The organism is Bradyrhizobium sp. in8p8 (genome assembly GCF_000426845.1).
In the GTDB taxonomy this organism is placed as follows: Bacteria; Pseudomonadota; Alphaproteobacteria; order Rhizobiales; family Xanthobacteraceae; genus Bradyrhizobium; species Bradyrhizobium japonicum_C.
This window is the reverse complement of sequence record NZ_AUGD01000006.1, coordinates 227,778-285,167: the sequence shown is the minus strand read 5'-3', so window position 1 is coordinate 285,167 and position 57,390 is coordinate 227,778. Positions and strand designations below refer to the sequence as shown.

The 57,390-nt window shown below is 64.7% G+C and carries 48 protein-coding genes (2 of these 48 running past the window's edge); 18 read left to right on the top strand and 30 right to left on the bottom strand.

All coding sequences use genetic code 11. From position 1 onward, the window contains the following. Both K408_RS0117950 and K408_RS0117945 read right to left on the bottom strand, forming a co-directional pair. Positions 1-598 carry the 5' portion of an alpha/beta fold hydrolase gene (locus K408_RS0117950; RefSeq protein ID WP_024339756.1) on the bottom strand. 290 nt of this gene lie to the left of the window's left edge, so 598 of the gene's 888 nt are visible here — the first part of the coding sequence; the start codon lies at positions 596-598; the stop codon falls past the left edge of the window. A 12-nt stretch (positions 599-610) separates the two neighbouring features. After that, positions 611-2,230, bottom strand: a complete 1,620-nt coding sequence (locus K408_RS0117945; RefSeq protein WP_024339757.1) for a GMC family oxidoreductase — start codon at positions 2,228-2,230, stop codon at positions 611-613. A 168-nt stretch (positions 2,231-2,398) separates the two neighbouring features. Here K408_RS0117945 and K408_RS0117940 point away from each other — a divergent pair, with 168 nt between their 5' ends. After that, positions 2,399-3,571: a M20 aminoacylase family protein gene (locus K408_RS0117940; protein WP_024339758.1), complete on the top strand. Its 1,173-nt coding sequence runs from the start codon at positions 2,399-2,401 to the stop codon at positions 3,569-3,571. Positions 3,572-3,675: 104 nt separating this feature from the next. Here K408_RS0117940 and K408_RS0117935 read toward each other — a convergent pair whose 3' ends face one another. Then, complete coding sequence (locus K408_RS0117935) at positions 3,676-5,118, bottom strand: UdgX family uracil-DNA binding protein (protein WP_024339759.1); 1,443 nt, start codon at positions 5,116-5,118, stop codon at positions 3,676-3,678. Then, positions 5,118-6,353 carry a putative DNA modification/repair radical SAM protein gene (locus tag K408_RS0117930; protein WP_024339760.1) on the bottom strand — a complete coding sequence of 412 codons (1,236 nt, stop codon included), beginning with the start codon at positions 6,351-6,353 and terminating at the stop codon, positions 5,118-5,120. The genes K408_RS0117935 and K408_RS0117930 overlap by 1 nt, the downstream gene beginning before the upstream one ends. A 233-nt stretch (positions 6,354-6,586) precedes the next feature. Between K408_RS0117930 and K408_RS0117925 the strand changes: the two genes are divergently transcribed. From K408_RS0117925 to K408_RS0117915, 3 genes are read left to right on the top strand one after another with little or no spacing between them, the layout of a single operon-like run. Then, entirely contained in the window at positions 6,587-7,411 is an 825-nt protein-coding gene (locus tag K408_RS0117925) for an ImuA family protein (protein WP_024339761.1), read from the top strand. Next, entirely contained in the window at positions 7,308-8,900 is a 1,593-nt protein-coding gene (locus K408_RS0117920; RefSeq protein WP_035698208.1) for a Y-family DNA polymerase, read from the top strand. The genes K408_RS0117925 and K408_RS0117920 overlap by 104 nt, the downstream gene beginning before the upstream one ends. Beyond that, positions 8,897-12,355 carry an error-prone DNA polymerase gene (locus tag K408_RS0117915; RefSeq protein ID WP_024339763.1) on the top strand — a complete coding sequence of 1,153 codons (3,459 nt, stop codon included), beginning with the start codon at positions 8,897-8,899 and terminating at the stop codon, positions 12,353-12,355. Before K408_RS0117920 ends, K408_RS0117915 begins: the two co-directional genes overlap by 4 nt. 254 nt (positions 12,356-12,609) lie before the next feature. Here K408_RS0117915 and K408_RS0117910 read toward each other — a convergent pair whose 3' ends face one another. Further along, positions 12,610-13,380, bottom strand: a complete 771-nt coding sequence (locus tag K408_RS0117910; RefSeq protein ID WP_024339764.1) for an SDR family NAD(P)-dependent oxidoreductase — start codon at positions 13,378-13,380, stop codon at positions 12,610-12,612. A 418-nt stretch (positions 13,381-13,798) separates the two neighbouring features. Here K408_RS0117910 and K408_RS0117905 point away from each other — a divergent pair, with 418 nt between their 5' ends. Further along, entirely contained in the window at positions 13,799-15,043 is a 1,245-nt protein-coding gene (locus K408_RS0117905; protein ID WP_024339765.1) for an efflux RND transporter periplasmic adaptor subunit, read from the top strand. Between the two features lie 29 nt (positions 15,044-15,072). Next, entirely contained in the window at positions 15,073-18,189 is a 3,117-nt protein-coding gene (locus K408_RS0117900) for an efflux RND transporter permease subunit (RefSeq protein WP_024339766.1), read from the top strand. Positions 18,190-18,192: 3 nt separating this feature from the next. On the opposite strand, the gene K408_RS0117895 is transcribed toward K408_RS0117900, so the two are convergent. The 4 genes from K408_RS0117895 to K408_RS0117880 all read right to left on the bottom strand — a co-directional run bounded on the left by K408_RS0117895 (position 18,193) and on the right by K408_RS0117880 (position 22,478). Beyond that, positions 18,193-19,104, bottom strand: coding sequence for an amidohydrolase family protein (locus tag K408_RS0117895; protein ID WP_051160673.1), 912 nt, complete (start codon positions 19,102-19,104; stop codon positions 18,193-18,195). Between the two features lie 176 nt (positions 19,105-19,280). Beyond that, positions 19,281-20,711, bottom strand: coding sequence for a TolC family outer membrane protein (locus tag K408_RS0117890; RefSeq protein WP_024339768.1), 1,431 nt, complete (start codon positions 20,709-20,711; stop codon positions 19,281-19,283). Between the two features lie 187 nt (positions 20,712-20,898). Next, positions 20,899-21,678, bottom strand: a complete 780-nt coding sequence (locus K408_RS0117885) for an enoyl-CoA hydratase (protein WP_024339769.1) — start codon at positions 21,676-21,678, stop codon at positions 20,899-20,901. 122 nt (positions 21,679-21,800) lie between these two features. Continuing rightward, entirely contained in the window at positions 21,801-22,478 is a 678-nt protein-coding gene (locus K408_RS0117880; protein ID WP_024339770.1) for a hypothetical protein, read from the bottom strand. Between the two features lie 290 nt (positions 22,479-22,768). Between K408_RS0117880 and K408_RS0117875 the strand changes: the two genes are divergently transcribed. Then, on the top strand, positions 22,769-23,314 hold the full coding sequence (locus K408_RS0117875) for a sigma-70 family RNA polymerase sigma factor (RefSeq protein WP_024339771.1): 546 nt from the start codon (positions 22,769-22,771) through the stop codon (positions 23,312-23,314). A 2-nt stretch (positions 23,315-23,316) separates the two neighbouring features. Then, positions 23,317-23,955 (top strand): NrsF family protein, encoded by a 639-nt coding sequence (locus K408_RS0117870; RefSeq protein ID WP_024339772.1) that lies wholly within the window; start codon positions 23,317-23,319, stop codon positions 23,953-23,955. Between the two features lie 11 nt (positions 23,956-23,966). Here the strand turns inward: K408_RS0117870 and K408_RS0117865 are convergent, their stop codons facing one another. Then, complete coding sequence (locus K408_RS0117865; RefSeq protein ID WP_024339773.1) at positions 23,967-25,070, bottom strand: DUF2336 domain-containing protein; 1,104 nt, start codon at positions 25,068-25,070, stop codon at positions 23,967-23,969. Positions 25,071-25,133: 63 nt separating this feature from the next. Further along, entirely contained in the window at positions 25,134-26,291 is a 1,158-nt protein-coding gene (locus K408_RS0117860) for a GGDEF domain-containing protein (protein ID WP_024339774.1), read from the bottom strand. A gap of 423 nt (positions 26,292-26,714) precedes the next feature. On the opposite strand from K408_RS0117860, the gene K408_RS0117855 reads away from it, so the two are divergent. The 4 genes from K408_RS0117855 to K408_RS0117840 all read left to right on the top strand — a co-directional run bounded on the left by K408_RS0117855 (position 26,715) and on the right by K408_RS0117840 (position 30,943). After that, entirely contained in the window at positions 26,715-27,284 is a 570-nt protein-coding gene (locus K408_RS0117855; protein ID WP_024339775.1) for a sigma-70 family RNA polymerase sigma factor, read from the top strand. After that, positions 27,281-27,976 (top strand): hypothetical protein, encoded by a 696-nt coding sequence (locus K408_RS0117850; protein WP_024339776.1) that lies wholly within the window; start codon positions 27,281-27,283, stop codon positions 27,974-27,976. The genes K408_RS0117855 and K408_RS0117850 overlap by 4 nt, the downstream gene beginning before the upstream one ends. Before the next feature lie 17 nt (positions 27,977-27,993). Further along, positions 27,994-29,709 carry a S8 family serine peptidase gene (locus K408_RS0117845; RefSeq protein WP_024339777.1) on the top strand — a complete coding sequence of 572 codons (1,716 nt, stop codon included), beginning with the start codon at positions 27,994-27,996 and terminating at the stop codon, positions 29,707-29,709. A 478-nt stretch (positions 29,710-30,187) separates the two neighbouring features. Beyond that, complete coding sequence (locus K408_RS0117840; protein ID WP_051160674.1) at positions 30,188-30,943, top strand: TIGR03809 family protein; 756 nt, start codon at positions 30,188-30,190, stop codon at positions 30,941-30,943. Between the two features lie 109 nt (positions 30,944-31,052). On the opposite strand, the gene K408_RS0117835 is transcribed toward K408_RS0117840, so the two are convergent. From K408_RS0117835 to K408_RS0117810, 6 genes are all read right to left on the bottom strand, one after another. Continuing rightward, positions 31,053-32,423, bottom strand: a complete 1,371-nt coding sequence (locus K408_RS0117835; protein ID WP_024339779.1) for a TIGR03808 family TAT-translocated repetitive protein — start codon at positions 32,421-32,423, stop codon at positions 31,053-31,055. A 96-nt stretch (positions 32,424-32,519) separates the two neighbouring features. After that, positions 32,520-33,170, bottom strand: coding sequence for a pyroglutamyl-peptidase I (locus K408_RS0117830; RefSeq protein ID WP_024339780.1), 651 nt, complete (start codon positions 33,168-33,170; stop codon positions 32,520-32,522). Next, positions 33,167-34,156, bottom strand: coding sequence for a methylmalonyl Co-A mutase-associated GTPase MeaB (gene meaB, locus K408_RS0117825; RefSeq protein ID WP_024339781.1), 990 nt, complete (start codon positions 34,154-34,156; stop codon positions 33,167-33,169). Before meaB ends, K408_RS0117830 begins: the two co-directional genes overlap by 4 nt. A 51-nt stretch (positions 34,157-34,207) precedes the next feature. Beyond that, positions 34,208-35,719 carry a tripartite tricarboxylate transporter permease gene (locus tag K408_RS0117820; protein WP_024339782.1) on the bottom strand — a complete coding sequence of 504 codons (1,512 nt, stop codon included), beginning with the start codon at positions 35,717-35,719 and terminating at the stop codon, positions 34,208-34,210. A 3-nt stretch (positions 35,720-35,722) separates the two neighbouring features. Beyond that, positions 35,723-36,214 carry a tripartite tricarboxylate transporter TctB family protein gene (locus K408_RS0117815; RefSeq protein WP_024339783.1) on the bottom strand — a complete coding sequence of 164 codons (492 nt, stop codon included), beginning with the start codon at positions 36,212-36,214 and terminating at the stop codon, positions 35,723-35,725. Positions 36,215-36,298: 84 nt separating this feature from the next. After that, positions 36,299-37,291, bottom strand: a complete 993-nt coding sequence (locus tag K408_RS0117810; protein WP_024339784.1) for a tripartite tricarboxylate transporter substrate binding protein — start codon at positions 37,289-37,291, stop codon at positions 36,299-36,301. A 216-nt stretch (positions 37,292-37,507) separates the two neighbouring features. On the opposite strand from K408_RS0117810, the gene K408_RS0117805 reads away from it, so the two are divergent. Beyond that, positions 37,508-37,987, top strand: coding sequence for an SRPBCC family protein (locus tag K408_RS0117805; RefSeq protein WP_024339785.1), 480 nt, complete (start codon positions 37,508-37,510; stop codon positions 37,985-37,987). A 7-nt stretch (positions 37,988-37,994) separates the two neighbouring features. Here the strand turns inward: K408_RS0117805 and K408_RS0117800 are convergent, their stop codons facing one another. The 9 genes from K408_RS0117800 to K408_RS0117760 form a co-directional block, all read right to left on the bottom strand. Then, positions 37,995-38,762 (bottom strand): RsiV family protein, encoded by a 768-nt coding sequence (locus K408_RS0117800; protein ID WP_024339786.1) that lies wholly within the window; start codon positions 38,760-38,762, stop codon positions 37,995-37,997. 59 nt (positions 38,763-38,821) lie between these two features. Further along, positions 38,822-40,978 (bottom strand): methylmalonyl-CoA mutase, encoded by a 2,157-nt coding sequence (gene scpA / locus K408_RS0117795; protein WP_024339787.1) that lies wholly within the window; start codon positions 40,976-40,978, stop codon positions 38,822-38,824. Between the two features lie 24 nt (positions 40,979-41,002). After that, positions 41,003-41,467, bottom strand: coding sequence for a GFA family protein (locus K408_RS0117790; protein WP_024339788.1), 465 nt, complete (start codon positions 41,465-41,467; stop codon positions 41,003-41,005). After that, positions 41,464-43,335, bottom strand: coding sequence for a methylmalonyl-CoA mutase family protein (locus K408_RS0117785; RefSeq protein ID WP_024339789.1), 1,872 nt, complete (start codon positions 43,333-43,335; stop codon positions 41,464-41,466). The genes K408_RS0117790 and K408_RS0117785 overlap by 4 nt, the downstream gene beginning before the upstream one ends. Before the next feature lie 81 nt (positions 43,336-43,416). After that, the gene (folK, locus tag K408_RS0117780; protein WP_024339790.1) at positions 43,417-43,908 is read right to left on the bottom strand and encodes a 2-amino-4-hydroxy-6-hydroxymethyldihydropteridine diphosphokinase; all 492 of its coding nucleotides are present in this window, start codon (positions 43,906-43,908) and stop codon (positions 43,417-43,419) included. A 2-nt stretch (positions 43,909-43,910) separates the two neighbouring features. Further along, positions 43,911-44,279 carry a dihydroneopterin aldolase gene (gene folB / locus K408_RS0117775; protein WP_024339791.1) on the bottom strand — a complete coding sequence of 123 codons (369 nt, stop codon included), beginning with the start codon at positions 44,277-44,279 and terminating at the stop codon, positions 43,911-43,913. Continuing rightward, positions 44,276-45,136: a dihydropteroate synthase gene (gene folP, locus K408_RS0117770; RefSeq protein WP_024339792.1), complete on the bottom strand. Its 861-nt coding sequence runs from the start codon at positions 45,134-45,136 to the stop codon at positions 44,276-44,278. Before folP ends, folB begins: the two co-directional genes overlap by 4 nt. Positions 45,137-45,406: 270 nt before the next feature. Beyond that, entirely contained in the window at positions 45,407-45,814 is a 408-nt protein-coding gene (locus tag K408_RS0117765; protein WP_024339793.1) for a DUF4332 domain-containing protein, read from the bottom strand. A gap of 24 nt (positions 45,815-45,838) precedes the next feature. Next, positions 45,839-46,204 carry a hypothetical protein gene (locus tag K408_RS0117760; protein WP_024339794.1) on the bottom strand — a complete coding sequence of 122 codons (366 nt, stop codon included), beginning with the start codon at positions 46,202-46,204 and terminating at the stop codon, positions 45,839-45,841. Positions 46,205-46,549: 345 nt separating this feature from the next. On the opposite strand from K408_RS0117760, the gene K408_RS0117755 reads away from it, so the two are divergent. Then, positions 46,550-48,172 (top strand): helicase HerA-like domain-containing protein, encoded by a 1,623-nt coding sequence (locus K408_RS0117755; RefSeq protein WP_024339795.1) that lies wholly within the window; start codon positions 46,550-46,552, stop codon positions 48,170-48,172. A gap of 178 nt (positions 48,173-48,350) precedes the next feature. Continuing rightward, positions 48,351-49,745, top strand: a complete 1,395-nt coding sequence (locus K408_RS0117750) for a M20/M25/M40 family metallo-hydrolase (RefSeq protein ID WP_024339796.1) — start codon at positions 48,351-48,353, stop codon at positions 49,743-49,745. Positions 49,746-49,948: 203 nt separating this feature from the next. Here K408_RS0117750 and K408_RS0117745 read toward each other — a convergent pair whose 3' ends face one another. Then, the gene (locus tag K408_RS0117745) at positions 49,949-50,728 is read right to left on the bottom strand and encodes a class II aldolase/adducin family protein (RefSeq protein ID WP_024339797.1); all 780 of its coding nucleotides are present in this window, start codon (positions 50,726-50,728) and stop codon (positions 49,949-49,951) included. Positions 50,729-50,886: 158 nt separating this feature from the next. Beyond that, the gene (locus K408_RS0117740; protein WP_024339798.1) at positions 50,887-52,536 is read right to left on the bottom strand and encodes an ArnT family glycosyltransferase; all 1,650 of its coding nucleotides are present in this window, start codon (positions 52,534-52,536) and stop codon (positions 50,887-50,889) included. Between the two features lie 316 nt (positions 52,537-52,852). Between K408_RS0117740 and K408_RS0117730 the strand changes: the two genes are divergently transcribed. Both K408_RS0117730 and K408_RS0117725 read left to right on the top strand, forming a co-directional pair. Continuing rightward, the gene (locus K408_RS0117730) at positions 52,853-53,698 is read left to right on the top strand and encodes a hypothetical protein (protein ID WP_024339799.1); all 846 of its coding nucleotides are present in this window, start codon (positions 52,853-52,855) and stop codon (positions 53,696-53,698) included. 146 nt (positions 53,699-53,844) lie between these two features. Next, a complete protein-coding gene (locus K408_RS0117725; RefSeq protein WP_007608200.1) occupies positions 53,845-54,261 on the top strand; it encodes a Ros/MucR family transcriptional regulator in 417 nt (138 codons plus the stop codon). A 4-nt stretch (positions 54,262-54,265) separates the two neighbouring features. Here the strand turns inward: K408_RS0117725 and K408_RS0117720 are convergent, their stop codons facing one another. Next, the gene (locus tag K408_RS0117720) at positions 54,266-54,694 is read right to left on the bottom strand and encodes a SufE family protein (RefSeq protein ID WP_024339800.1); all 429 of its coding nucleotides are present in this window, start codon (positions 54,692-54,694) and stop codon (positions 54,266-54,268) included. Between the two features lie 66 nt (positions 54,695-54,760). Further along, positions 54,761-55,195 carry a DUF5330 domain-containing protein gene (locus tag K408_RS0117715; RefSeq protein WP_024339801.1) on the bottom strand — a complete coding sequence of 145 codons (435 nt, stop codon included), beginning with the start codon at positions 55,193-55,195 and terminating at the stop codon, positions 54,761-54,763. A 413-nt stretch (positions 55,196-55,608) separates the two neighbouring features. Here K408_RS0117715 and K408_RS0117710 point away from each other — a divergent pair, with 413 nt between their 5' ends. Further along, positions 55,609-57,390, top strand: the 5' portion of a protein-coding gene (locus K408_RS0117710) for a PAS domain-containing sensor histidine kinase (RefSeq protein ID WP_024339802.1). Its footprint extends 90 nt past the window's final position; 1,782 of the gene's 1,872 nt are visible here — the first part of the coding sequence; the start codon lies at positions 55,609-55,611; its stop codon lies off the right edge, out of view.

The window sequence follows — 57,390 nt, the reverse complement described above, 5'->3', positions numbered from 1 at the left end:
GGGTGCAGCAGAGCCGGATGCGGCCATCGCCGAGCGGTACGAAGCCGTGGCGTACATACGCGCGTAGCGAGGTCTCGGTCCAATCAGCAAAGGCCGGCGCTGTGCGGTAGCGTTCGAGCACGGCGTCGGCACTGTCGAACTCGGCGCGTCGGCGCAACGTGCCCGCCACGAGGGATTGGGATTCCTCGCTCAATCCGCCGGCGCGCGCCGCGCGCGGATCCATGATGGTCGGCTCCATCGCGAACAGGCGTGTGAAGCGACCGGGCAAGAGTCTCGCCGCGAGAAGGAGATCCGTCGCACCCGCGCTGTGGCCGATTGCGTAGATGTCGTGGAGATCGAGCGCGTCGACCACCCGGCAGACATCCTCTGCATAGTCCAGAAATTGATAGGCGCCGGGCTTATGGCTGGCGCCATGGCCGCGGCGATCGAGCGCGTACACGGTGTGGGTTGAGGCAAGTGCGCGTGCGACCTCGTCCCAGACGTCGGCGACGAAGCCGGTGCCATGTAAGAGCAGCGCAGGGGGCTTTCCGCGCTCGCCCCATTGCAGCATGGCGAGCTCTGCGCCGGCAGTACCGATCGAAAAGCGCCGATGGATCATGGTGGCAAGATGCTACTTCGCATCCTCCAGGATCATCGTCGCCCCCTTCTCCGCGATCATCGCGGTCGGCGTATTGGTGTTGCCCGACGTGATGGTCGGCATGATCGAGGCATCGACGATGCGCAGACCGTCGAGGCCGTAGAAGCGCAGCCGTTCGTCCACCACCGCCATCGGATCGTTCGCCGCGCCCATTTTCGCCGTGCCCACGGGATGGAAGATCGTGGTGCCGATGTCGCCGGCGGCTTTTGCGAGCGAGGCGTCATCGTCGCCGACGGAGGGGCCGGGCAGGTATTCGCTGGGGCGGTACCTGGCCAGCGCCTTCTGCTGCATCAGGCGTCGCGTGGTGCGGATGGCGTCGGCGGCGACCTGGCGGTCATCGTCGGTCGACAGGTAGTTTGGCGCGATGATCGGCTTCTCCTCCGGCGTTGCCGCGCGCAGTCGCACGGTGCCGCGCGAGGTGGGCTGGAGATTGCAGGCGCTGACAGTGATCGCGGGGAAGCGGTGCAGCGGATCGCCGAATTTGTCGAGCGACAGCGGCTGCACATGGAACTGGATGTTGGCGCGGGCGCGCGTTGCATCGGAGCGCGTGAAGATGCCGAGCTGCGACGGCGCCATGGTCAGCGGGCCGCGGCGACGGAAGGCATAGTCGAGTCCCATCAGGCCGCGGCGGAGCAGATTGTAATAGGTCTCGTTCAGCGTGCGCACGCCTTCGACCTTGTAGATCGCGCGCTGCTGCAGATGATCTTGCAGGTTGCGCCCGACACCGGGCTTGTCCATGACGATGTCGATGCCGAGCGGCGACAGCCAGTCGGCGGGTCCGATGCCAGAACGATGCAGCACCTGCACCGAGCCGATCGACCCTGCCGAGAGGATCACCCCGTGCTTCGCACGCGCCTCGATGATCTGGCCGTTCTGGATGAAGCGGACACCGACGGCGCGGCCCTGCTCGATGATGAGACGATCGACCAGGACGTGCTTCTCGAGCCGCAGATTGGGGCGGTTCAACGCGGGCTTGAGGAAGCCGCGGGCCGACGACCAGCGGCGGCCGCGCTTCTGGTTGACGTGGAAATAGCTGGTGCCTTCGTTGTCGCCGGTGTTGAAGTCCGGGATGCGCTTGATGCCCATCTCCTCGGCGGCGTCGCCGACTGCGTCGAGAATGGCCCATGACAGCCGCGGTGCCTCGATACGCCAGCCGCCGCCGGCGCCGTGATGCTCGCTCGCGCCGAGGAAGTGGTCCTCCAGCCGCTTGAACAGCGGCAGCACGTCCTCATAGCCCCAGCCGGTCAGCCCAAGCTGGCGCCAGTGATCGTAGTCGGCAGCCTGTCCGCGCATCGAGATCATGGCGTTGATTGCCGAGCAGCCGCCAATCACTTTGCCGCGGGGGTAGGCGAGCGATCGGCCGTTCAGGCCTGGCTCGGCCTCGGTCTTGAACATCCAGTCCGAACGGGGATTGCCGATCGCGAAGAGATAACCGACCGGGATGTGGAACCAGATCCAATTGTCGTCGCCACCGGCTTCGAGGACGAGAACGCGATTGCTTGGCATGGCCGACAGCCGGTTCGCGACGATGCAGCCCGCCGTACCGGCTCCGACGACAATGTAGTCAAACTCACCTTCGAGCCGTCTTGGCATTCTGCTCCACCCGGATGGTCATTTTGCGTTCCGCTTAATACGCAGACGCAGCGGATCGGGACAAGTCCGGCCATGCGAAGCAGGCGGGGCTCCCCCGATCCCCGGCAGTTGGGTGGACCGGCGCTTGCATGATAGACAATCCTGCATTCCCATAATGTCGAGATCTCCATGCCCATCGTGAACCGCGTCGCCGACCTTCAGCCCGACATCCAGGCCTGGCGACGGGACATCCACCAGCACCCCGAACTGCTATATGACGTCGACCGCACCGCAGCATTCGTCGCGGACCGGCTTCGCGAGTTCGGCTGCGATGAGGTCGTGACCGGGCTCGGCCAGACCGGCGTGGTCGGTGTCATCAAGGGCAATAAGCCGCCCGGCGAGGGTCTCAAAGTAATCGGGATGCGTGCCGATATGGACGCGCTGCCGGTCGAAGAGCAGACCAACCTGCCTTACGCCTCCAAGATCCCTGGCAAGATGCACGCCTGCGGCCATGACGGCCACACTGCAATGCTGCTGGGAGCCGCCCGCTACCTCGCCGAAACCCGCAACTTTGCCGGCGATGCCGTCGTGATCTTCCAGCCGGCCGAAGAGGGCGGCGCCGGCGGCGCGGCAATGGTCAAGGACGGCCTGATGGAGCGCTTCGGCATCGAGCAGGTCTATGGCATGCACAATGGGCCCGGCATCCCGATCGGCTCATTCGCGATCCGGCCGGGTCCGATCATGGCGGCGACCGACGAGGTCGATATCATGATCGAGGGCCTCGGAGGCCACGCCGCGCGCCCGCACAAATGCGTCGATTCCGTGCTGGTCGGTGCGCAGGTGATCACGGCCCTGCAGACGATCGTCGCGCGAAGCGTCGATCCCCTCGAATCGGCGGTGATCTCGATCTGCGAATTTCACGCCGGAAACGCTCGGAACGTCATTCCGCAGACGGCGACGCTGAGAGGCACCATCCGCACGCTGTCGCCGGAGGTGCGCAAGCTGGTCGAGAAGCGCGTGCATGAAGTGGTCGCAGGCGTGGCGCAGATCACTGGCGCCAAGATCGACCTGCGCTACAAGCGCAACTATCCCATCGTGAACAATCACGCGGCGGAGACCGAGGTGGCGCGGCGCATTGCCGGGCAAGTCGCGGGCGAAGCCAATGTTCACGAGATGGCGCCGCTGATGGGCGGCGAGGATTTCGCCTACATGCTGGAAGCGCGGCCCGGCGCCTTCATCTTCTGCGGCAACGGCGACAGCGCCGGCCTGCATCACCCCGCCTACAATTTCAATGACGAGGCGATCGTCTACGGCACGTCCTACTGGGTCAAGCTGGTCGAGGAGCAGCTGGCGGCGTCCTAAGGTCGAGCTGGAAGCATCAATGAAAGGGCCCGTGCATTCCACGAGCCCTTTGTTGTTTGAGAGATCGCATCGCCGACGATGCGTGAAGCCGTTTCTGCGCGTATTTACGCAGCTCGTGCGGACTTCCTCTGTAAGCCGGCGGCGATCTTCAAATCCTCGACAAAGCGTCGATACTCCAGCACCTTGGCTTCCGGATCCGGCAGTCGCAGCAGATATGAGGGATGCACCGTCACGAGCGCTTTGCGACCGTCGGGAAGGTCGATGAGCCGGCCGCGGTTCTTGCCGATCGGAGTGATCTTGCCGAACACGCTTTGCGCGGCAGTGGCGCCCATTGCAACGATGAGATCGGGCTGGAGTGCCGCAACTTCCCGCTCATACCATTGTCGGCACGCCCGGATCTCAGGTGTGTTCGGTTTCTGATGCAGGCGGATTTTTCCGCGCGGCACGAATTTGAAGTGCTTGACCGCGTTGGTGACATAGACCTTCTTGCGGTCGACGCCGGCTTCCTCCAGCGCGCGATCGAGCATCTGGCCGGCCGGACCGACAAAGGGATGGCCGGCGAGGTCTTCCTTGTCACCGGGCTGCTCGCCTACCAGCATGATATTGGCGGATTTCGGACCCTCGCCAAACACGGTCTGGGTCGCATCCTTGTAGAGATGGCACGCGCGGCAATGCGCAGCCTCCTCGCGAAGCGCTTCGAGATCGTCGCCGACAGTCTTGCGTTTCATCGGAGCCTCCGGTCGCTTTTGAGGCTTGTGCGGATCGGTTGCGGCATTGGCGATCATAGCACCGGTCATGCGCTCGGCGTCCTCGATCAAAGGCTTAATGATCGAAGCCTCCGGCAGGTTCCTCCAATATTTCTTCGGCATCTCGGCCTGCATCGCCTTCGGCTTGAGGCGGGCCGGATTGAAGATGCTGGCATAATAGCGCCGCCAGGTTTCCTCGAGCCGGTCTTCGCTCGGAGCCTCACTCTTGCTGACACCGGATGTGAATGAAAGTGCATGGCCATCCCAATGCGCGCAGAGGTCCGGCGTCAGGATCGACCAGGGCATGTCGGCAAAGCGCTTGGCGAAGAAGGGAGCGGCGAGCTCGACGATGTGATGATCCGGTTCGAACCATGCGACGTAATGCGCCTGGCGTTCCCGGCCGATCTCGCGGAAGCGCACGAAGGCATGCATCTTGTGCTCGTCGCGATAGACCGCCTTCGCCATGGCAGTGACCTGTGCGACATCAGGGTCGGTCGCGACCTCGATGAGGTCGTGATTGTCCTTCAATCGCCAGAGCAGCCGATAGAGGACCGCAAAGCGCTCGGCATCGCGATGCAGGATTGCGGCCTTCGCAAGCTCGATGAACTTTGTCGAGACGGTGAAGGTGGCGTCGTTCACCTCGAGGATCGGAGATGGCGAGGGCGGTGCGAACAACTCCGCTTCACGGCCTTGCACGCTCCAGGTGACGTCGCTGGGCCGCACGTGGTGAAGCACGAGGCTACGCGCGGCTTTGCGCCAGCCGTCGAAATCGGTTTCGGTGTCGAGGATGATGTATTGCATCAGAAGCCAAATCCCAGCTGTGTCGCTTTTGGCTTGAACCGTTCGATCAGTCCGGCGGCATCGAGACGATGCGGAGAGGGGCGGTGGTCGCTGAGGATGATGAACGGCAGTGCCTTGTTGCGGGGCACGTGCAGCCGCGCGAGATCGGCCACGCGGATCGTGGTGGTGCGCCGCGTCGCAATGATGCGTTCGACCGCCTTGGTGCCGAAGCCGGGCACGCGCAGCAGCTCTTCGCGGTTGGCGCGGTTGACGTCGAGCGGGAAGCGGTCGCGATGGCGCAGCGCCCAGGCGAGCTTGGGGTCGATGTCGAGCGGCAGCATCGCGCTGCCATCGACGATCTCTCCGACGTCGAAGCCGTAGAACCGCATCAGCCAGTCGGCCTGGTAGAGCCGATGCTCGCGGAGCAAGGGCGGCTGTACCAGAGGCAAAGCGCGGCTGGCGTCGGGGATCGGACTGAAGGCGGAGTAATAAACGCGCCGCAGCCGGTAGGCGCCGTAGAGATTGGCGCTGGTGTGGAGAATGGTCTGATCGGAGGCCGCGTCTGCGCCGACGATCATCTGCGTGCTCTGGCCAGCGGGTGCGAAACGCTGCGGCTTGGCTCTCGTCTTTGCGCTATGGCTGTCCTCGGCCTCGTCTAGCTTCAGCCGCAACCGGCCCATGGTGCGGCGGATCGCGCGAACATTCTTCTGCGGCGCGAATTGCTGCAGGCTGGTTTCCTCAGGCATCTCGATGTTGATGGAGAGGCGGTCGGCATACTTGCCGGCCTCCGCGATCAACGCATCGTCGGCTTCGGGAATGGTTTTCAGGTGAATGTAACCGCGGAAATGATGCTCTTCGCGCAGCTTGCGCGCGACGCTGACGACCTGCTCCATCGTGTAATCAGGGCTACGGATGATGCCGGAGGAGAGGAACAGGCCTTCGATGTAATTGCGCCGGTAGAAGTCGAGCGTGAGCTTGACGATCTCGTCGATGGTGAAGCGGGCGCGCGGTACATTGGAGGAGGCGCGGTTGACGCAATAGAGGCAATCGTAATTGCAGGCGTTGGTCAGCAGCACCTTGAGCAGCGAGATGCAGCGGCCGTCCGGCGCGTAGGAATGGCAGATCCCCATGCCGGGCGCGGTCGAGCCCATGCCCTTGCGATCACTGGAATCCCGCTTTTCGGTGCCGCTGGAGGCGCAGGACGCGTCGTATTTGGCGGCATCCGCCAGAATCTCCAGCTTGCGTTGTACGTCCATGGAGGAATCCTCTTGATTCAGCTCGTGAATCTGAAAGTGCGCCAATTCGATTGACTCTGTGGCGACCGTTAGCTTTATATTAGAACATATCATGAACAAATGGGCCAGCTGCTGGTTCTTCTTTTGAAGACCACGGCATCAAATTTCTGAGGAGCGGCGGGCATGCAGAGCGCGATCAGCAAAAGTGGTCGCCGGTTTTGCGTCCGATCGCGCTCTTCTTTTTAAGAGGGCACATGATCTTGTCGCCAAACCGCTCACACTTTGGCGGATCATGCGCCTCCGCACGTGGAAGCGCGCTTGCAATCTTGCGCGGCCAGATCGAGCGCATCGAGACCGCGGTCGTGCATCAGCACGAGCGCGTCGCGCTCGGCCATAGCGAGGCGGACAGCGCGCTGAAGGGCGGGCTTGCGCGCGCGGCGATCCACGAGGTGTTTTGCGAAGGACGTCAGGGTGCTGCCGCGACAGGGTTTGTCATGGGACTTGCGGGGCGCGTCTCAGCGCGTCGGCCGCTGCTGTGGGTGCGGCAGGATTTTTCGGATATCGAAACCGGCGCGCTGTCGATGAGCGGACTCGCCGAACTCGGCCTCGATCCGCGTCGCGTGGTGATGGTGCGTGCCGCCGATGTCGAGAGCGCGCTGCGCACCTCGGCCGATGCGCTTGCCTGCGACGCACTGGGCGCTGTCGTGCTCGAGCTCTGGGGCGATATCAAGCAGTTCGATCCGGTGGCGAGCCGCAAGCTGACGCTGGCCGCGCAAGGCTCCGGCGTCGTCGGCCTGATGTTGCGCATGGCCGCGCAGCCGCTGCCCTCGACCGCGGAGACACGATGGATGCTGCGCGCGGCGCATTCGCCGCCGGGGGCAGCATGGAGTGCCTGGGGTGCGCCACGCTTCGATGCTGAACTCCTCCGCAATCGTCATGGCCCGTGCGGCCGGTGGATCATGGAATGGAATTGTGATGAGTGCCAGTTCAATGAGCCGTCGACGTATTCTCAGCCTGTGGCTGCCGCGCCTGCCCATCGATCGGATCCAACGGTTCTTTGGGAAAGTCGGTCTGCATAAGAGTAACGAGCCGAGCATCGTCGTCATCAAGGACAACAATGCGCTGTTGATTCATGCGCTGGACGAGGCCGCCGAGCGCCTCGGCCTGTACATTGGCCAGCCTCTGGCCAATGCGCGTGCGATGTGTCCTGACCTGAAGGTGTTCGACGCCGATACCGTGGCCGATGCGAAGACGCTCAGCGATATCGCCGACTGGTGCGACCGCTTCACACCTCTGGTGGCGCTCGATCCGCCGCACGGGCTGTTCCTCGACATCACCGGCTGCGCACATCTGTTCGGCGGCGAAGCCGCACTGTTGCGGACGCTGGTCCGGGCGCTCGGCCGGCAGGGCTTTGCCGTCAGTGCCGCGATTGCCGGCACCTCGGTCTGTGCACGCACGCTGACGCGGCAGGCCACGGGCACCATCGTGGCCGATGGCGAGGAGGCGGTCGCGATCAGTTCATTTCCGGTGTCCGCGCTAGGGGCGGGCGAGGCGATCACCACCGGTCTGCGCCGCGCCGGTCTGAAAATCATCGGCGATGTCGCCTCGCGCGCGCCGAGCGAGATCACGGCGCGGTTCGGCGCGCGCTTCTCCACGCTGCTCGCGCATGCGCTGGGGCAGGGCGATGCGCCGATCAGCCCGCGCAAGCCGTTGCCCGACTACATCGTCGAGAAGCGCTTTGCCGAACCGATCGCGACCGACACTATGATCGCGATGACGCTGTCGCGGCTGGCGGACACGCTGATCGCATCCATGGAGAAGCAGGGCAAGGGCGCGCGGCGTCTGGAGGCCGCGTTCTTCCGCACCGATGGCGCGGTGCGCGCGATCACGGTCGAGACCGGACGTCCGGTGACGCGAAGCGCCGTGATCGACCGGCTGTTCCGCGAGCGTCTCGATGCGCTCGCCGATCCGCTGGACCCCGGCTTTGGCTTCGACATGATACGGCTGTCGGCGAGCCGCACCGAGATCGTGGTACAGGAGCAGCGCGATCTCGATGCCCATGTCCATGACAATGACGAGCTTGCTGCGCTGATCGACCGCATCGCCGCGCGCATCGGCGGAAAGCGTGTCGTCGTACATCTGCCGCAGGACACTCATATCCCCGAGTGTGCGGTGCTCGCCGCACAGGCGCAGCATCATCTCGCCGCCGCCATGCAGGCCACATGGCCGGCGCGCACCGAGAGCGAGCCGCCGCTGCGTCCCTTGCGGCTGTTCGACAAGCCGGAGCCGATCAAGGTGCCTTTCGCGACCGTGCCGGATGGTCCGCCGCATCAATTCACCTGGCGGCGCGCGCTGCATGCAGTGGTGCGGGTGGAAGGGCCCGAGCGCATCGCGATGGAGTGGTGGCGGCAGGACGGCAAGCAGCTGACGCGGGACTATTTCCGCATCGAGGATGCCGAAGGCCTGCGCTTCTGGATCTTTCGCGACGGTCTCTACGAGGGGGAAGTGTTCGACGGCGACGGCAAGCCCGCTTCTCCCGGCTGGTATGTGCACGGTCTTTTCGCATGATCTCGCCCGCTTATGCCGAGATCGGCATCACCACGAACTTCTCGTTCCTGCGTGGCGGCTCGGACCCGCGCGCCTATGTTCATCAGGCGAGCATTCTCGGCATCTCCGCGATCGGCATTGCCGACCACAACACGCTCGCCGGCGTGGTGCGGGCCTACAAGGAACTCGACAATGATGAGGTGCTGCACAAGCCGAAGCTTTTGATCGGCGCGCGCATCGTCTTCGTCGACGGCACGCCCGACATTCTGGTCTATCCGCGTGACCGCGCGGCCTATGGCCGGCTCTGCCAGCTTCTCACCCGGGGCAAGCGCGGCGACGACCTCACGCGGATCGAGAAAGGCGAATGCCGTCTCACCTTCGCCGACCTCCTTGAGTTTTCGGAAGGTCAGCTTCTGGTCCTGACCCTGCCGCATCGCTTCGACAACCCGCAGGCGCTGGATGTTCTCGCAAAGCTTAGGGATAGCCGTGCCGCGGGTGTGTGGCTGGCGGCGAGCCTGATCTATCGCGGCGACGACCGGCGTCGCCTGGCGCGGCTCGACGATCTCGCAGCAAGAGCCAAAGTGCCGCTGCTCGCGACCAACGAGGTGCTCTATCACGATCCCCGCCGCCGGCCTCTCCAGGATGTGCTCACCTGCATCCGGGAAAAGACCACGATCGCGGCGGTTGGGAAGAAGCTGGAAGCCAATGCCGAGCGTTTTCTGAAGACACCGCGAGAAATGGCGCGGCTGTTTCGCGATTTCCCTGATGCGATCGCGGAGACCATGCGTTTTGCGGGCAAGGTCGATTTCTCGCTCGACCAGCTCAAATACCAGTATCCGGATGAGCCGGTGCCGCCGGGCAAGACCGCGCAAGGGCATCTGGAGGATCTGACCTGGGCGGGCGTCGACAAATATTTCGACGGTAAGATCGGCGACAAGCTGCGCGCAACGCTCAACAAGGAACTCGCGCTGATCGCCGAGCTGAAATACGCGCATTACTTCCTCACCGTGCACGACATCGTCCAATACGCGCGCAGCCAGAACATTTTGTGCCAGGGACGAGGATCGGCGGCGAACTCGGCCGTGTGCTACGTGCTCGGCGTCACCTCGGTCGATCCGACCAAGGTCGATCTGCTGTTCGAGCGCTTCATCTCCAAGGAGCGGCTGGAGCCGCCCGACATCGACGTCGATTTCGAGCATTCGCGACGCGAGGAGGTGATGCAATATGTCTATCGCCGCTATGGCCGCCATCGCGCCGCGATCATCGCCACCGTCATCCATTATCGTCCGCGCAGTGCCATCCGCGACGTCGGCAAGGCGCTCGGCCTGACCGAGGACGTCACCGCCGCACTCGCCGATACGGTGTGGGGCAGCTGGGGCAAGGGCCTCAACGACATGCAGGTCAGGCAGGCCGGACTCGACCCCAACAATCCCATGATCAACCTCGCGGTCGAGCTTGCGACCGAGCTGATCGAATTTCCACGCCATCTCTCCCAGCATGTCGGCGGCTACGTGCTCACGCAGGACCGGCTCGATACCTATGTTCCGATCGGCAACGCCGCGATGGACGACCGCACCTTCATCGAATGGGACAAGGACGACGTCGATGCGCTCAGCATGATGAAGGTCGACGTGCTCGCGCTGGGCATGCTGACCTGCATCAGGAAATGTTTTGACTTGATCGATCAGCACAAGGGTAAGCGTTACGCGCTTGCGGATATCAAGGGGGAGGATGACGACGAAGTCTATCAAATGCTGCAGCGAGGAGAGTCGCTCGGCGTTTTCCAGGTCGAGAGCCGCGCCCAGATGAACATGCTGCCGCGCCTGAAGCCAAGGACTTTCTACGATCTCGTCATCGAAGTCGCGATCGTGCGTCCGGGACCGATTCAGGGCGACATGGTGCATCCTTATCTGCGACGGCGGAACGGACTTGAGAAGGTGAGCTATCCCTCGCCGTCGCCTGAGCATGGCCCCGCGGACGAACTCTACAAGGTCCTGCACAAGACGAAGGGGGTTCCCCTATTTCAAGAGCAGGCGATGCGCATTGCCATCGAGGCGGCAAAATTTACCTCCGAGGAAGCCAATGGCCTGCGCCGCTCGATGGCGACCTTCCGCAATGTCGGCACCATCGGTCAATACGAAGAAAAGCTGGTCGGCAACATGGTGGCGCGCGGCTACGATCCCAACTTCGCCCGAAGCTGCTTCGAGCAGATCAAGGGGTTTGGTTCCTACGGCTTTCCGGAGAGCCACGCCGCGAGCTTTGCGCAACTCGTCTACATCTCCTCGTGGCTGAAGTACCATCACCCCGACGCCTTCTGCTGCGGTCTGTTGAACTCGCAACCGATGGGCTTTTACGCCCCGGCGCAGATCGTCAGCGACGCCCGCAAGAACGGCGTCGAGGTGCGCGACATAGACGTGTCCTATAGCTTTGTGCAGAACACGCTGGAGCAGGGGAGTGGTAGATACTGCGCCGTTCGCCTGGGTTTCCGTCAGATCGACGGCTTTCACTGGCTGGATGAAGATGAGGAGCGGTTGAAGCGCTCCCAGTCGTCATTCCCGGGCGCGCCACTTGGCGCGAGCCCGGAATCCATCGAACCGCATTTGCCTGGAGGACTGGGCTCCGGGCTCGATGCTGACGCATCGGCCCGGAATGACAAGAGAGGGGACTGGGCCGATCGCATCGTCGCCGCCCGCAACCGCCGTCCCTTCACCTCGCTCGAAGATTTCGCCCGCGACACCGGCCTGCCCAAGCGCGCACTGATCCTCTTGGCGGATGCCGACGCCTTCCGTTCGCTGGGGCTCGACCGTCGCGAGGCGCTGTGGCAGGTGCGGCGGCTGCCCGACGACGTGCCGCTGCCGCTGTTCGAGGCGGCGGCCGCGCGCGAGCAGCCGGACGAAGGCGCAAGGCCGTTGCCGGCGATGCCGCGCGCCGAGCAGGTCGTCGCGGACTACCAGACCATCCGCCTGTCGCTGAAGGGCCACCCGATGGAGTTCTTGCGCGAGCTGTTTACGCGCGAGCGCATCGTCGCCTGCAAGGAGATCAGTCATGAGAACGAGCGGCGCCGCGTCCGCTGCGCCGGCGTGGTCCTGGTCCGCCAGCGGCCGGGAAGCGCCAGCGGCGTGGTGTTCATGACGCTGGAGGACGAGACTGGCATCGCCAACGTCGTGGTGTGGCCCAAGATCATGGAGCAGTACCGCAAGGAGGTGATGGGCGCACGCCTCATCCTGGTCGAAGGCTACATCCAGAGCAGTCCCGAGAAGGTGACGCATCTCATTGCCCAGCGCATGGTCGACCGCTCGCATGATCTGGTCGGTCTTGCAAACGATGCGCTAAGCCGCAAGCATCCGCTGCCGGCAGGCGCCACCGTGGTCGAACCACTCAACGAAGACCCTCGCGCGCTCGCAGACATGCCTGCGCAGAAAATCCGCCATCCCCGCAACGTCCGCATCCTGCCGCCGTCGCGGGATTTTCATTGAGATTATGCACGAATTTATGCACGACTGTCGCCACACTCGTCATTGCGAGCGCAGCGAAGCAATCCATAATCCCTCCGCGGAAACAGCCTGGATTTGCTTCGCTACGGTCGCAATGACAGCTTTGTTGAGGGATCGCGTGCGACGCCCTCGGTCGTCATGCCCGGGCTTGCCCCGGGCATCCCATTGCTCGGCATCGCGTGGATCGCCGGGTCAAGTCGACCATGACGGCAGAGCCTGCCTCGCGAACCAACTCCTCAAAAGTTCACCCGGTTCGAGATCGCGCCATCCACGACGAGATTGGATCCGGTCGTGAACCCCGACACGGGGCTTGCCAGAAACACCGCCGCGCTTGCGATTTCCTGCGGGGTCGCCATCCGGCCTGTCGGATTGCGGTTCATCGCATCCTTGTAGCGCTCCGGCATGTTCTTCTCGATCATCTCCCAAACGCCGCCCTTGAAATAAACGGTGCCGGGCGAAACGACATTCACGCGAATCTTCTTCTTTGCATATTGCCGCGCCAGTCCTTTGGCCATGTGGATCAGGGCCGCCTTGATCGGACCGTAGGAGCTTGCGGTATCGGCTTGCGCCGCGGAGATCGACGAGATGATCACGAAGGCGGCATCGCCCTTGCCTGCGCCGCTGGCTTCGAGAAACGGCCGCGCGGCATCGAACGCATGCACCGCGCCGAGCACGTCGAGCCGGAAATTCTGCTCCCAGGATGCGGGATCGCCACCCTGCGCCATTGCACCGGCGTTGGAGAACAGCAAGTCGACGCCGCCGAGCTCCTTTGCTGCAGCCTCGATCCAGGATTTCAGCGCCGCGCCGTCGGTGACGTCGACAGGGCTTCCGGTGGCGTTGATGCCGCGCGCCTTCAGCTCCGAGACCGTTGCCGCAACCTGATCCGCGTTGCGCGCGCACACCGCGACATTGGCGCCTTCACCGGCCAGCGTCGCCGCGATTGCCCGCCCGATGCCGCGCGTGCCGCCGAGGACGATGGCGTTCTTGCCTTTGAGACCGAGGTCCATTGTTGGTTTCCTTGTTGTTGGTAACCGGGAGTGTAGCTGTTTCGGACGACGTGCTGAACTTTCCACTTCGACATTGCGAGCGTAGCGACACGATCCGAAGTCTCTTTGGGGGGGCGAGGCCGTGCATGCTGCATTCATCGAGAGCATATCATCAGGCTCGGCACGTTGAACGCAATGCAGCATTCGGCGCTGCTGTCGAAGACACCGGCGCACCGGAGCCGTCTGGCGATGCCGCTTGGAGTTATTCGCCCAAACGGCAGTTGCGAAGCTTACATGAAGCTGACATGTCGCAAAATTTTAACGCCAATCGCGAGGCGTCCTGCGCTTTTTGGGTTGTTTGCAATCAGAATTCGGCACTATTAGCCGCGACCGATCCGGCAATCATTTGCCGAGATCGCTGCAGACGCGACCGGGCTTCATGGTAGTCGAAAAGACCAAGAGATTGCAGCTGCTTACAAAGCGACGGATGATTGCATCCGTAGTTCTGCTGGCTCTCGCCGGTGCTGGCGCCTATGGCTTGCTGTATTCGTCTGCCAAGCAGAAGAAACATTCAGAGATCTCCAGTCAGTCGCGCAAGAATGCGCAGACCTTTACGCCGACGCCATCTGAATGGGCGACGTTGACGATCGAGCCGGTGAAGGCCAGGAGCTTCCGCGCCGAGTATGTCACGGAGGGCAAGGTCGCGATCGACGAGGATCGCTCGACGCCGGTGTTCTCGCCCTATGCAGGCCGGGTCACCAGGCTGCTAGCCAAGCCGGGCGAGATGCTGAAGCAAGGTCAACCGCTGCTCACGATCGAAGCCGCCGACACCGTGCAGGCCCAGAACGATTTCATCGCGGCGATGACCTCGCAGAACAAGGCGAACTCGGCGCTCGAGCTTTCCGACATCCAGTTCAAGCGCGCCAAGGACCTTTATGAAGGCCATGCCATTCCGCTGAAGGACTATCAGCTGGCGGAGGCGGCGCAGGTCCAGGCGCGGAACGACATGCGCTCCTCGGCGACGGCGCTGGAAGCTGCGCGCAACAAGCTGCGCATCCTCGGCTTCACCGACGAGACCATCAAGGCCTTCCGGGACAAGGGCGTCATCAACCCGGAGATCACGATCCATTCGCCGATCTCCGGCACGGTCGTGCAGCGCAAGATCGGCCCCGGACAATATGTCAGCGCCGGTGCCAGCGATCCGGTGTTCGTGATCGGCGATCTCTCCACGGTCTGGCTCACCGCCTTTGTGCGCGAGAGCGATGCGGCGGCGATCTGCATCGGCCAGGACATTATCGTCAACGTGATGGCGCTGCCGGGCCGGCCGCTCACCGCCAAGATCAACTACGTCGCCGCCGCGATCGATGCGACCACCCGCCGCCTGCTCGTCCGCGCCACCATCGACAACAAGGACGGACTGCTCAAGCCGGAGATGTTCGCGAACGTCACGATCTATTCGGCCGGCGGCCGCGCCGCGCCGGCGGTGCCGAAGCAGGCGTTGATCTTTGAGGCGGACAAGGTTCGCCTCTGGGTCGCGCGCGAGGACAAGTCGGTCGAGCTGCGCCAGATCAAGATCGGTCTCATCAACGGCAACCTGGTCGAGGTCACCAGCAACCTGAAGCCCGGCGAGCAGATCGTGACCAAAGGCAGCCTTTTCATCGACCGCGCGGCGTCCGGCAGCTGATCGACGATTCAAGAGAATTGAAGACCTGAATGGATCGTCTCGTTGCCCTTGCCGTCAACCGGCGCTTCCTGATGGTCGGCCTGTTCGCCGCCGTGCTGATCGGCGGTCTGATCGCATTCAACCGGCTCAACATCGAGGCCTATCCCGATCCGACGCCGCCGATGGTCGACATCGTGACGCAGAGCCCGGGCCTGTCGGCGGAGGAGATCGAGCGCTACATCACGATCCCGATCGAGACCCAGGTCGCGGGCCTGAAGAACATCACGACCATCCGGACCATCTCGCTCTACGGTCTCTCTGACGTCAAGATTCAGTTCTCGTTCGCCTACACCTATGACGAAGCGTTGCAGCAAGTATTGAATCGCCTGGCGCAACTCGCGCCGCTACCCGGCAACGTGCAGCCGCAAATCTCGCCGCTCAGCCCGATCGGCGAGATCTTCCGTTATCGCCTGGTCGGGCCGCCCAATTACAGCGTGCTCGACCTCAAGACTGTTCAGGACTGGATCCTTCAACGCCGCTTCCGCGCCGTGCCCGGCGTCATCGACGTTACCGGCTGGGGCGGCAGGAGCAAGACCTACGAGATTCAGGCCGACTTCAACAAGCTGGTCGCCAACGGACTGACGCTACCGCAGTTGCTCCAGGCCGTCGGCAATTCCAACGTCAACGTCGGCGGCAACACCATCGACATCGGCCAGCAATCGGCCGTGGTGCGCGGCGTCGGCCTGATCCGCTCGATCGACGACCTCGCCAACACCATGGTGGCGCAGACCGGCGGCAATCCGGTGCTGGTCAAGGACGTCGCAACCGTCACCGTCGGCCAAAAACCACGTCTCGGCATTGCCGGCCTCGACGAGGCCGACGATATCGTGCAAGGCATTGTCCTGATGCGCCGCGGCGAGCAGAGTTCGCCGACCATCAAGCGCGTCCACAAACTCGTCCAGCAGATCAACAACTCCAGCATCCTGCCGCCCGGCGTGCGCATCGAGCGCATCTACGACCGCGGGGACCTGATCGAGCTCACCACGCACACCGTGCTGCACAACATGGTGGTCGGTATCCTGCTGATCGTGCTGCTGCAATGGATCTTCCTCGGCGACCTACGCAGCGCGCTGATCGTCGGCGCCACAATTCCGTTTGCGCTGTTCTTCGCGGTGATCATCCTGGTGCTGCGCGGGGAATCGGCGAACTTGCTGTCGGTCGGCGCGATCGATTTCGGCCTGATCGTGGACGCCACCGTCATCATGGTGGAGGCGATCTTCCGCCGCCTGACGCAAACCACGCCGATCGCGGAATCCGAACAGATGTCGTCCGAGACGCTGTTCGGCATGAAGAGCCATGCCATCCTCAGCGCCGCCGCCGACGTCTCACGCTCCATCTTCTTCGCCGCGGCGATCATCATCGCAGCGTTCCTGCCGCTGTTCACGCTCTCCGGGGTCGAGGGCAACATCTTCGGGCCGATGGCCCGCACCTACGCCTATGCGCTCGCGGGCGGGCTCCTCGCGACCTTCACTGTTACGCCGGCGCTGTCCGCGATCATCCTGCCCGCGCATGTCGAGGAAACCGAAACCAAGGTGATGCTGATCCTGCACCGGTTGTACTCGCCGCTGCTCAATTGGGCCGTCGCCAATCGCAACATCGTGCTCGGCGGTGCAGTCGGACTCGTGTTGCTGACGGTGGCGCTCGCCCGCCTGCTCGGCCTCGAATTCCTGCCGAAGCTGGAGGAGGGCAATCTCTGGATCCGTGCCACGTTGCCGCCGACCATCTCGCTTCAGGAAGGCAATTCCTACGTCAACGAGATGCGCAAGGTGATCCGCGCCCGGCCGGAGGTCGAGTCCGTCGTATCGCAGCACGGCCGTCCCGATGACGGTACGGACGCGGCCGGTTTCTTCAATGCGGAGTTCTTCGCGCCGCTCAAGCCCGCGAGCCAGTGGCCAGGCACCCGCGACAAGGAGGAGCTGACCGCGCAGCTGCTCAAGCAGCTCGATGACAGCTTCCCCGGCGTCGAGTTCAACTTCTCGCAATATCTTCAGGACAACGTCTCCGAAGCCGTCTCCGGCGTGAAAGGCGAGAACTCGATCAAGCTGTTCGGCAGCGATCTCCAGGCGCTCACCGACACCGCCAACAAGATCAAATCGGTCCTGGCCACCGTGCAGGGAGTGACCGATCTTGCCGTGTTCACCTCGCTCGGGCAGCCCACCGTTCAAATCGACATCGACCGCGCCAAGGCGGCGCGCTACGGCCTTGCGCCGGGCGACATCAATGCCACCATCAAGGTCGCGATCGGCGGCGACACCGCCGGCGATCTCTATGAGCCGGGAAGCGACCGCCACTTTCCGATCATTGTTCGCCTCGCGCCGGAATATCGTCGCAGTGCCGAGGCGATCCAGAATTTGCGGATCGGCGCGCCCGGGCCGAACGGCATGGTTACGCAGATCCCCTTAAGCGAGGTCGCAACCATCAGCCTCGTCTCGGGCGCGGCCTATATCTATCGCGAGCAGCAGGAGCGCTATCTGCCGATCAAGTTCTCGGTGCGCGAGCGCGATCTCGGCAGCGCCATCCGCGAGGCTCAGGACAAGATCGCCGATCAGGTGCAGCTGCCGCCGGGCTCGCACATGGAGTGGGTCGGCGAGTTCGGCAATCTCCAGGACGCGATCCGGCGGCTGTCGATCGTAGTGCCGATCTCGCTGGTGCTGATCGGCGTGCTGCTCTGGTTCAATTTCGGCTCGATGACCGATACGCTGCTTGCGATGAGCGTGATCCCGATGGCGATCTTCGGCGGGGTGCTGGGCTTGTTGATCTCGGGCACGGCATTCAGCGTCTCCGCGGCGATCGGCTTCATCGCGCTGTTCGGCATCGCCGTGATGGACGGCATCATCATCCTGTCGCAGTTCAACCAGCTCATCGAAGAGGGTATGGACCGCATGAGTGCGGTGGTGCGCACCGGCGAGCTTCAGCTCCGGCCCGTGCTGATGACGTGCGTCGTCGCGGGCGTCGGCCTGTTGCCGGCGGCACTGTCGGAGGGCATCGGCTCGCAGGTGCAGAAGCCGCTCGCGGTCGTCGTCGTCACCGGCATGATGCTGGCGCCGGTGGTGATCCTCCTGACGTTGCCGGTGCTGATCTCGTTTTTCTCCCGCCGGGCGCGCTGATCGTCAGAAGCCGTAGAGCCGCGCCGGATTATCGACCAGGATCTTCTTACGCACGTCCGCATCCGGCGCCCACACCGGAAGCTGGTTGAGCAACCGACCGTCGTCGATTTGATAGAACGGCGCAATGTCGGTGGGCTTGCGTCCCTCGACGTGGCTTGAATCCGGATGCGGCCAGTCGGTGCCCCAGACGATGCGGTCCGCGTTCGCCGCTATCAACGCGCGGGCATAGGGAACCATGTCCTGGTAGTCCGGCGCCAGCTTGGACGAACGATAGGCGCCCGAGACTTTCACATAAGCCTTGCCGGACTTCACGAGCGCTATCAGGTCGTCAAACCCGGGTTGCTCCAGTCCGAGCGGGGCCTCGAGGCCGCCGAAATGGTCGAACACGACGGGCACCGGTGCAGCCAGCACCAGATCCTTGATCGCCGAGATCACCGGCAATGTCGTGTAGAGCTGCACATGCCAGCCGCGTGTCTTCATGCGCTCAACGGACGCCGTGAAGCGGCTTCGTCCGACGTTGGGATCGCTGATGCCGTCGGTCGCCAGATTGATGCGGATGCCACGGAAGCCGTCTGCCTGCATCGTGTCGAGCTCGGCCTCCGTCGTCTTCTCGTCGATCACAGCGACCCCGCGCGCGGTCGCGCCGCGCGCCTTCATGCCGAACAGCGTCGAAGAATTGTCGGTGCCGTACACGCTCGGCGTCACGATCACCACGCGCTCCATATGCAGCGCCTTGTGCAGCGCAGTCATTTCCTCGGGGCTCGCCGGCTCCGGCGTATAGACGCGCCCGGCAAAGAAAGGAAATCTCCCGACGTCGCCGTGGATGTGGGTGTGGCAGTCGCAGGCATGCGCCGGCACGTCGAAGTTGACCCGCGTCGCGGGCTGTGCCGCACGGGCGTGGACTTGGTCGATCATGGTTACTCCGGCCGCGAGAAGGCGAACAGGAAACCGCGTTGGCAGAGCATGGTGTCTCTCTCCTGCTTCGTTGCCGAGCAATGATAGCACGCCAGCAAGGCTCTATGCGGCTTCTACACGCCAGGAGTCGAAGCTGTGATGGTTCCTTCGCAGGAGCGAGAGGGAAGTTTCGGCTCCTACTGCCCTGATGGCGTGCGTAGGCCGTGCCAGGCGTCGCGGACCTGATGGTAGTGCACCTCGGGCAGATAGTCCGGCGTGTTCAGGTTCAGCGTCTTGACGTCGAGATGGCCGATGGCGCTGAGGAGCGTGTAGGAGGCGATCACGCGGTCGCGTTGTGCGCCGATCAGGCGGGCCTTGGCCAGGATCAGATCGGCCTGCGAGTTCAGCACGTCGACGGTCGTGCGCTGTCCTCCGGCGGCCTCGCGCTGCACGCCTTGGAGCGCGACCGTCGCGGCCTTCACTTCGGACTCCGAGGCGGAGACCGCGACCTTGGCGCCTTCATTGGCGACCCAGGCGCTCACCGCCGCAGCGCGAGCCTGGTTGCGCACCTGGTCGAGCACGAGCCGGCTCTGCGCCGTGATCTCCTTGGCTTGCCGGGTCTGCGCCGCGGCCTGGCCGCCATCGTAAATCGGCGCAGTGACGTTGGCGACGATCGAAGCCTGGTCTTCGGCGAAGGTGCCGAGTGTCGGGTCGTTGTTGCGGCTCTTGCTCGCGCTGCCCTGGATGGTCGCGCTCGGCAGCAATGTGCCTTCGGCGATGCGGATGTTGGTGGAGGCGACATCGACGTCGAAGCTGGCGGCCATCACCGCCGGATGCTGTCGGATCGCCTTCGTCATCGCGTCCTCGCGACTCTTCGGCAGATAGCGGTCGACGGCCTCGGCGGGGCGAAGCTGCGAGGGCGCATTGCCGATCACCTGTGCATACATCGCCTGACTGACGGCGAGCGCGACCTCGGCCGCGTTGAGATCGGCAAGGCCGCGGTTGAGACGGGCCTCGGCCTGGGCGGTGTCGGTCGGCGTGACATCGCCGGCATTGAGGCGGCGCTGGGTCACCGAAAGTGTTTCGCGCAGGAAGGCGACATTGGAGCGCTGTGCCTCGACGAGCGATTGGTTGGCGAGCACGTTGGTGTAAGCGGTGACGGCGTCGAGCAGTACGCCTTGGCCGACATTGCGCAGCGCTTCGCGGCCCGACTGCACCTGGAGTTCCGCGGCCCGCACGCTGTTGGCGGTGCGGAAGCCGTTAAACAGGGTCTGCGTCACGGTGACGCCGATGATCCAGGGTTTCAGGTTGGCGGTCTGGATGGTGTTGTCGGGCAGCAGATTGCGCACCGATTGCAGGCCGGCGCTGAGGCTGGCCAAGATCTGCGGCCGGTAGCCGGCAAGCGCCTGCGGTACGTTCTCGTCAGTCGCACGCTGGCGCGCACGCTCGGCATTGAGCTGCGGATTGGTCTGATAGGCCTTGGCGAGCGCCTCGGGCAGGGCCTCCGCCCAGGCGGGAGAGGCGAGGGCGCAGGAGAGCGCCAGCGTGGTCCATGTCGCAAGCACGGGAGCCACGCCCGATCGATGCCGCGTCAGCACGCGACCAGCTCTGGCGGTACGCCCAATCATGTAATTCCACAAACCCTGGCTATTCGCCCCCGCCGATGGCGGTCCTCTTAACTGTTTAACCAGCCGAGGTCCCGCAGGCAAACTGCCGCGGGGAAAACCCCCATGAAATCCGTGCTTGTTGCAGCTCCGTCACAGGGTTCTACGGGAACGCGGCAGAGCCTTACACGAGCATGGCCGGTTGCGCGCCTTACCGATTCCTGTTCACCGGCTTGCGCTTTTCGATGAAGGCAGCCATGCCTTCGGAGCGGTCCTCGAGCGCGAAAGTCGAATGGAACAGGTTGCGCTCGACGCTCATGCCCTCGGCAAGCGTGGTCTCGAATGCGCGGTTCACCGCCTCCTTGGCCATTGCGGCCGCAGGGCGCGACATCGCGGCAATCTTCTCGGCTGCCGCCATCGCTTCGTCCATCAGCTTGTCAGCCGAGACGATGCGGCTGACGAGGCCCGAGCGCTCAGCTTCGGCCGCATCCATCATCCGGCCGGTGAGGCAGAGGTCCATTGCCTTGGACTTGCCGATCGCGCGCGTCAGGCGCTGGGTACCGCCGATGCCGGGAATGGTGCCGAGCGTGATCTCGGGCTGGCCGAATTTTGCCGTGTCGGCGGCGATGATGAAGTCGCACATCATGGCGAGCTCGCAGCCGCCGCCCAGCGCATAACCGGCGACCGCGGCGATGGTTGGCTTCCGGCAACGAGCGATGCGGTCGCCGCCGATCGCGGCGAAGTCCTCGGAGAACATGTCGATGAAGCTCTTGGGCTGCATCTCCTTGATGTCGGCGCCGGCGGCAAAGGCCTTCTCGTTGCCGGTCACGAGGATGCAGCCGATGGCATCGTCGGCCTCGAGATCGTCGACCGCGGCAGCGATCTCGCGGAAGACGCCGAATGAGAGCGCGTTGAGCATCTTCGGCCGGTTCAGCTTGATGATGCCGACCGCGCCTTTGCTCTCGACGATAATGTGTTCAAACGTGCTCATGCTCCACCCACGCTTTTGATTGAGCGGGCAATGTGCCCGCTGGCGCGGTGGGCTTCAAGGGGGGCCGGAGGCAGGACGCGCGGGCTGTGCGCGTCCTGTTTGCGTCCTGGCGGAACTGGCAATCAGGCTATGAACATCCGCGCGGCAGAGGCCAGCGTCAGCAGCGTGCCGACGCCGATGAAGATCTTGCCGATCAGGGAGCTCTGGTCCCAGGCCGAGCTCTGCTGGCTGCTTGCCATCACCGGGGCGGGCCGAGGCTGCGCCTCGGTTGCGGCAAGCACCGCCTTCTGCGCCGGCGGGTTTTCCTGCTGCACGGCGCGATCGATGTCGTTGAGCTGATCGGGTGCGACGACCTGGCTTTCCGGGGCCGCGGCATTGGTATTATCCGCTGCCGCCTGGACATTGTCGTTGGCCCGGTTCGTCATCGCCGAGGCGGCAGCTGCGGTCGGCGTGTCGTCAGCGAGCTGCGCATTGGCATTGGCGACCTCCGGCGGCATTTGGTTCGATGCCGGCCCCTCACCGTCGGTCTTGACACCCTCGGTCTTGCCGTCAGCCTTGGCCTCGTCGGTCCTTGCGGCAGTGTCCTTCTTGCCGGCCTTGCTGACGGAGTTCTTCACCGCCTTGTTGCTGCCGGTGCGGCGCGAATCGTGGCGCCGGTGCTTGGCCGTGTCGGCCTGCTTCTCCGCGCTATCCGGTTTGTTGCCGGCCGCCGAACTCGGCGCCGCCTGTGCAACGCCCCCGAACAGCAAGAAAAGCCCGGCCACAACGATCAGGGCCGCGCGCGCGCTGGCTTTCATCATGTCGACGATCTCCCCAATTCCGCCCGTCCCAGGAGTGAACAGAGACCCTTGGGCGTGACGACAGCGGGGCAGAAAATGGGAATCTTCGGGTTAGACCCGCCAAAAACGGGGCAGACCGCCCCTTGCGGCTGGCTGGCCGATGCGGCATGGGCCGATCGGTGTTATGAGCCTTAGCAATGTTACGACTACATCGGCCGCGAGGTTCGGGACTTCATCACGAATTCGTGATAATTCCGGCCGCCTGCGTAACAAATTGAATGAGCAGCCGAATTGCATGATGAGGGGCGCGGGTGCGCGGACGTGAAGACGAATGGACCGGCCTGATGCGGTCGGCCATGGCTGGCGATGACGCGGCGTATCAGCGCTTGTTGAAGGCAGTCACGCCTGTGCTGCGCGCTGCCGCGAGGCGCGGCTTGGCGCGGGCGGGTCAGCCTCCAGACCAGGCCGAGGATATCGTGCAGGAGATTTTGTTGGCGGTGCATCTGAAGCGGCACACCTGGGACAGCGAAGCCCCCTTCGCGCCCTGGCTGTTTGCGATCGGCCGCAACAAGCTGATCGACGCGCTTCGCCGGCGCGGCAGGCGCGTGTTCGTGAACATCGACGACTTCGCCGAGACGCTGCCGGGCGAGGCGCCGCAGGAGACCGCTTCGGCCGGCGAGGTCGCCGCCCAATTGGGCACCCTGCCGCAACGACAGCGCGACGTGCTGCAATCGATCGCAGTCGAGGCCGCCTCGATCAAGGACACGGCGGCAAAGCTCTCGATGAGTGAGGGTGCGGTGCGGGTCGCGCTGCATCGCGGACTTGCGGCGCTGACGGCCAAACTGCGGGACGCCTAGTCATGGACACCGATCAACTCATCCGCTCGCTCGCGGCCGACAACGCCCATCGCGCGCCGCGCGTCGGCGCCGTGCTGACGATGGCGCTGCTGGTGGCCGCGCCGCTGTCGATCCTGATCTTCGCAACGTTCTTCGGCGTGCGCGCCGACCTGATGAGCGCCATGCGCAATCCGTTCTTCGACATGAAGTTCGCGGTGACCCTGTCGCTCGCAATCCCCGCAATCATCATCAGCCTGCATTTGTCGCGTCCCGAAGCCCTGCTGCGCGGCTGGGGCTGGCTGCTGCTGCTTCCCGTCGGGCTCCTTGCCGTAGCGATCGGCGGCGAGGCGATGATGGCGCCGGCCATGCCGATGACGATGCGCCTGATGGGCAAGAACTCCAGGGTGTGCCTGGTCGCGATCCCCGCCATGTCGCTGCCGCTGCTGGCAGGCGCGCTGTTCGGCCTGCGCCACGGCGCGCCCTCGCGTCCTGCGCTGGCCGGTGCGCTCGCCGGCCTGGTGTCGGCCGGCTTGGCTGCGACCCTTTATGCCTCGCACTGCACCGACGACTCGCCGCTGTTCGTCGTGACCTGGTACACGTTGGCGACCGCGATCGTAACGGCGATCGGGGCGCTGGCGGGATCCAAAGTTCTTCGCTACTAGCGCCGCCGGCTTCACGCCGCCGGCGTCGTGCCCAGCTGCATGCGATGGAATCGCAGCACTTGTTGCGCGGTCGACGAGCGCAGTGCCTCGTAGGTGTCGCGCAGTGTCAGCATGTCCGCCTGCGCGCCGCCGGAGAGCTTCTCGCGCATGGCGATGATGGCGCGCACGCACGGCCAGGACATGCCCGCGACCTTGGCGAGGATCATCACGCCTTCGGTGCGGCTCTCGATCATCATAGTCTCGGCGGTCTCGACCGCGACGCCGGCGAGTGCCGCCAATCCTGCATTGGCCTCGTCGAACTTGCCCTGCTCGGCGAAGGCGGTGACCTCAAGTTCGTCGAGGCGACCGTCCTCGTGCAGCGATTTCACCAGCGCGCGCGCCATCTCGGTCTGCTTCGTCATGGCGGCGATTCGGACCCTCTGCGCCGCTTCCTGGACCACGCGCGATACTTCGTTGGTGAGCTCGGGATGCGCGGACGCAAGCTTCCTGCGCACGCTCGATGATGCTTTGGCGACCAGCCTCAGATAGTGGTGGCGCGGCAGGTCCGGCCGGAGGCCGATGCAGGCGGCGAGGTCGTCATCGCGTTCGGCCCGCGTGACGAGGTCGGTGAGACTTCCTTCGGAGAGCCGGGCGCCCGGATTTCCGACGGTCGACTGCACCACGTCCTGGTTGCCGCGTGTCACCAGCACGTCGGTCAGCGCTTCCGACAGCACCCGCCGCAGCGAGATCGCCTTGAGATGCGGCTGGCCCCTGCTCCGCGCGATCTCGATCAGCGTTGCTTCATCCAGGCGCTCCGACTTCGTCAGCACCGGTCCGGAGACCTCGATGACCTCGTCGAGGGCGAGTGTGCGGATGATATTCGGCGGGGCCGCCGCGATCGGTGCGAGCCGGTCGGCGAGCCGCGCCCTCGCCGAGGTCTCGATCTGCTCGATCAAGCATTGGAACACATCGTCGAAGACGCGGATGTGGTCGTCGGAATAGTCCACCGCGTTACCCACGAAGAGATCGGTGACGCGGCGCAGCGTCTCGACCCGGCGCGCGACAGTGCCGTGCGCGAGCGCAGTCTGCAATTCCTCGAGCAGGTTTTCGGATTGTTTCGCGATCTTGGATTTCATTGCCCTGTCCTGGAGCGTTCGGCTCCGCGGCGCATTCTGTCGCACCGGGAGAAAATGGATTGGTCAGCTCGTTGCAATGTGGTTGCGGCCTTGCGCCTTGGCGGAATAGAGCGCGCGGTCGGCGCGCGCGAGAAACGTGTCGGCAGTATCAACGTCGCGCAGCGTCGCGACGCCGGCGGAAATCGTGACGTGCATACCCGGGGAAAATGCGCTCCAGTCGAGGTCGGCGACGATGCCGCGCAACCGCTCGAGCATGCGCGAGGCGACCTCACCGTCGGTACCCGGCAGCAGCAGCAGAAATTCCTCTCCGCCGTAGCGGCCGAAGCTGTCAGTCGGGCGGATGTTGGCAAAAATGGTGATCGCGAAAGTGCGCAGCACCTCGTCGCCGACCGGATGGCCAAGGGCGTCGTTGATGCGCTTGAACCAGTCGAGATCGATCAGCGCGATCGCGAAGGGCGTGGATGCCTGCCGCGACTTCTCGATCTCGAGTTCGAGAAGCCGCATGATGCAGCGCCGGTTATAGCAGCCGGTAAGCTCATCGAGTTCGGCCAATTCCTCGATGCGCTGATAGGCGGCCTTCAGTTCAATGCTGCGCCGGTACAGTATCTTGCGCAGGGTGGCGCCGAACAGGCCGAGGAAAGCGCACTGGCCGATCACCAGCGCGAAGCAGAGCATCGAGGCGGCTCTCTGCAGCCGGGTCGTGACTGGCAGTCCGATCGGCAGGTCAGATCCCAAGAAAACCAAGGCAAGCCCGCAGGTGGCAAGCCCCCAGGTGAGCACCGCCTGGCTCGACGTCATGCGCAGCGTGCCAAACGCGAAAATCAGGAACAACACCGCGAGGAAGGCGACCCCCACGGTCGGCACCGCGAGCAGGAACACCAGTTGCAGCGCCATATGCGCCGAGATCTGGTAGACGGTGAGGTAATGATCCTCGAAACGGTCACCGAAACCGGCTTCCGATAACACCGTGAACGTTCCAATGATCAGCAGACCGCCGAGCCAGAACAGCGACGGGACGCCCATGGAGATCGTGCCGTCATAGGCGTAGAGCAGCAGGACCGAGGCGCCCAGCGAATAGCTCGCGACCTGCCCGATATACATCTGGCGGCGCTGCCGGGCCCGGCGGGCCCTGACTTCAGGGGCCGCGGACTCGGGCGCGAGGACGAGATCCGCGACCTCTGCGGCATTCCTCTCGGGAAAGGACGTCGCGGCCGTGCTCATGGTCCCGCCAGTGGTGGATGTCAGCGCAAGAATCTACGTGCCAAGCCTTTAGGTTTGGTATCCTTTGAAACCGAATCCGAAACGCAGCACCGAACAAGCTGATCAGCCAGCGCGAGAATCCACGGGCGATCAAAGTGTGCGATGCGGTCGAGCCAAATCACGGGTTGGTGCGACAAACGTGGTGCAGAGTGCTATGGAACCGGACGAGCCGGGTGGCCTGTGCCCAGGCATTCTGCAGGGAAATAACTCGGTATCATATTACCTATTCTGACCGGCGGCGTTGATCGACGCGGGTGGCACAAGAAGAGCGCGTATGTGGCCTAGCTCACACTGTTCTCCGTATGACTGCGGTAGTCTGAACAATTTTGCACCCCCGGTCGAACCGTCCGCCGCATCGACCCGACCAACTTTGCGAGACGGCCATTGAGTGTGACACAGGCGGCTTCGGACGAGATCCTCATCGCCAGGATCGCTCAAGGTGACCGGCTCGCCATGCAGGTGCTGTACGGGCGGCACCATGTCAGGGTTTACAGGTTCGGACTGAGGCTCGTGCGTGACGAGCAGGCGGCGGAAGACCTCATCAGCGAGGTGTTTCTCGACGTCTGGCGTCAGGCCGGCAAGTTCGAGGGCCGATCCGCCGTTTCAACCTGGCTGCTGGCAATCACCCGATTCAAGGCCCTGTCTGCGCTCCGGCGCAGGAAGGATTTCGAGTTGGACGAAGAAGCCGCCAACGCGATCGAGGATACGTCCGACGATCCGGAAACGGTGGTGCAGAAGAAGGATACCAGTGAGGCGTTGCGGGAGTGTCTGACGGGCCTCTCGCCGGAGCACCGGGAAATCGTCGATCTCGTCTACTACCACGAGAAGTCCGTGGAAGAGGTGGCCGAAATCGTCGGAATACCGGAGAACACTGTGAAGACGCGCTTGTTCTATGCGCGCAAGAAACTGGCCGAACTGCTGAAGGCAGCCGGCGTTGAGCGAGGCTGGCCATGATGGCATTGAGCAAGAAGATGCTGGAGCAAGAGCCCAGTGAGATTGAACTGATGCTGCCGTGGCACGCGGCTGGCACGCTGAATCCGCGCGATTCCCGCCGTGTCGAGGAAGCGCTGGCGCGCGATCCCGAACTTGCCAAACAATATGCCGCGATCCGCGGCGAGTATGAAGAAACCATCCATCTGAACGAGAGCCTGGGTGCGCCGTCGGCGCGCGCAATGCAGAAGCTGTTCGCCGCGATCGATGCCGAGCCGGCACGGGCGGCCGGCTCGCTGCCGCTCTCGGCGCGCATCGCCGTCTTCTTCGCGAGCCTGTCGCCGCGCACGCTGGCCTGGTCGGCGAGCCTCGGCGCAGTCGCGCTCGTGCTGCAGGCCGGGATCATCGGCGCGGTGCTGATGAAGAACCAGCCGGCGACCTTCCAGACGGCCTCGCTCTCGACCAGCGCGCCGGTCACGCGCGAGCTCGGCAGCGCGGCCGCGCCGGCGCGCGCGCTGGTACGCTTCACGCCGGAGGCGCGCGTCGCCGACATCACCGCACTGCTCGACAGCTACCAGGCTTCGATCATCGGCGACGCGAAGGGCGGCATGTTCCGCCTCCAGTTCGACAAGGCGATGAACCAGGACGAGCTCGCTTCGCTGCTCGGCAGGATGCAGCGAGAGAAGTTCGTCAACCTCGCCGTCGCGGCACCCTAGGCGCGCCGCTCAAGCCGATGACGGGCCAGTCCAAGACGAAGGTACGCGCCGTGGCCTACGGTTCGTCGGTCGGAGCCGCGCTTCTGGTCGCCGCCTGCCTCGGCTTCGACGTGGCGCAGGCGCAGGCGATCATGCGAACGCCAACGATCAGCGTTCCCTCGCGCACGCCGACCATTTCTCCGAGCATTGCCCCGCGGGTCAGCCCGAATGTGGCTGCGCGTGCCGTCAGCGTCGATCGCGGCCCGCGAACGATGGCGACCATTCCCAATGCCACGACGTCGCGCGTACGGCCGACGACGCCGGTGCTGCCCCATGCGCGCTACTCGCCGAACCTCTATCCGGCCTGTACCGCTCCCCATCGCGCGGCCGACGGCGAATGCTCTGGCCAGTCGAATGCAGGCGGCGAGGGCGCGGGCAAATCAGCCAAGAAGAGCGCCGGCAAGGGGCGTGGCAACAACACGCCGGCCGTGGTCACCTCTCGCAGCATTGCCGGCGAATTCGTCGCCGAGATCGACGGTGCGCTGTCGACGACCGAGGCCGACGAGCTGGCGCGTCGCCACGGCCTGACCCGCGTCGCTTCCGAAAATTTCCCGCTGATCGGGGCGACGTTCGGCCTGTTCCGTATCACTGACGGCCGGCCGTACGAGACGGTGCGGCGCGAATTCGCCGCGGACGCCAGCGTGCGCTCGCTCCAGCCGAACTTCCGATATGCGCTCCAGGACCAGAAATCGTCGCGGACGACCGAGGGAGATCCTGCGCAATATGCGCTGACAAAGCTTCGGCTGCCGCAGGCGCATACGCTGGCGCAAGGCGCCAATGTCACAATTGCCGTGATCGATTCCGGGATCGACACCAGGCATCCCGAACTCGCCAATTCCATCGCCGACAATTTCGACGCGCTCGGCAGTGCCGAGGGGCCGCACGTCCACGGCACCGGCATCGCCGGGGCGATCGCGGCGCACGCCCGTCTGATGGGCAGCGCGCCCGAGGCGCGCATCATCGCCATCCGGGCCTTCGGCGGCGCCAACGGCGGCACCGAGAGTTCGTCCTACATCATCCTGCGCTCGCTGAACTACGCCGCCGAGCACGGTGCGCAGATCGTCAATATGAGCTTCGCCGGTCCGAAGGACGCTGTGATCGAGCGCGCAATCGCCGCGACGGCCGCGCGAGGTCTCGTGCTGGTCGCGGCCGCCGGCAATGCCGGTGCGAAATCTCCGCCGCTGTATCCGGCCGCGAATCCCAATGTGATCGCGGTCAGCGCGACGGATCAGCAGGACAAGCTGTTCTCCGCCTCCAATCGCGGTAACTACATCGCGGTCGCAGCCCCTGGCGTCGACATCTTCCTGCCGGCACCGGACGGCAAATACCAGATGACGTCGGGGACCTCATTCTCAGCCGCCTATGTCTCCGGCGTCGCCGCGCTGCTGCTCGAGCGCAACCATGCCTTGAAGCCGGAAGCGCTGCGCATGACGCTGGCGAAGACCGCGCGTGACCGCGGCTCACCCGGGCGCGACGAGCTTTTCGGCGACGGTCAGACCGACGCATTTGCCGCGGTCATGGCCGTTCCCGCCAACAGCGCGACGCCGGTCGCGGCCGCGTCCGGTACAACAAAACGTGAAGACGCCGACAAGCGTCGCGATGCGCCCGGCAGCCGTGCGATCGAGCAGCCCTCGCTGTCGAGCTCGGACGATAAATCCGCGATTTCTCAGATGGATAGGCCGGCCACTCGATAGCGGCTGCGACAAAGATGCGCGCCCGGCCGAGCTCAAAAAAGCGAACCCTGCATTGAACGTTCAGCCAGCTGCCACGACCAAATTATGTGGGAGCGGTCATCCCTCCCCATCAGTCATATCAGGCGCGAGCGCCCATCCACCCCAAGCGCCCATATGGCTCGACCCGTCCGGTTGTCCCCCCGGACGGGTCTTTTCTTTTGGCATCCCATTTTGACAGGCCTCGCATTCGTTCTGTCGGCTGAGGAGCGGTAGGGCGTCGGTCGCTGAGGTTCGCCCGACGCGCCGCAACTCCGGTATGCTTGTGCGAAGCTTGACTCCGACACCCTAGGAAAAATCCGCACGACTACGGTGTTTGATGACGGAGCTCGTGTCGTTGCTGGACAAGTCAAAACTTTTCCACAAAATATTCATGTCGCGTCTAAATTGATTCGTGTGCGTTGCGTCCCCGCGTCCGTAATTTCTCACGACGGGCTGGTTCATGACACATCGCCAAGAGTTTATTCGCGACGCGGTCGCAGGCCGCGACATCGCGGCGCGCTGGTGCGCTCTTGCCGAGCAGCGCCTGCAACATCTCTCCGAGATGTTCGAGACCGGGCGCTGGCGCCGTTATCATTCTGAGATCGCGTTTCTCGAAAACATCCAGGAAGCCAAGCGTGCCGTCCAGACTTGGCGCGCGCTTGCGACTGGCGGGGATGTCGCCGAGGCGGCTGCGAGCGTAACGCCTGCATTCGGCTGGTCGCCCGCGACGATGCCGCGCGTGTTTCCTCGGGCGCAACAGGGGCAGATCATGCAGCCCAAGGCCGTCCACATTGCTCTCGAAACCGCCGTGCCGGTCAGGCTCGATCCGAAGCCGGACATTCTGGCCGAGATGGCCGAAGCTCCGATCGCGCCGCGTGTCGCATCTGCGCCTGCCGCAGCGGCCTCGTTCACCGCGCCCCCCGAGATGCCACCGCTCAAGGCTCCCGCTGCGAAGCCTGCGCTCACCGCACCTGCCATACGGTCGCCGCTCGCGCCTGCCGCCATGGCGCCGTTCACCGCGCCGGAAGTGAGGCCGCCGGCAGCAGCGCCCGCCGCGCAGCTGCCGAAGGCCGCCCCTGCGGCTATGGCAGCGCTGCTGCCGCAATTCGCCCCGCCGGCCGAGGAGATCGTCGCGGCCCCCGAGCGCGTGGTCGAATTCACCTTCAGCCTCGACGGCCTGGAAGCGAAGTACCCGCTGCTCAGGAACGCGTTCTAGGGCGGCGGGAGAGGGGCTCTCCCCTGTCATCACTGAGGCTCGAACTTCGCGGCTGCAGAGCACCGCGGAGTGAGCCTCGAAGGATGAACGGCCCGTCCGTCAGCCATGCCTACCTTCGCACCGCATTGCCGCCGAGCACCACCTGGGCGAATCGCTGTGCGCCGTCGGCCGACAGATCCGGTGTCACGGCACGCGCGTGATCGAGACCGACGACGGCGCCCCGCGGGGTCTCCGAGATCATGTTGTTGTTCACGAGCGCGGTGCCGGCGCCCGGCACGATGGAGACGCCGACACCCGCCAGCGCCTTGCGGATCACGTTGCCCGTGATCGCAACGTCGCGCAGATACTTTCCCCAGCCGGCGACGATGCCGTAGGACGGCGCATTCTCGATCACATTGCCGGTCACAGATGAATCCGCTTCGATGTAGATGCCGACACCGGCGTCGTCGTCCGGCGCAGTGCCGATCGGCCGCTTCGGGATCAGGTTGCGGATGATGTTGCCCTGGACCACCGCGATGCGGCCGCCTTCGTTGAAATTGCAGACGGATACGCCGACGGCTGCGCCGTCTACAATGTTGTTGGCGATCACCGCGGCTTCGAACGCGAACTCGGAGTAGAGGGCCACCTCGCGCACGTCGCTGACACTGTTGCCTGTGATGTGAATGTTCGAGGCCGAATTGCCGCGCACAGCCGAGTAATCGCAGTTCCTGATGCGGTTGCCACGCACGATCACGTTGCCGGCGCGGAAGGCGTTGATGGCATTGCCGTACTGGCCGGAGCCGCCCGGACCGGCCTTGATGTTCTCGATGCGGTTATCGGCAACCAGCGTGCCGTCATCGCCGATCGCCGTGCGCAGGATCTCGATGCCGTTGTCGTTTGTGCCGAGAATAGTGTTGCGGGAAACGCTGAGGCCCCTGGCGTCGAATGAGACCACCGCCGTCACCGCGATACTGGTGAAGATGTTACCGGAGATGTCGCCCGCGACCTGCTCGAGCCAGATGCCGTTGCCGCCCGAACCGGTGATCTCGCAATCGGCGATGCGAACGTCGCGCCCGCCGAGTACATGGATCAACCCGCGCCGCGTCGCCAGCGGGATGTTGCCGCCGTCGAAGGTGATACCGGTGAGGCCGATCGCATCGGAGCCGTCGCTCTGGATCATCGAGGCCCCGCCGGTGAAGACCAGCCTGGTCGCGCCGCGCACGCCGATCAGTTGTGCGCCGTTCGGCAGGCGCAGAGATCCGCTGCGGTAGATGCCCGGAGGCAAGGCGAGCGGCATTTGCGTCCGCGCGGCCTCGTCAATGGCGCGCTGCAACGCGCGCGTCTGGTCCTCGTTGCTGCCGGGCCGCACGCCGTATTGCGTGGCGTCGCGGCCGAGCAGCGACGTCAGCGGCGCGGCGCGCGCAGCGTCGGCAGGCATGGTCAGAGCGCCGGCGACGCCGACAGTCGAGGCTCCGATGAGATGACGGCGATTGAGGTCCATGACGCGTCCTCCGGCGGACGCGGGAGGGTGTCCGCGCCGACTAGGTAGCGCAGGGCGGCGGGGATCGTGAGAATTGTTCGCGGTAGGGTTAAATGTTTACGCAAGCGGGCTGCGTGTCTTCCTTGCCAGCCGAACCGTCTCCATCAGCATGGCTTCCCCTGCGTCCACCAGTTCCTCCAGCGTGATGCGTGGCGCTCCTTTGCGCCGTACCGCGCCGCCGCGCGCAAGCAGGGGAATATGGATGAACGCCGCAAGCTGTGGCCCGCCAGCCCTGACGCGTTCGATTGCGCGCCAGCTCAGGTAATTGCAGAGATAGGCGCCGGCATCGCGCGAGGCGCGCGCGTCGATGCCGGTGAGGCACGCCGCGCGCAGCAGCCTCGCCGTATGCGGCCCGAACGTCATCGCGTCGGCGTGGCCGGCGATCCCGCGCTTGCTCGAGCGGGTGTTGGCGGCGTCGGGCCAGAGCATGGTAACGGCGTTGCGCGCACGAGTCTCGATGCGCAGGTAAGGCGTCCGTGCGGCGAGGCCGAACATCAGCAGCGCATCCGGCTTCACCTCCGCGAGCACCTCAGGCAATTGCCGGTCGACTGCGGCGTAAGTCACCGGGAAGATGTGGCTCGAGATCGCGACATCGTCGAGCGCCGGCCGGCGCAGCCGGGTCAGCCGCGCCACGAGCGGCTCGGTCGGATTATAGGGCGCGCCGGGGAAGGGGCCGAAGCCGGTGAGGAGAATGCGCAGGCCGGTCATTGCAGCAACTCCAGAATCCGCTCGGCTGCGAGGGCGGGGGTGAGGTGGCCGTCGGCAACCTCGGCTTCGATCTTCCGGACTTTCGTTCGCACCGATGCCTCGCTGCGCAGCCGCGCCAGCATGCGCTGCTCCAGCATTGACCACATCCACTTCACCTGCTGATCGCGCCGCCGCGCGGCGAAATCACCGGACGCGTTCATCGCTTTCCGGTGATCGAGGACCTTTTGCCATATCGTTGCGATGCCATCGCCGGTGAGTGCCGAATAGGTCTCGACCGGGGGATGCCAATGCTCGGACCTCGGGGCGAGAATATGCAGCGCGCTGCGATAGTCGGCCGCGGTGATCTTGGCGCGCTTGAGGTTGTCGCCGTCGGCCTTGTTGATCGCGATCATGTCGGCGAGTTCGACGAGGCCCTTCTTGATACCCTGAAGTTCGTCGCCGCCACCCGGCAGCATGAGTGCGAGGAAAAAGTCCGTCATGTCGCAGACCGCCGTCTCGGACTGGCCGATGCCGACGGTTTCGACCAGCACGACGTCAAAGCCGGCGGCCTCGCAGAGCAGCATGGCCTCGCGCGTCTTGGCGGCGACACCGCCGAGCGTGCCAGACGACGGCGAGGGGCGAATGAAGGCATCCGCGGACGCCGACAGCCGTGCCATCCGCGTTTTGTCGCCGAGGATCGAGCCGCCGCTGCGCGCCGAGGACGGATCGACCGCGAGCACCGCGACCTTGTGGCCCTGTGCGATCAGATACATCCCGAGTGCATCGATCGTGGTGGATTTGCCGACGCCGGGCGAGCCGGTGATACCGACGCGGAATGCCTTGCCGGTGTCGGGCAACAGCATCTGCACCAGCTCACGTGCGAGTGCCTGATGATCGCCGCGCCGGCTCTCAACAAGCGTGATGGCGCGGGCAAGGGCAGCACGGCTGCCGGCGCGCAAGTCGCGGGCAAGGGTCTTGATGTCCAGCGAAGCCTTCTTCTCGATCATGCCCTGCTTTACAACGCCCCGGCGGGGCAGGCGAGGGCTGCTGGCCTGGAATCACCGGGATGTTGCCGCCGCGGCCTGTGGCCGCTTCACCTTGCGCCATACCCACACCATCACCGGCCAGAGCAGCGCGCCGATCGCCATGGCGGCGAGGATCGCGGCGACCGGGCGCTCGAAGAACGGCAGGATGCTGCCATCGGACTTGATCAGCGAGGTCACGAAAGACTGCTCGACCATCGTTCCCATGACGATGCCGAGCACCATGGCCGCGACGGGATAGCCGTTCGTCTCCATGACGTAGCCGATCACGCCGAAGGCGGCGACGGTGACGACGCCGAACATGTTGTTGCCGATCGCGAACGAGCCGACCGCGCAGCACAGCATGATGACCGGCATGATGGCCGCGCGCGGCGCCAGCAGGATGTAGGCTGCGACGCGGATCATGGCGATGCCGAGCGGGATCATCATGATGTTGGCGATGATGAACATCAGATAGATCGCGTACATGCTCGACGCTTTCTCGGTGAACAGCGTCGGGCCCGGATTGAGACCCTTCATGTAGAGCACGCCGATCGCGATCGCCGCGATGGTGTCCCCGGGGATGCCGAACAGCAGCGAAGGCACCCAGCCCGAGGCGATGCTGGCGTTGTTGCTGGCGCCGGCCTCGACCAGGCCCTCGACATGGCCGGTGCCGAACTTCTCCGGCTCCTTTGAGAACCGCTTCGACATCGCGTAGGAGACCCAGGCGGCCATGTCGGCGCCGGCGCCCGGCAGCACGCCGATGATGATGCCGACGATGTTCCCGCGCGTCATCTGCCAGTGATACAGCTTCGTGAGCCTCCATTGGCCGGCCAGGATGCTTCCGAATTTTCGTCGCGGCAGCGGTGGCGGCTCGGGCGCCAGCATTGCGCGCATCACCTGCGCGACTGCAAACACCCCGACCAGCGCCGGGATCGGCTCGATGCCGCCGAACAGATCGGTCAGGCCGAAGGTGAAGCGCGGAATGCCGCCGGGATTCTCGATGCCGATGCAGGCCACGAGCAAGCCGATGAACATGCCGGCAATCGCCTTCACCGGCGAGGAGCGCGCCACCAGGGTGGCGCACATCAGGCCGAGCAGCGCCAGCCAGAAATATTCGAAGGTCGAGAACGACAGCGCGATCTCGGCGAGCGGCGGCGCCAGGATCATCAGCGACAGCACGCCGGCGATGCCGCCGACCGCGGAGAACCAGACACCGGCGCCTAGCGCGAGCTCGGCCTGGCCCTTGCGCGTCATGGCATAGGCCTCGTCTGCATAGGCGGCAGAAGCGGGCGTGCCGGGGATGCGGAGCAGCGCGCCGGGAATGTCGCCGGAGAAGATCGCCATCGACGAGGCTGCCACGATGGTTGCGATCGCCGCAATCGGGGACAGGTAGAAGGTGACGGGGACGAGCAGGGCGGTCGCCATCGTCGCCGACAGGCCCGGCAGCGAGCCGATCACCAGCCCGTACACCGAGGCCGCGAATATGGAGATGATGACCTCCCAGGTGGAGATCAGCGCGAACGCATCAATCAGGGTCTTCAACATCAATCACCAGGGCGTCGGCAGCAGGCCGGCCGGCAGCGGCACGCGCAGCAGCTTGCCGAAGATGAGGTGGATGGCGAAGGGCGAGAGCGCCGCGAGCGGCAGCGCCAGCTTCCATTTCGCCCCGAGCGCGGTCGACGTGATGTAGACAATGATTGCCGCGGTGATGATGAAACCGAGCCGGTCCGCGGCAAAGACGTAGAACAGCAGCAACGCTGGCGGCAACAACGCGCGCAGGCCGTAGAGCTTGCCTTGCGGCGGCGGTGCGGCCGCCTGGCCGTCCTCGAACGGGACCAACTCTTCCTCCTCTTCGAAGGAATGGCCAATGCCGAACGCGATCGCGAGCCCACACAGTGCAAGACCGCAGCCGATCACCAGTGGAAATACGTTCGGGCCGACCGGCTGGCCCGGCACCGGCGGCAAGATGTAGCCGCCATAGGCGGCGGCCACGCCGAGCACGACGAGAAACGATCCCGTGACGGAGTCGGGAAGACGCATGAGAAAAGTCCTGTCAGAATTCTGGCAAGCGCACTCGCTCTTCCCGCCGGCGGGGAGGGGCGATCAGAGCGTCGCGATGCCAGATCACGCCTTGCTCAGGCCCGCCGCCTTCATCGCCTCGCCCATCTGGGCATCGCCCTTGTCCATGAAGCCGGCGAAATGAGCGGCATCGCCCCATACGGTGCCAAAGCCGCGATTGCTCATGAAGTCTTTGTACTCGGCGGAATCGTAGACCTTCTTCAGCGCCGCTGTGAGCTTGGTTGCAATCTCCGGCGGCAGGTTCTTTGGCCCGGCAATGCCGCGCCAGGCGCCCGTCGCGTAGTCGATGCCCATCGCCTCCTTCAGTGTCGGCACGTCCTTGAAGATCGGGTTGCGGGCCGGTGCCATGATGGCGAGGCTCCTGGCTTTGCCGGCCTCGATGATGGCGCGCGCCTCGGGCACCGAACATGTGGTGAGGTCGAGGCCGCCGGCGGCGAGGTCCTGCATCGCGGGTGCCGCGCCGTTCGAGGGCACCCAAGCCACTTGATTGGCGGGCAGACCCATCGCCTGCATCCAGCCGACCAGGGCCAGATGCCAGATGCCGCCCTGGCCGGTGCCCGACGCCTTGAACTTGCCGGGAGGCGCCGCCTTGATGGCGTCGGCAAGTTCCTTGACCGTCTTGTACGGCGAGGAGGAGGAGACCTGGATGCCCGGCGGGTCCTCGTTCATGAGGGCCAGCGGGGTGTAGCTCTTGGGCGTCAAGTCCGTGAGGCCCTGCCAGTGCATCATCGAGATTTCGACGGTGAGCATGCCGATGGTGTAGCCGTCGGGCTGGGCGGTCGCGATCGCGCTATGGCCGACCACGCCGGAACCGCCGGTGCGGTTGACCACATTGAAGGGCTGACCGAGATCCTTTTCGAGCAGCGCTGCGACAATGCGCGCGGTGGCGTCGGTGCCTCCGCCGGCGCCCCAGGGCACGATCACCGTGACCGGCCGGGCCGGATAGGCCTGTGCGAGCGCAGGCTTGAAGCCGAAAGCGGCGGATGCCGCGACGGCGGCCGAGGAAGCCGCAAAGGTGCGGCGCGAAATCTTGGACATTTGAATGCCTCCCAGCGGCGCCCGTGATGCCGGGCGCTCTTGTCGATGGCGTCATTCTAGTCGGCTTTGCAGAGCCGCCGCAAGATAGCGCTACCAACGAGATCGCGTGCTGCATGTGAAAGTTGGGCATCCAACCCGGCCTTCGGAAACCGGGTGGGTTTTGCCCGCGCAAGAAACCAAACTCGGTGCGTAACCGAAACCAAAGGCAAGCCACCGATGACCCAAGCCTATTTCAGCGCCGTGCTGGACCACCCGCTGGACCAAGTCTGGTCGCTGATCCGCGACTTCAACAATTATCCCGCCTATATCGACGGCGTGAGCGAGAGCGTCATCGAGGACGACAAGCGCGGCGACGAAGTGGGTGCGATCAGGCGCTTCTGTTATCTCGGAAGCTGGATTCGCCAGCGCCTTGTCGATCACTCGGACCGGCAGCATAGCTTGACCTATGCCGGTCTCGAAGCGCTGCCATATCCGGAAAACGACGGCGGCCGGAGTCCGGCGCCGGTGCGTTACCAAGGCACCATGCGCCTGCGCCCGATCATTGCCGGCGATCGCACCTTGATCGAATGGTCGGTCGCCCTCGATACCGAACCCGCGGATGCCGATCGCTGGCAGGCGTTGTTTGCCTCCTGGATTCCCGATTGGACGGACTCGCTGGCGCGGAGACTGGCTCGGACGCGCCCGCGATCCAGCTAGCCATCGTTCATCGCCCGTCCGCGTCACCCTTCGGGCGCCTGCCGCCGAAGATGCGGGTGCCTTCCGCGGTGAGATAAGGCTTCAGCGTCTCCCACGGCACGAACGCGACATATTCGCCTTCGGCGTAGGATCCGACAGCATAGGGTGGGTAGTGGAAGGTCAGGCCGGAGCTTTTGCCAGCTTCGGTCGAAGGCGCCAGCGTCACCGCGCCGATCTTGAGCAGGCTCGGCGCGACCTCCTTGAACCACTCGTCAGTCGCGGTCTCGCTGGTGCCCCGCTTTTCCTTTTCGGCCTTGAGCGAGGCAATTACGGCCTTCACCATCGCCTTCATGGTGGCTCCGTTGTCCGCTGTCTCGGCAAAGAACGGGCGGATGGAGATGCGCTTGTTGTCGGCCTTGTCCCACAGAATGGTGTTCACGTCGGAATTGGGATGCGCGCCGCGCGTGTTCATGTAGTCGTTGCGGAGGACGCTGATGTAGCGGTCGGCAACGACGGAGCGGATTTCATATTTGCGCTCGAAGTCCCAGCCACCGTCCTTGAAGAACTGCGGATCCTCCTTGCGCGAGGCTGCTGCCTCGGCCGCACTCTTGTCGAGCCATTTCCTGCCTTCGGCGAGGCAATTCGCTGCGAGCGCCGCATCCGCCTTGATCCTGTCGTCGAGGAAAACCCGCGCCTCGATGCTCCTGGTCTTGACGACGTCGGCGGGTTTGGGATCGGCGGCGTGGGCGGAGCCGGAGAGCGCGCAGCAAACGGCGGCTGCAGCGACGGCGCGCATGAACGTTGGCGCGGGAAACATGACGCAAATCCTTCTTGCCGGACGCTCGAGGGCGACGGCTACTCCGCCGCCTCGCTATGGCCGAGCCGGGCATTCAGCTTGCGGATCAACTCCTCCGCCGCGTCAGCGATGACGGTCCCTGGTGGGAAGATGGCCTCGGCTCCTGCGGCATAAAGCGCGTCGTAATCCTGCGGCGGCACCACGCCGCCGACGATGATCATGATGTCGTCGCGGCCCTGCTTCTTCAGCGCGGCCTTCAATTCCGGCACGGCGGTGAGATGGGCGGCGGCGAGGGAGGAGACGCCGAGAATGTGGACATCGTTCTCGACCGCCTGCCGCGCGGCTTCATCGGCGGTGGCAAACAGCGGCCCGATGTCGACGTCGAAGCCGATATCGGCGAAAGCCGACGCAATCACCTTCTGTCCGCGGTCGTGGCCGTCCTGGCCGATCTTGGCGACCAGGATGCGCGGGCGACGACCCTCGGCCTCCTCGAAGGCATCGATCAGCGCCTGAACCTTCTCGACCTGGTTGCCCATGCTGGACGCCTCCCGCTTGTAGACGCCTGTGATGGATTTGATTTCGGCGCGGTGGCGGCCGAACACTTTCTCCAATGCGTCAGAGATTTCGCCGACGGTCGCCTTCGCGCGTGCTGCGTCGATCGCAAGCGCGAGCAGGTTGCCGTTGCCTTCGCCGGCCGAGCGCGTCAGCGCGGCGAGCGCGGCGTCGACGTCCTTCTGGTTGCGCTCGGACTTGAGCCGCTTGAGCTTGTCGATCTGAAGCCGGCGGACATTGGTGTTGTCGACCTTCAGGATCTCGATCGGGACCTCGTCGGTCGGCTTGTATTTGTTGACGCCGATCACCGCCTGCCTGCCGGCGTCGATGCGCGCCTGGGTCTTTGCCGAGGCCTCCTCGATGCGCAGCTTCGGCACGCCGGCCTCGATGGCCTTCGCCATGCCGCCGAGTTCCTCGACCTCCTGGATGTGGCCCCAGGCCTTGGCGGCGAGGTCGCGCGTCAGCCGCTCGACATAATAGGAGCCGCCCCAGGGATCGATGACGCGGGTGGTGCCGCTCTCCTGCTGCAGGAAGAGCTGGGTGTTGCGGGCGATGCGCGCGGAGAAGTCGGTCGGCAGCGCCAGTGCCTCGTCGAGTGCGTTGGTGTGCAGCGACTGGGTGTGGCCCTGCGTCGCCGCCATGGCCTCAACTGTCGTGCGCATGACGTTGTTGAAGACGTCCTGCGCGGTCAGCGACCAGCCCGAGGTCTGCGAATGCGTGCGCAGCGAGAGCGAGCGCGGGTCCTTCGGATTAAACGGCTTGAGCAGCTTCGCCCAGAGCAGGCGCGCGGCGCGCAGCTTGGCGACCTCCATGAAGAAGTTCATGCCGATCGCCCAGAAGAACGACAGCCGCGGCGCGAAGCGATCCACGTCCAAGCCGGCGGCAAGGCCGGCTCGCAAATATTCGACGCCGTCGGCGAGCGTGTAGGCAAGCTCCAGGTCCTGCGTCGCGCCGGCCTCCTGCATATGATAGCCGGAGATCGAGATCGAATTGTACTTCGGCATCTTCTGCGAGGTGTAGGCGAAGATGTCCGAGATGATCCGCATCGAGGGCGCAGGCGGATAGATGTAGGTGTTTCGCACCATGAACTCTTTCAGAATGTCGTTCTGAATGGTGCCTGAGAGCTTTTCCGGCGGCACGCCCTGTTCCTCGGCGGCGGCGACGTAGAGCGCGAGGATCGGCAGCACCGCGCCGTTCATGGTCATGGACACGCTCATCTGGTCGAGCGGGATCCCAGCGAACAGCGTGCGCATGTCGTAGATGGAATCGATGGCGACGCCGGCCATGCCGACGTCACCGCCGACACGCGGATGGTCGCTGTCATAGCCGCGATGGGTGGCGAGATCGAAGGCGACCGAAAGGCCTTTCTGGCCCGCCGCGAGATTGCGGCGGTAGAACGCGTTGGAATCCTCGGCCGTGGAGAAGCCGGCATATTGCCTGATCGTCCAGGGCTGGTTGACATACATGGTCGGGTAGGGGCCGCGCAGATAGGGCGCGATGCCGGGATACGTTTCGAGAAAATCGAGTCCGGCGAGATCGGCCTCGCCATAGGCAGGCTTCACCAGAATGCCCTCCGGCGTCAGCCAGGGCTCGGCGTTTCCGATGGGGACGGCCGTGGCAGCTCGCTCGAAAGCGACATCGGCGAAATTGGGAATGCGGCTCATGGCTTCAACCATATCATAGGGCGCTCAATCATGGTCCGGATGCTGATGGCTGACGATGGTCGCCATCTTCTCCGGTCCGTAATTCTGCTGTGTGGTCTGGCTCGGCAGATTGGCGATGCCGACCACCCAGCCGAGGCGGGATTCGGTGCCGAACTGCCGCGTCGGCACCACGCGGTCAGGCCGGTCGAAGGCGCCGGTCATGATCTCGATGCGGTCGCCGTCGATGCGGCCGAAGCTCAGTGGCGTGCCGCAGGCAGGGCAGAAGCCGCGTTCGGCGATCGTGGAGGAGCGGAAGAACGAGGGCTGTCCTCTGGTCCAGGCAAAATCGTTCTTGTTGATGTCGGCAAAGGAGGCGAATGGCGCACCGGCCGCCTTCTGGCACATCCGGCAGTGACAGATTGAAATCCTGGTCGGCGCCGTCATGACTGCAAAGCGCACGGCGCCGCATTGGCAGCCGCCGGTGAGAACGGGTTTGCTGGTTTCGGTCATGCCTGCTCCATCCGTTGGTAGGCGTCCTGCAGCGTGGCAAGCGCATCGCCTCCGGCGAAGACATAACCCGTGACGCCGGCGGCCCGCAGCGCCGCCTCGGCATCTGTCGGGCGGCCCGCCAGGTAGATATGTCTGCTGCCTGCGGTTTGCAGGGCGCAGGCGGCAGGTTCCGCCTGATCGGCGTAGACCTTGTCGCTGGAACAGAGGCAGGCAAGCTGCGCGCCCGAGGCCTTGAAAGCGGCTGCCAGTTTGGCCGGATCGGCAAAACCCTCGCTGTCCACCGCCTGAATGCCGCCGGCTTCGAAGAGGCTCTTGGCGAAGGTCGCGCGCGCCGTGAAGTCGGCCGGCGTGCCGAGATTGGCCAGGAACACCTTTGGCCGCGCGCCCCGCGCCTTCAACGCCGCGTCGGATTTGTCGCGCAGCGCCTCGAACGGTTCCGCGAGCCGGATCGGCGGCAGCGCATCGAACTTGTACTTCTGCTCGCCGTAGGGGGCGAGCGTGACCGGTGTCGCTTCCAGGATGGTGGCTTCACTCTCTTGCAGATTTGGAAACTCGCTGGCGCCGGTCAGCACGTCGCGGCGTTTTGCGATGTTGGCGTCCCGGGCCTTTCGCGCGGCCGCCACCTTGCTCTGGAACACGCCCTGCTGAAGCGCCGCGAAGGCGCCGCCGGCCGTCTCGCTCTCCTGGAACAGTGTCCAGGCGGCGTCGCACAGCTGCGCCGTCAGCGTCTCGATGCCGCCTGCGCCTGCCGCCGGGTCACTGACCTTGGCAAGGTTGCTTTCTTCCAGCAGCAGAAGTTGCGTATTGCGCGCCACGCGCCGCGCGAACGGATCAGGCAGGCCGAGCGCCAGAGTGTGCGGCAGCACGGTGATCGCATTGGCGCCGGCGAGCCCGGCGGCGAATGTCGCGATGGTCGCGCGCAGCATGTTCACGTAAGGGTCGCGCTGCGTCAGCATGCGCCAGGCCGTATCGGCGGCAATGAACAGCGGCTTGGGCGTGAGCCCGCAGGCTTGCTCGATGCGCGCCCACAGCAGCCGAAGCGCGCGGAGTTTAGCCATCGTGAGGAATTGGTCGGCATCGGCGGCGAGCCGCGCATAAACCATGCCCTGCGCCTGCTCGAGCGGAATGCCGGCGCCTTCGATCGCACGCAGATAAGCAACCCCGCAGGCGAGCACGAAGGCGAGTTCCTGCACCTCGGAGCCCCCGGCATCATGGATCACGCGCCCGTCGGCGGACGCGAACGGTCCGTCAAAGCCGAGCGCGGCAAGGCCCTTGATCGCATCGGTGACGGCGGGGGCGATCTCATCCCACGTGTAGGGGCTGTGGCCCCACACCGCCGCGGCCGCGAACGGGTCGAAGCCGAAGCGGATGTTGCAGGCCGCGGGATCGAGCCCCTTGCTCTTCACATATTCCGCGACATGGATCGCGGCCATCCGCGATTGCGGTCCGATCTCGAGCTCGAGGCCAATGCCGGCATCGAGATGAACGTCCTTCAGAACCTTTGCGATCGCCTCGGCCGAGGGTTCCAGGCCGAAACCGCGCGCAGCATTGGCGCCGGCGAACACCAGCGCGAGCCCGGTCGCGCCGTTCTCCAGATCCTGCAACGCTTGCGCATTCGCGAGCGCCGCATCGGGATGGTCGATCCGCTGGATGATTTGCCAGGCAGCGGCGGCCGGTCGCCCCACGACGGGAGCGACGCCCTTGGCGCGCGGATAGAGCGGATCGATCTTGATGCCGTCATAGGTCTTGCCGACCAGCTTCTCGAATGGCGCGCCCTTCAGCACGCCGTCAACGAGCTTGCGCCAGTCCTCAACGGTGGCCTTGGGAAAATCCGCCGCCAGCGGCAGGTCGTCAGTCACGGAGGTCATGCGGCGAGGGGCTCCCAAACGTCTCGTTGTTCGCGGGCGAAATTGCCACGGCAGGCCGTCCCTGCAAACGGTTGTTTTTGGTTAACCGGTATCCGGAAGCTGCTCAATGCCTTGCGCCGAGACGCTGGCGAGGCCGTCACGCACACGAATGCCCGAGATGACGCGGTCCGCCGCGATTTCGGCCAGCGGCACGAGCACGAAGGCGCGCTCGAACAGGCGCGGATGCGGCAGCGTCAGGTCGGGCTTCTGCAAGCTGACATCGTCATAGGCGATCATGTCGAGATCGAGCGTACGCGGCCCCCAGCGCCGCTCCTTGTCCCGCGTGCGGCCGAACTTCTGCTCGACTTTCTGAAGCACGAACAGTAGCGCGTGTGGATCGAGACCGGTCTCGATCTCGATGCAGGCATTGATGAAGGACTCCTGCTCGGCGTCGCCCCAGGGCGGGGTGGCATAGTCCGAGGAGCGCGCGATCAGAGCGACTTGCGCCATGCCGCAGATGTGGGCGATCGCCTTCTGGAACGTCGCGCGGACATCGCCGACATTACCGCCCAGCGCGATCAGCACGCTTGCCATGGTCAGGGATGCCGCGCGCGTGTCAGCATGACGCCGACATCGTCGAAAATCGCGGCGATCGGCGCATGCGGCTTGTGCACCGTGATCTTCACGGCGCGGATGCGCGGGAAATTTGACAGGATGGCATCGGCCACCGCGCCCGCCGCGCGCTCCAGGAGCTTGTAATTGGTGTTCTTGAACGCCGCAGTGGTCGTCGCCACGACGTCGGCGTAGGACACCGTGTCCGCGAGCCGGTCGCTGCGCGACGGCTCCGACAGGTCGGTATGGAGTTCGAGATCGATGACGAAACGCTGCCCGACTTCCGTCTCATGATCCATCACGCCATGGCGGGCATGGATCGACAGGCCTTTGACGAAGATCGTATCGGTCATGGCTTGCTCTCGATGGCATGCGCCACCCGCAGCGCCTGCAGGGTTTCGCCGACGTCATGGGTCCGGATGATCTTGGCGCCGCGCTGCGCGGCGATCAGATGTGCCGCGATCGAACCGGCGAGCCGCTCCGGCGGTTCCGACGGCGACACCGAGGCGATGAAGCGCTTGCGCGAGGCGCCGACCAGGATGGGCAGGCCGAAAGTGTCGAGTTCGCGCAAGCGCGCCAGCGCGGTCATGCTCTGCTCGGCGGTCTTGCCGAAGCCGATGCCGGGATCGAGCACGATCTTGTCACGCGCGATGCCGGCCTGTGCGGCGATAGCGAGCGAGCGATCGAAGAATGTCTTCATGTCCGCGACGATGTCGATGGCGGGATCGACGCTGTCGCGGTTGTGCATGACGATGACGGGGACGCCCCTTGCGGCGATCAGCGGCGCCATCTCGGCGTCGCGTTGCAGGCCCCAGACGTCGTTGGCGATGGCCGCGCCCTGGTCGAGCGCAAACGCCACCACCTCGGCCTTCATGCTGTCGATCGAGACGGGCACACCGAGTGCCGCCACGCCGGATAGCACCGGCTTCAATCGCGCCAGTTCGTCTTCTGCGGTGACCGGCCGGGCGCCCTTGTACGGTCGGGTGGACTCCGCGCCGACATCGATGATGTCGGCGCCGGCATCGATCATGGCCCGGGCCCGTGCGAGAGCCTGCTCGGGCGCGATGAACTTGCCGCCGTCGGAGAAGGAGTCGGGGGTGATGTTGAGCACGCCCATCACCGCAGGAAGCGGTCGTTCGAGCAGCGTCCGCAGCACATCTAACCCTGCCGAGCCGGCCGGCGGGACGGAAGGAGAGGGCGAGGCATTCATGCGGCCCGCTTTGCGCGGTCGGGCAGGGGGAGTCAAGACGGGAGTGGAGGCCGTTCGGCCGTGGCCGGACGTTCCCGCGGGATGCGGAGAAGGAACGCACGGCCGTTGGACAAGATGGGATCGGAACAACCCCGCTAACGCATGATGGGCTGAGGCTTGCTCGCAGGGACGGAGGTGCACTCCCTCTCCCGGCGCTTTGCACCGACCTCTCCCGCAGGCGGGAGAGCTGAACCACCCGCGGCGATCGATTCAACGTAAAGCCATTCCGCGCTAGTACGTGATCTTCGGCGGCAGCTTCTTGGCCTTCGCGATGATGTCGCCGACCGACTTCTCGGAGGGGAGGACACGGACGAGCTTCTTTTTCTCGTTGGCCTCGCGCATGCTCTGCGCCAACCTCGCTGGATTTCGATAGGCGAGTTCGCGCACGGTGGTGACGCCTGCGGCGCGGACCAGGCCGACCTTGGCCTTGCCCATGCCGGGGATGCGCATGTAGTCGGAGACGTTGGCCCATTCCAGCAATTGCTGCTCGCTGATGCCGGTCTTGGCGGAAAGCGCCTTGCGGCCCTTCACGGTGGAGGCCGCCTCGAGCAGCGCATCGGTGGTGCGGATTCCTTGCGCCTTCAGCTTGGTGGCGGCAAAGGCCGGCAGGCCCTCAATCTCTGAGATCGGATATGTCATGATACTCGATGTGAAAAGCGTCGCTCAGGCGAACTGGCTGAGGCCCGGCGTCCCCGCGATGATCTTGCCCATCTGATCCGCTCCGATTTTGTCTCGGCCGTAGCGGAAAAGTTCACGGGCGACTTTCTGAATGTCGGACATGCCAAGGCCCAGGCCCATCAGGCGCGTGCCGACCGCCATCAAGCCGCCGCCCATCAGCCGCGACAGGCCGCCGCCGCTCCTGGACGCCTCGATCGCAGCTTCCGCTCCGGGGATCTGGTCGATCAGGGCCTGCACGCTGTCGGAAGGGCCCTCGCTGCGGAGGAAGCCCAGGATAATGCCGACGGTCTTTTCGGCCACAGCACCATCTATGCTGGCGTTTGTCGCCAGCCGTCCGATCAGTTCGTCCATAAGGCCCGCCCCTCACCGGTTTACATGCCGGAGTTTTACTTCGAAGATGATCTTGAGCCGGTGCAATGTGAAATTCAAGCGATGAACGCACGCACCGCGCGATTCATCTTCGAACGCGCGAAAAGTGTTGCAGCCGTGCAAGAGGCGAGATCGAATCGGCGAAAAATTGCCGCGTTGCGAACGCGTTGGTCCTACTTTCGGCTGATGTCGTCCGCTCGTGTCCGGCGATCTCGCATCCTTGGGCCGCGTTGGACGGTTTAAATTGGTGCCCGATATGCGCTAAACTGCGGAACTGGAGCATCCGAGTTTCAATAGGCGAGCTCGGCAGAGAGATCAGAGAGAATAATGACCGCACAGGACAGCAAGCTCGGCGATACCGACGACAAGATCTTCGTCGGCAAGGGAGACGAGCAGGCTTGGCTGACGCTGGCGCTCGCCAATCGCCACGGCCTCGTCACGGGTGCAACCGGAACCGGCAAGACCGTGTCGCTGCAAGTGATGGCGGAAGGATTTGCGCGCGCCGGTGTTCCGGTCTTCGCTGCGGATATCAAGGGCGACCTCTCCGGCATCTGTCAGATCGGCGAAGCAAAGGACTTCATCCTCAAGCGCGCCACCGAAATGGGACTGAGGTTTCAGCCGGATCAATTCTCGACCGTGTTCTGGGACGTGTTCGGAGAGCAGGGCCACCCCGTGCGCGCGACCGTCACGGAAATGGGGCCGCTCCTGCTCGCGCGCATGCTCGACCTCAATGATGTGCAGGAAGGCGTTCTCAACGTCGCCTTCCGCGTCGCCGACGACAACGGCCTCACCTTGATCGACATGAAGGATCTGCGTGCGCTGCTCGATGCCATCGTGCCGGGCAGCGGAAAGAAGGGTGCGGACGCTGAGGAGGATCCGCTCGAACCGATCCGCAAGGCCGCTCAGGGGTTCGGCAACGTCACCAAGGCGACCGTCGGTACCATCCAGCGCCAGCTCCTCGTGCTGGAGAACCAGGGTGGCACCAAGTTCTTCGGCGAGCCGGCGTTGATGCTGAAGGACTTCATGAGGACCGACCGCGACGGCCGCGGCATGGTCAACATCCTGGTCGCAGACAAGCTGCTCCAGAACCCCAGGCTTTACGCGACATTCCTGCTCTGGATGTTGTCGGAGCTCTTCGAGGAGCTGCCCGAAGCCGGCGATCTGGCCAAGCCGAAGCTGGTGTTCTTCTTCGACGAGGCGCACCTGTTGTTCAACGATGCGCCCAAGGCGCTCTTGGACAAGATCGAGCAGGTGGTCCGCCTGATCCGCTCCAAGGGCGTCGGAGTCTACTTCGTGACGCAAAACCCGATCGATGTGCCCGACCGCGTGCTCGGACAATTGGGCAACCGGGTGCAGCACGCGTTGCGCGCCTTCACCCCGCGCGACCAGAAGGCCGTCGCCGCTGCGGCGCAGACCTTCCGGCCCAATCCGAAGCTCGACACTGCCAAGGTGATCACGGAGCTTGGCAAGGGCGAGGCGCTGGTGTCCTTCCTCGAGGGCAACGGCACGCCGTCGATGGTCGAGCGGGTGATGATCCGGCCGCCGTCGGCCCGCATCGGAACGATCACGCCGGACGAGCGTCAGGCGATCATGGCTGCAAGTCCGGTGAAGGGCAGATATGACAGCGCCGTCGATTCCGAGTCCGCCTACGAGATGCTCCAGCAGCGCATCGCCGCCACGGCGGCCACGGCGAATGGTCCGGCAGGCGGGGGCGGCGGTATCCTGGGTCAGATCGGCTCGATCGTCGGCACCATCTTCGGCACCAACGTCAAGCGCGGCCGTCTTTCGACCGGCCAGGTCATTGCGCGGGACGTGACGCGATCGGTCACCAACCAGGTGATCGGCGGGATGGCTGCCAACATCGGCAAGTCGGTCGGCGGCCAGCTCGGCGGCTCGATCGGCCGCACGCTGGTCCGCGGTGCGCTTGGCGGATTGCTGCGGCGAAGCTGAGAGGCCGCTAGAGCCGGCGCTCGACCCGTGGCAGCCGGCTGCTTTCGGCGCACTCACAGGCCGCGTCAGGGGTCCTCCGGCGTTCGCTGGTCTGCTGCGTCGTGTCGTGACTGGTCCTGGCGCGGCGCCGGCGTTAAAAGCGCAGACATATCGAGACCCCGCAATCAGGAACACGCCAATGTCCAACACGCAGCTCCAATCCGTGCTCGACCACATCGACAAGGATTTCGACAACAGTCTGGAGCGCCTGTTCGCCTTGTTGCGGATCAAGTCGATCTCGGCCGACCCGGCCTTCGCGGACGATTGCAAGGCTGCGGCCGAGCATCTCGCCAAGGACATTGCCAGCCTCGGTGTAGCCGCCGAGGTACGGCCGACCGCGGGCCATCCCGCCGTAGTCGGCAAGACCGGAGCGGGCGGGCGGCCGCACGTGCTGTTTTACGGCCATTACGACGTTCAGCCGGTTGATCCGCTCGATCTGTGGCACCGTCCGCCGTTCGAGCCCGCCGTCGCGGATCATGCCGATGGCCGCAAGATCATCGTCGCGCGCGGCGCTGAGGACGACAAGGGGCAGGTGATGACGTTCGTCGAGGCTTGCCGCGCCTGGAAGAAGGTCACGGGCTCGCTGCCGATCGACGTCACTTTCCTGATCGAGGGCGAGGAGGAGGTCGGCTCGAAGAACTTCGTGCCTTTCATCGAAGCCAACAAGGACGAATTCAAAGCAGACTACGTGCTGGTCTGCGACACCGGCATGTGGGATCCCAGCACGCCGGCGATCACGACTTCGCTGCGTGGCCTGCTTTACGAGGAGCTGAAGATTACCGCTGCCAATCGCGACTTGCATTCCGGCGTGTTCGGCGGCACCGCGATGAACCCGATCCGGGTGCTTACGAAGATTCTCGGCGGCCTGTTCGACGATGACAACCGTATCACCATTCCAGGCTTCTATGATGGAGTGAAGGACACGCCCGCTGACATCCTGGCACAGTGGAAGAAGCTCGAATTCACGCCCGACACGTTCCTCAAGCCCGTCGGCTTGTCGCTTCCCGCCGGCGAGAAGGGCCGGCTCCTGATCGAGCAGGCGTCCACGCGTCCGACCTGCGACGTCAACGGGATTTGGGGCGGCTATATCGGCGAGGGCTCCAAGACGGTGATCCCCTCGCATGCCTCGGCGAAGGTCTCGTTCCGCCTCGTGCAGGGCCAGGACCCGCAGAAGATCCGCAAGGCCTTCCGCGATTATGTGACTTCGCGGATTCCCGGCGACTGCAAGGTCGAGTTCGGCGACCATTCCGCCGCGCCCGCTGTCGCCCTCGACTGGAGCATGAAGCCGCTCGCCGCCGCCAGCAAGGCACTGACGGAGGAATGGGGCAAGGAGACGGTGCTGATGGGCTCAGGTGCGTCGATCCCGATCGTCGCCGACTTCAAGCGCACGTTGGGCCTCGACTCGCTGCTGGTGGGTTTTGGTCTCGACGATGACAATATCCATTCACCGAACGAGAAATACGACCTGCGGAGCTTCCAGAAGGGCATCCGCTCCTGGGCCCGCATTCTCGCGGCGCTCGCGGAGGTGAAGTAAGAGGTCGGCATCAGCGGCGTCATTGCCGGGCTTGACCCGGCAATCCATCAGGCCAGATCATTCTGCAATGGATGCGCGGGTCAAGCCCGCGCACGACGAGCGGATTGGCTGCCAGATAAAAACGCCGCCCGGGATTGGGCGGCGTTTCATTCCAAAAGGCGTAGAGGTTCGTTGGAGCTATTCTACACCAGGTCACGGATATCTCAAGACCTGTAGCCGGGGTTGACGCGGTCGAGCTTGCGCAGCAAGGGCGGCCATACCAGGTTGGTCGCGCGCAGCTCGGCGCGGTCGCGGTTCGACAGCAATTCGGTGTTCTTGTCGATCGCGGTGCCATCGACCGGGTAGACCGGCGTGCCCAGCGCGCGGGTGCGCACCTGCATCGAGCAGGCGCGCTCGAGATGATACATGCGTTCGAAAGCGGAGGCGACCGAGCGGCCGACCGTGAGGGTGCCGTGGTTGCGCAGGAGCATGTGGTTGTGGTCGCCGAGATCCTTCTGGAGCCGCGGCCGCTCGTCGTGATCGAGCGCGATGCCTTCATAGTCGTGATAGGCGAGGTCGTGGGTGACCAGTTGCGCGGTCTGGTTCAGCGGCAACAGGCCCTCCGCGCTGCTCGACACCGCGGTGCCGTCGAGGGTGTGGAGATGCAGCACGCAGATGGCGTCCTCACGCACCTCGTGAATCGCCGAATGGATGGTGAAGCCGGCCGGGTTGATGCTGTATTCGCTCTCGGAGAGCTGGTTGCCGTGCAGGTCGACCTTGACGAGGCTGGAAGCAGTGATCTCCTCGAACATCAGCCCGTAGGGATTGATCAGGAAGTGATGCTCGGGGCCGGGCACGCGCGCGGAGATGTGGGTGTCGACCAGATCGTCCCAGCCGTACAGCGCGACGAGGCGATAGCAGGCGGCGAGGTTGACCCGTTGCTGCCACTCCGCCTCCGTCATGTTGGACGGCACTTCCCTCAGACGGGCTTCTGCTGGCGACATGGCTGGTCTCTCCGAACTTCGTTGTTGCGGAGCGAAGCGTAGTCTTGGTCGAAGTTTGCGGCAAGGCGCGGGGAGCTTGGCTGTCGCGCGCAGCCCGCATGCTTGTCCGCCGTAGCTCGAAGAGTGAAGGCGGAAGCGATACGGCCCGGAGAAAACTGCTACGGCGCCGGGATCGACAGGAGGCTGGAAATGCTGCGGCCGCGGATGTCATAGACGCGGGCGAACACCACGTCGTCGCGCTTGATCTCGACCATGACGGGCGCCGTGAGGCCCTTGCAGTAGAACTCGCCGAGCGTCATGGCGAAATCGGCCGCGTTGGAGTCCCAGCCGATGGTGAAGTCGGGGCCGAGCGCGACCTGGGCCGGGCGCTGCGGACCGCAGACCGCGACTTTCCATTTGCGACTGCTGGGCGGCACTTCCTGGCGCTCGACGAGCTGTTCGCGCAGTTCGTCGGAGGCCTGCTTCAGCGCGAGGCCCCAATAGTCCAGCATGAAACGGTTGTCCGCGCCGCGGACGGTGCCTGCGATGTGATTGAAGTGGGTGTACTGATAAGGGTGCAGCCGGATCATCTCGGCGAGCGGGAGCGCCAGGCCGAAGCAGAAGGTCGCGAGTACGACCGGCTGCCATGTGCGGTGATTGGCGCGCAGGCGCTCCATCGTCCAGGCGAAGGCGACACCCCCGAGCACAGCCATCGGCGGGATCACGAAGACGAAATGGCGAATGCCGTTGTAGAGCGCCGGCCGCTTCACCATGGCGATCACGAGCGGCAGGGTCGCGGCGAGCGTCAGCATCAGGAGGATGGTCTTGCGCCGCGCGGGGACCTTGCGGTGCAGGAGCATGGCGAAGGTGCCGACTACGGCGCCCGCCATCAGCACCAGCATCACCTCGGGCAACTGGAGTGCGAACAGCGTGGGCAGATAGGACCAGGGCATGTCGGGCACGGACACGATCGCGCCGTCGAACATCTCCTTCCAGGGTTTCTCGAAAAAGTGCGAGAAGTAGGTCAGCGCCTCGAAAGGATTGGCGGGCTCCATGATCGACCACGGCCAGATCAGCCCCATTACGAGGTAGCCGAGCACGAGGCCGGGCAGCAGCACGTAGATGACATGGGCGAAGCGGCGGACAGACTCGCGAAAGCCCTCGTTGCGCAATTCCTCAAGGAACAGCGGTATGAAGCCAATGATGGCGTAGACAAGCGCGAGCCCGCCGAGAACGCGGCAACCGAGCGACAGGCCTGCGCCCAAGCCGACGATCAGGATCGTGCGCGGCGATGGCTGCGGATACTCCTCGGCGAGGCGGACGAGCCCCAGCATCAGGATGATCATGGACACCGCGAAGGGCGCATCCTTCGGGTTCATGAACATGTGGCCATAGAAGATCGGGCAGAGCGCGAGCAGCAGGAGAGAGGCCAGACCGGCAAGGGGACCCCCGATCCGGCGGCCGAGCCGCCACGTCACGGCAAGCCCGATCACGCCGACGATGGCGCCGACCAGGCGTCGCGTCTCGAACAACTCGAGTGGGATGACCTTGTGGAGCAGGGCCGCGACCATGTCGAAGCCGCCGCCATACATGTAGAGATTGGCGAAGGAGAGCGCCGCGGTATCCTTGAAGCCGGAACCGAACATGCGCAGCAGCAAGTCCGCATATTCAGCGTGGGTGTAATCGTCCCAGCCGAGCCCGTAGTCTCGGAAGGTCAGGCCTGCAATGACGGCAACCGCAGCCAGCACCAGCATGGCGAGATCGTCGCAAGTCCGTTCGACCGAGCGCCGCAGGGGCGTCTCGATCGCCGAGGTCGTGATCGATGTCATGGCTATCGGTGCCCCGGAATCCCCTCTAGGCCCAACTGGTGCGCGCGGGCCTGCTCCCCGGATTCCCTATAGCGCAGTTCCATTACCAAGTAATTGGCCATTATGGCTAAATTCCTGATGCGATGCAGCAATTCCGCCTGCCTGAGAGCAGCCATAGCAGTAGTGAGCCGGAGCTGAAGGGAATGTGAATAAGTCCCTGATTTCCTTCCCCTTGGGAACACGGCCCTCAATTCGCCGTTGGCGTGGAACATCGTATGACGGTATCGTGGCGTAGCGGTTGTCGCGTGTGGATGCGCGGCCCCCGGGGGTGAGTTCGATGAACTTGGCATTGTTGATCGTGGGGATTTGCGCCGTCCTGGCGGGTCTCCTTGCGATCATTTCCGGCCTGACCATCAGGGAATTCAGCCTCGGCGGGACCCTCATAATCGCCGGCACCATTGGCGTCTGCTCCGGAATGTTACTGGTCGGCATGCATCTGGTGCTGCTCGAGCTGAAGGGTATCGCGCGCCGGCTGGCTGGTGCGATCGCGCCGTCCGAGGTTCGGGTCAGGCCCGTGCTGCCCGGCCTGGCCCTGCCTGACGGCCTCGCGCCCGAGCCGGTCGCTGCTGCGAGGGGCGAGCCTGCGCCGCCGCCGGCAAGCCCGCCACCCTGGCAGAGCGAAGCTGCTGCGCGCGAGCGGCCGCGCGCCGAGGGACCGCAGGAGCCGGAAGCCGCTACGCCGCCCGCCGCGCCTGAAGCGCCGCGTCGGCGCAACCTGCTGTTCGCCTCGACCTCACGCAAGGAGCGTGAGCGCGCAGAGACGAAAGGCACTGAAAGTGCGCTGCCGCCCGAGGAGTCGAGCGGAGCCGCTGACAGTCCGCCCGCGAGCTTTGATGTTGCCTGGCCGAAGCCGGACCGCACACGCCCGCCGGAGCCGCCAGGCGGCTCGCGCCGCCCGCCGCCGCGCTCGCCTTCGACCTTTGCGGAAGCCGCCCCGACTCCTGCGCCCGAACCGCCGCCGCCTGTCGAGCCCGCACCCGTGACGGTCCTCAAATCCGGCGTCGTCGACGGCATGGCCTATTCACTTTATTCCGACGGCTCGATCGAGGCGCAGATGCCGGAAGGGATGATGCGATTTGCCTCGATCGACGAACTCCGCGCCCATCTCGATCAGCGCGGTTGAGGTCGCCCGGCTCAAGTAGAGCAACGCCGTTCCCAGTAATCACGGCATCGTCGTCAGTTGTCCTGTTTCAGCCCAATGTATTCTTGACACGGAATACTTTGGCATCGTCAATCCGGTGAGACGCAGGCCGGAGAAGGGATGGATGCATGTCGGACGCGGGAGCGAAGAATTTCATCGAGCTGACCGCGAGCATCGTGTCGGCCTATCTCAGCAACAATCCGACGCCCGCGACCGAGATTCCGAACCTGATCAGCCAGGTGCATGGCGCGCTGGTGCGGGTGTCGTCAGGCCGTACCGAGACCGCGCCGCTAGAGCCGGCCAAGCCGGCCGTCTCGCTGAAGAAGTCGATCGCGCCCGACTATCTGGTCTGTTTGGAGGACGGCAAGCGCTTCAAGTCGCTGAAGCGCCATCTGCGCACGCAGTACAACATGACGCCGGAGCAATACCGCGAGAAATGGGGCCTGCCCGCCGACTACCCGATGGTCGCCCCGAACTATGCGGTGGCGCGCTCGCAGCTGGCCAAGCAGATGGGTTTGGGGCAGCAGCAGCGGAAGCGGAAGTAAATTTCTACGACGCTTCCGCGAGTGCCTCTTTCGCGTCGGTCTTGATGCGCTCGACCATCGAGCGCAGGCCGTTGGAGCGCTGCGGCGTCAGATGATCGCGGAAACCGAACTCGTTGAACACCGCGATCGCATCGGTATCGAGGATTTGCTGCGGCGTTCGGCCCGAATAGAGCGCGAGCACGATCGCGACCAGCCCGCGCACGATATGGGCGTCGCTGTCGCCGCGATATTTCAGGGTTAGTTCGCCGTTGCTGCGGTCGACCAGCTTCTGCAGCCAGACTTGGCTGACGCAGCCCTGCACCTTGTTGGCGGCGGAGTGTTCCGCCTCCGACATCGGTTCCAGGGTGCGGCCGAGTTCGATGACATACCGATAGCGGTCGTCCCACTCGTCAAGAAGCTCGAAATTGTCCCTGATTTCGTCGATTGTCGTCATGCTGGCCAATAGTTCCATTCCAGCCAATATAGGGACGCGGAGCCGTGAAATCGATAGGGTTGGGTGCTAATTCGCAGCTTCGGGTCCGCGCCATTCCAGCGCGAGGTCGTCCTGGCTGAGGGTGTCGCGCGGCGCCTCGCTCGCAGCAATGTCGCCTTCGCCGGCCATCGCGATTGAGCCGGTATGGTCGGGCGCCTTCTTGTCGGTCTTCTCGTTCTTCTCGTTCGTGATCTGCTCTTTCTTGTCGTTGATGATCTGGTAGATCTTCTTCGCGCCGTCCTGGGCTCGCTGGCCGATGATGGTCGCGGCCTGTCCGCCGACCTCGCAGGCCGCCGGCTGGCGCTTGCAGAACTGGGTCATGTCGGAGACGGCCGCGGTCGCAGCCTGCACCGCGTCGGCGGCGCCGATCTGCGGCAGCTTCTCCGATTCGGGCGTCTTGTCCCGCGGCAGGAGCACAAGCACCAGCCCGAGCCAGAATGTGATGCGAAGCAGAAAGCGCATCCTGCGACCTGTCTGTTAGAGTCCGCCCGCGGCGATCTCCCGCGGAGGCCGGACCTAGCAAGCCTCGATAAATCGCAAGTGATTGCCTTGAGCTTAATTCGCGGAAAATTTACGCAGAATTCTTCGCAATCGGCGGTGTCGTAAATTTTCGATTGACGTTCGCGCCCGTGATTTGCCGTGGCAGCCCCGCATCCACCAATTCGAAACCATGCGCGGCGAGGTGAAACCCTGTGTTCACCATCCCTAATGAAGACATCTCCAAATCGTCTAAAAAGCTACGCGATGGGGCGATGTCCGGCCACATGCGGTGGCGCCTTAGCACTCGTTTAAGGTCGCTCTGACACGGTGGCTCAACGACAAGGAGGCGTTCCGGCGCGTCTTCCAAGAGACGATTGAGTCGAAGCGCGAGACCCGTGACAGTTTTGAGTATCATCCGCGATTGTCTCGATGCGCTGCTGCATCCCTCCGCGCGCTACGATGCGCTGATGCGAGCGCGCCATCGTGCCTTCATGGCGCCGCGGCTGCTCGGCAGCCTCGCAGCCTTCGCCGCATTCCCGCTCTATCTCGCCATGCGCGGCGCACCCGGTGCGATCGAGGTCGCCGCCTTTGCCTGGCTGATCGCGCCAATCACGCTGTCCTGGTTCTTGTCGCGCACCGGCCGCTTTGAGGGCGCGCATGTGCTGTCTTCGCTGGCGCTCGCCGGCCTGATCATGGCGGTTGCGGTCACGACGGGCGGCATCGAATCATTCGCCGCGGTCTGGCTCATCGTGGTTCCCCTCGAAGCTGCGCTGTCGGCCTCGCGTCGCGTCGTTGCCTTTGCCTCGGTGCTCGCGCTGTCCTGCGCCGGCATGCTGATCCTGATCAGCCAATTCGGCTGGCTGCCGGTGGCCGAGCCGAGCGCTGCCGAGCGCGCCGTGCTGATGGCCTTCGGCGTTGCGTCTGCAACCTTTTATGCCGCGGGCCTCGCCTTTGGCGCGGAGTCGCTCGCGCGCACCGGAGTGGCGCTCTTGTCACGCGAGGAAGAGCGTTACCGCCTGCTGGCGCGGAACATGAGCGATGTGATCTCGCGCCATCAGCGCAGCGGCGCGGTACAGTTCATCTCGCCGGCGGTGGAGTCCATGCTCGGCACGCAGGTGGCAGGGCTGCTCGGCCACGGCCTCTTCGACCGCGTCCATGTCGCCGATCGGCCGGCCTATCTCACGGCTCTGTCCGACGCGGCACGCGGCGACGTGCGCAGCGTCGAGTTCCGGCTGCGGCGGGAGCCTGGCGACTCCGAGCGCGGTCAGGTCGATTTCATCTGGGTCGAGATGCGCTGCCGCCCGCTCGAACGGGATCCGGGCCGTCAGGGTATCGGTCGTGATTCCACCCACGAGGCCGAGGTCGTCGCCGTGATGCGCGACGTCACCGATCGGAAGCTTTTCGAGCAGGCACTGGATCAGGCGCGCAGCGCGGCGGAAGCTGCCGATGCCGCCAAGACGCGTTTCCTCGCCACCATGAGCCACGAGCTGCGCACGCCGCTCAATGCCATCATCGGCTTCTCCGAGATGATCGCGCAGGAGCAGGCCCTGATGCTGGGCGCGGCCCAGCGCAAGGAATACGCTCAGCTCATCAACGATTCCGGGCAGCATCTGCTCTCGGTCGTCAACGGCATCCTGGACATGTCGAAGATGGAATCGGGAAATTTCGAGATTGCATCGGAGCCGTTCGCGCCGCGCGCCTCGCTGCTCCATTGCTGCAATCTGCTGGCGCTGAAGGCGCGGGAAAGCGGTATCGACCTCGTCACCGACGCGCCGCAGGACCTGCCGATCATGACCGGGGATCCCAGGGCCTTCAAGCAAATCGTGCTCAACCTTGTCGCCAATGCCATCAAATTCACCGAGCGCGGCGGTCAGGTTCACGTGGCAGCTGCGGTTTCCGGTTCGCAGCTGACGCTATGCATCAGCGATACCGGGGTCGGCATCGCTCCCGACGACCTCAACCGCATCGGCGCGCCGTTCTTCCAGGCCGGCAAGACCTATCAGCGCCGTCACGAAGGCACCGGTCTCGGGCTTTCGATCGTGAAGAGCCTCGTGGCGTTGCATCTCGGCGAATTGACGGTACAAAGCAGGCTGGGCGAGGGCACTGCCGTCACCGTCAAGCTGCCGCTCGTCTACACGCCGCCGCAGGTCAAGCCTGCCAACGAGAAGCCGAGCGAG

What these genes read in the sequence shown, in the direction of transcription:
- K408_RS0117930 (WP_024339760.1), bottom strand. Translation starts at nt 6,353, where the DNA reads ATGGACGTACAACGCAAGCTGGAGATTCTGGCGGATGCCGCCAAATAC.
- K408_RS0117800 (WP_024339786.1), bottom strand. Translation starts at nt 38,762, where the DNA reads ATGCGCGCCGTCGCTGCAGCCGCCGTTTGCTGCGCGCTCTCCGGCTCC.
- K408_RS0117725 (WP_007608200.1), top strand. Translation starts at nt 53,845, where the DNA reads ATGTCGGACGCGGGAGCGAAGAATTTCATCGAGCTGACCGCGAGCATC.
- K408_RS0117715 (WP_024339801.1), bottom strand. Translation starts at nt 55,195, where the DNA reads ATGCGCTTTCTGCTTCGCATCACATTCTGGCTCGGGCTGGTGCTTGTG.
- K408_RS0117730 (WP_024339799.1), top strand. Translation starts at nt 52,853, where the DNA reads ATGAACTTGGCATTGTTGATCGTGGGGATTTGCGCCGTCCTGGCGGGT.
- K408_RS0117945 (WP_024339757.1), bottom strand. Translation starts at nt 2,230, where the DNA reads ATGCCAAGACGGCTCGAAGGTGAGTTTGACTACATTGTCGTCGGAGCC.
- scpA (WP_024339787.1), bottom strand. Translation starts at nt 40,978, where the DNA reads ATGAGCCGCATTCCCAATTTCGCCGATGTCGCTTTCGAGCGAGCTGCC.
- K408_RS0117820 (WP_024339782.1), bottom strand. Translation starts at nt 35,719, where the DNA reads ATGTTGAAGACCCTGATTGATGCGTTCGCGCTGATCTCCACCTGGGAG.
- K408_RS0117940 (WP_024339758.1), top strand. Translation starts at nt 2,399, where the DNA reads ATGCCCATCGTGAACCGCGTCGCCGACCTTCAGCCCGACATCCAGGCC.
- K408_RS0117765 (WP_024339793.1), bottom strand. Translation starts at nt 45,814, where the DNA reads ATGACATATCCGATCTCAGAGATTGAGGGCCTGCCGGCCTTTGCCGCC.
- K408_RS0117815 (WP_024339783.1), bottom strand. Translation starts at nt 36,214, where the DNA reads ATGCGTCTTCCCGACTCCGTCACGGGATCGTTTCTCGTCGTGCTCGGC.
- K408_RS0117785 (WP_024339789.1), bottom strand. Translation starts at nt 43,335, where the DNA reads ATGACCTCCGTGACTGACGACCTGCCGCTGGCGGCGGATTTTCCCAAG.
- folK (WP_024339790.1), bottom strand. Translation starts at nt 43,908, where the DNA reads ATGGCAAGCGTGCTGATCGCGCTGGGCGGTAATGTCGGCGATGTCCGC.
- K408_RS0117760 (WP_024339794.1), bottom strand. Translation starts at nt 46,204, where the DNA reads ATGGACGAACTGATCGGACGGCTGGCGACAAACGCCAGCATAGATGGT.
- K408_RS0117890 (WP_024339768.1), bottom strand. Translation starts at nt 20,711, where the DNA reads ATGATTGGGCGTACCGCCAGAGCTGGTCGCGTGCTGACGCGGCATCGA.
- K408_RS0117885 (WP_024339769.1), bottom strand. Translation starts at nt 21,678, where the DNA reads ATGAGCACGTTTGAACACATTATCGTCGAGAGCAAAGGCGCGGTCGGC.
- K408_RS0117925 (WP_024339761.1), top strand. Translation starts at nt 6,587, where the DNA reads ATGATCTTGTCGCCAAACCGCTCACACTTTGGCGGATCATGCGCCTCC.
- K408_RS0117910 (WP_024339764.1), bottom strand. Translation starts at nt 13,380, where the DNA reads ATGGACCTCGGTCTCAAAGGCAAGAACGCCATCGTCCTCGGCGGCACG.
- K408_RS0117900 (WP_024339766.1), top strand. Translation starts at nt 15,073, where the DNA reads ATGGATCGTCTCGTTGCCCTTGCCGTCAACCGGCGCTTCCTGATGGTC.
- K408_RS0117905 (WP_024339765.1), top strand. Translation starts at nt 13,799, where the DNA reads ATGGTAGTCGAAAAGACCAAGAGATTGCAGCTGCTTACAAAGCGACGG.
- K408_RS0117840 (WP_051160674.1), top strand. Translation starts at nt 30,188, where the DNA reads ATGACACATCGCCAAGAGTTTATTCGCGACGCGGTCGCAGGCCGCGAC.
- K408_RS0117745 (WP_024339797.1), bottom strand. Translation starts at nt 50,728, where the DNA reads ATGTCGCCAGCAGAAGCCCGTCTGAGGGAAGTGCCGTCCAACATGACG.
- folB (WP_024339791.1), bottom strand. Translation starts at nt 44,279, where the DNA reads ATGACCGATACGATCTTCGTCAAAGGCCTGTCGATCCATGCCCGCCAT.
- K408_RS0117835 (WP_024339779.1), bottom strand. Translation starts at nt 32,423, where the DNA reads ATGGACCTCAATCGCCGTCATCTCATCGGAGCCTCGACTGTCGGCGTC.
- folP (WP_024339792.1), bottom strand. Translation starts at nt 45,136, where the DNA reads ATGAATGCCTCGCCCTCTCCTTCCGTCCCGCCGGCCGGCTCGGCAGGG.
- K408_RS0117865 (WP_024339773.1), bottom strand. Translation starts at nt 25,070, where the DNA reads ATGAAATCCAAGATCGCGAAACAATCCGAAAACCTGCTCGAGGAATTG.
- K408_RS0117720 (WP_024339800.1), bottom strand. Translation starts at nt 54,694, where the DNA reads ATGACGACAATCGACGAAATCAGGGACAATTTCGAGCTTCTTGACGAG.
- meaB (WP_024339781.1), bottom strand. Translation starts at nt 34,156, where the DNA reads ATGATCGAGAAGAAGGCTTCGCTGGACATCAAGACCCTTGCCCGCGAC.
- K408_RS0117830 (WP_024339780.1), bottom strand. Translation starts at nt 33,170, where the DNA reads ATGACCGGCCTGCGCATTCTCCTCACCGGCTTCGGCCCCTTCCCCGGC.
- K408_RS0117850 (WP_024339776.1), top strand. Translation starts at nt 27,281, where the DNA reads ATGATGGCATTGAGCAAGAAGATGCTGGAGCAAGAGCCCAGTGAGATT.
- K408_RS0117810 (WP_024339784.1), bottom strand. Translation starts at nt 37,291, where the DNA reads ATGTCCAAGATTTCGCGCCGCACCTTTGCGGCTTCCTCGGCCGCCGTC.
- K408_RS0117860 (WP_024339774.1), bottom strand. Translation starts at nt 26,291, where the DNA reads ATGAGCACGGCCGCGACGTCCTTTCCCGAGAGGAATGCCGCAGAGGTC.
- K408_RS0117790 (WP_024339788.1), bottom strand. Translation starts at nt 41,467, where the DNA reads ATGACCGAAACCAGCAAACCCGTTCTCACCGGCGGCTGCCAATGCGGC.
- K408_RS0117895 (WP_051160673.1), bottom strand. Translation starts at nt 19,104, where the DNA reads ATGATCGACCAAGTCCACGCCCGTGCGGCACAGCCCGCGACGCGGGTC.
- K408_RS0117915 (WP_024339763.1), top strand. Translation starts at nt 8,897, where the DNA reads ATGATCTCGCCCGCTTATGCCGAGATCGGCATCACCACGAACTTCTCG.
- K408_RS0117755 (WP_024339795.1), top strand. Translation starts at nt 46,550, where the DNA reads ATGACCGCACAGGACAGCAAGCTCGGCGATACCGACGACAAGATCTTC.
- K408_RS0117880 (WP_024339770.1), bottom strand. Translation starts at nt 22,478, where the DNA reads ATGATGAAAGCCAGCGCGCGCGCGGCCCTGATCGTTGTGGCCGGGCTT.
- K408_RS0117920 (WP_035698208.1), top strand. Translation starts at nt 7,308, where the DNA reads ATGAGTGCCAGTTCAATGAGCCGTCGACGTATTCTCAGCCTGTGGCTG.
- K408_RS0117845 (WP_024339777.1), top strand. Translation starts at nt 27,994, where the DNA reads ATGACGGGCCAGTCCAAGACGAAGGTACGCGCCGTGGCCTACGGTTCG.
- K408_RS0117935 (WP_024339759.1), bottom strand. Translation starts at nt 5,118, where the DNA reads ATGCAATACATCATCCTCGACACCGAAACCGATTTCGACGGCTGGCGC.
- K408_RS0117750 (WP_024339796.1), top strand. Translation starts at nt 48,351, where the DNA reads ATGTCCAACACGCAGCTCCAATCCGTGCTCGACCACATCGACAAGGAT.
- K408_RS0117805 (WP_024339785.1), top strand. Translation starts at nt 37,508, where the DNA reads ATGACCCAAGCCTATTTCAGCGCCGTGCTGGACCACCCGCTGGACCAA.
- K408_RS0117740 (WP_024339798.1), bottom strand. Translation starts at nt 52,536, where the DNA reads ATGACATCGATCACGACCTCGGCGATCGAGACGCCCCTGCGGCGCTCG.
- K408_RS0117870 (WP_024339772.1), top strand. Translation starts at nt 23,317, where the DNA reads ATGGACACCGATCAACTCATCCGCTCGCTCGCGGCCGACAACGCCCAT.